Annotated in this window: 56 protein-coding genes (2 of these 56 only partly in view); 31 read left to right on the top strand and 25 right to left on the bottom strand. The window is 69.1% G+C overall.

Annotated features, from left to right (window positions below; all coding sequences use genetic code 11):
- Positions 1-2,072 carry the 3' portion of an SdrD B-like domain-containing protein gene (locus AC3A6B_RS05290; RefSeq protein ID WP_487835709.1) on the top strand. The gene continues 46 nt to the left of window position 1, outside the view, so the window shows 2,072 of its 2,118 coding nt (coding positions 47-2,118); its start codon lies beyond the left edge, outside the window; the stop codon is at positions 2,070-2,072.
- A 240-nt stretch (positions 2,073-2,312) separates the two neighbouring features.
- A complete protein-coding gene (locus AC3A6B_RS05285; protein WP_487835708.1) occupies positions 2,313-2,600 on the top strand; it encodes a hypothetical protein in 288 nt (95 codons plus the stop codon).
- A 10-nt stretch (positions 2,601-2,610) separates the two neighbouring features.
- Here AC3A6B_RS05285 and AC3A6B_RS05280 read toward each other — a convergent pair whose 3' ends face one another.
- The 6 genes from AC3A6B_RS05280 to AC3A6B_RS05255 all read right to left on the bottom strand — a co-directional run bounded on the left by AC3A6B_RS05280 (position 2,611) and on the right by AC3A6B_RS05255 (position 5,647).
- Positions 2,611-2,949, bottom strand: coding sequence for a hypothetical protein (locus AC3A6B_RS05280; RefSeq protein ID WP_487835707.1), 339 nt, complete (start codon positions 2,947-2,949; stop codon positions 2,611-2,613).
- Between the two features lie 73 nt (positions 2,950-3,022).
- Positions 3,023-3,319: an SDR family NAD(P)-dependent oxidoreductase gene (locus tag AC3A6B_RS05275; protein WP_487835706.1), complete on the bottom strand. Its 297-nt coding sequence runs from the start codon at positions 3,317-3,319 to the stop codon at positions 3,023-3,025.
- Positions 3,320-3,333: 14 nt separating this feature from the next.
- The gene (locus AC3A6B_RS05270) at positions 3,334-4,362 is read right to left on the bottom strand and encodes an MBL fold metallo-hydrolase (RefSeq protein ID WP_487835723.1); all 1,029 of its coding nucleotides are present in this window, start codon (positions 4,360-4,362) and stop codon (positions 3,334-3,336) included.
- 66 nt (positions 4,363-4,428) lie between these two features.
- A complete protein-coding gene (locus tag AC3A6B_RS05265; protein ID WP_487835705.1) occupies positions 4,429-4,848 on the bottom strand; it encodes a DUF4148 domain-containing protein in 420 nt (139 codons plus the stop codon).
- A gap of 122 nt (positions 4,849-4,970) precedes the next feature.
- Positions 4,971-5,309 (bottom strand): hypothetical protein, encoded by a 339-nt coding sequence (locus AC3A6B_RS05260; protein WP_487835704.1) that lies wholly within the window; start codon positions 5,307-5,309, stop codon positions 4,971-4,973.
- 29 nt (positions 5,310-5,338) lie between these two features.
- Entirely contained in the window at positions 5,339-5,647 is a 309-nt protein-coding gene (locus AC3A6B_RS05255) for a hypothetical protein (RefSeq protein ID WP_487835703.1), read from the bottom strand.
- Between the two features lie 313 nt (positions 5,648-5,960).
- Here AC3A6B_RS05255 and AC3A6B_RS05250 point away from each other — a divergent pair, with 313 nt between their 5' ends.
- Genes AC3A6B_RS05250 through AC3A6B_RS05240 form a run of 3 tightly spaced genes read left to right on the top strand, consistent with a single transcriptional unit; the run spans position 5,961 to position 10,735 of the window.
- A complete protein-coding gene (locus AC3A6B_RS05250) occupies positions 5,961-6,677 on the top strand; it encodes a response regulator transcription factor (protein WP_487835702.1) in 717 nt (238 codons plus the stop codon).
- A complete protein-coding gene (locus tag AC3A6B_RS05245) occupies positions 6,658-8,394 on the top strand; it encodes a FecR family protein (protein ID WP_487835701.1) in 1,737 nt (578 codons plus the stop codon). The genes AC3A6B_RS05250 and AC3A6B_RS05245 overlap by 20 nt, the downstream gene beginning before the upstream one ends.
- A 4-nt stretch (positions 8,395-8,398) precedes the next feature.
- Positions 8,399-10,735: a CHASE2 domain-containing protein gene (locus AC3A6B_RS05240; RefSeq protein WP_487835700.1), complete on the top strand. Its 2,337-nt coding sequence runs from the start codon at positions 8,399-8,401 to the stop codon at positions 10,733-10,735.
- A gap of 24 nt (positions 10,736-10,759) precedes the next feature.
- Here the strand turns inward: AC3A6B_RS05240 and AC3A6B_RS05235 are convergent, their stop codons facing one another.
- The 13 genes from AC3A6B_RS05235 to kdpF all read right to left on the bottom strand — a co-directional run bounded on the left by AC3A6B_RS05235 (position 10,760) and on the right by kdpF (position 25,243).
- Positions 10,760-11,965: an OmpA family protein gene (locus AC3A6B_RS05235; protein WP_487835699.1), complete on the bottom strand. Its 1,206-nt coding sequence runs from the start codon at positions 11,963-11,965 to the stop codon at positions 10,760-10,762.
- Positions 11,962-13,572, bottom strand: a complete 1,611-nt coding sequence (locus AC3A6B_RS05230; protein ID WP_487835698.1) for a serine/threonine protein kinase — start codon at positions 13,570-13,572, stop codon at positions 11,962-11,964. The genes AC3A6B_RS05235 and AC3A6B_RS05230 overlap by 4 nt, the downstream gene beginning before the upstream one ends.
- A 109-nt stretch (positions 13,573-13,681) precedes the next feature.
- A complete protein-coding gene (locus tag AC3A6B_RS05225) occupies positions 13,682-14,149 on the bottom strand; it encodes a tellurite resistance TerB family protein (protein WP_487835697.1) in 468 nt (155 codons plus the stop codon).
- Positions 14,150-14,157: 8 nt separating this feature from the next.
- The gene (locus AC3A6B_RS05220; protein WP_487835696.1) at positions 14,158-15,537 is read right to left on the bottom strand and encodes a sensor histidine kinase; all 1,380 of its coding nucleotides are present in this window, start codon (positions 15,535-15,537) and stop codon (positions 14,158-14,160) included.
- Positions 15,534-16,193, bottom strand: coding sequence for a response regulator transcription factor (locus AC3A6B_RS05215; protein WP_487835695.1), 660 nt, complete (start codon positions 16,191-16,193; stop codon positions 15,534-15,536). Before AC3A6B_RS05215 ends, AC3A6B_RS05220 begins: the two co-directional genes overlap by 4 nt.
- A gap of 67 nt (positions 16,194-16,260) precedes the next feature.
- Entirely contained in the window at positions 16,261-17,025 is a 765-nt protein-coding gene (locus AC3A6B_RS05210) for a pseudouridine synthase (RefSeq protein WP_487835694.1), read from the bottom strand.
- 10 nt (positions 17,026-17,035) lie between these two features.
- Entirely contained in the window at positions 17,036-17,728 is a 693-nt protein-coding gene (gene kdpE / locus AC3A6B_RS05205) for a two-component system response regulator KdpE (protein ID WP_487835693.1), read from the bottom strand.
- A 4-nt stretch (positions 17,729-17,732) separates the two neighbouring features.
- Positions 17,733-20,480: a DUF4118 domain-containing protein gene (locus tag AC3A6B_RS05200; protein WP_487835692.1), complete on the bottom strand. Its 2,748-nt coding sequence runs from the start codon at positions 20,478-20,480 to the stop codon at positions 17,733-17,735.
- A 15-nt stretch (positions 20,481-20,495) separates the two neighbouring features.
- Positions 20,496-20,633, bottom strand: a complete 138-nt coding sequence (locus AC3A6B_RS05195) for a hypothetical protein (RefSeq protein ID WP_487835691.1) — start codon at positions 20,631-20,633, stop codon at positions 20,496-20,498.
- Between the two features lie 16 nt (positions 20,634-20,649).
- Positions 20,650-21,222, bottom strand: coding sequence for a potassium-transporting ATPase subunit KdpC (gene kdpC / locus AC3A6B_RS05190; RefSeq protein WP_487835690.1), 573 nt, complete (start codon positions 21,220-21,222; stop codon positions 20,650-20,652).
- A 13-nt stretch (positions 21,223-21,235) separates the two neighbouring features.
- Complete coding sequence (gene kdpB / locus AC3A6B_RS05185; protein WP_487835689.1) at positions 21,236-23,404, bottom strand: potassium-transporting ATPase subunit KdpB; 2,169 nt, start codon at positions 23,402-23,404, stop codon at positions 21,236-21,238.
- 11 nt (positions 23,405-23,415) lie between these two features.
- A complete protein-coding gene (gene kdpA, locus AC3A6B_RS05180; RefSeq protein ID WP_487835688.1) occupies positions 23,416-25,143 on the bottom strand; it encodes a potassium-transporting ATPase subunit KdpA in 1,728 nt (575 codons plus the stop codon).
- Between the two features lies 1 nt (position 25,144).
- Complete coding sequence (gene kdpF / locus AC3A6B_RS05175; protein WP_436315237.1) at positions 25,145-25,243, bottom strand: K(+)-transporting ATPase subunit F; 99 nt, start codon at positions 25,241-25,243, stop codon at positions 25,145-25,147.
- A gap of 272 nt (positions 25,244-25,515) precedes the next feature.
- Here kdpF and AC3A6B_RS05170 point away from each other — a divergent pair, with 272 nt between their 5' ends.
- The 5 genes from AC3A6B_RS05170 (at position 25,516) to AC3A6B_RS05150 (ending at position 30,472) form a co-directional block, all read left to right on the top strand.
- The gene (locus AC3A6B_RS05170) at positions 25,516-27,390 is read left to right on the top strand and encodes a potassium transporter Kup (protein ID WP_487835687.1); all 1,875 of its coding nucleotides are present in this window, start codon (positions 25,516-25,518) and stop codon (positions 27,388-27,390) included.
- Positions 27,391-27,527: 137 nt separating this feature from the next.
- Positions 27,528-27,740: a hypothetical protein gene (locus AC3A6B_RS05165; protein ID WP_487835686.1), complete on the top strand. Its 213-nt coding sequence runs from the start codon at positions 27,528-27,530 to the stop codon at positions 27,738-27,740.
- A 149-nt stretch (positions 27,741-27,889) separates the two neighbouring features.
- Positions 27,890-28,852 (top strand): Bug family tripartite tricarboxylate transporter substrate binding protein, encoded by a 963-nt coding sequence (locus AC3A6B_RS05160; protein WP_487835685.1) that lies wholly within the window; start codon positions 27,890-27,892, stop codon positions 28,850-28,852.
- Between the two features lie 2 nt (positions 28,853-28,854).
- On the top strand, positions 28,855-29,703 hold the full coding sequence (locus tag AC3A6B_RS05155) for a helix-turn-helix domain-containing protein (RefSeq protein WP_487835684.1): 849 nt from the start codon (positions 28,855-28,857) through the stop codon (positions 29,701-29,703).
- A gap of 64 nt (positions 29,704-29,767) precedes the next feature.
- Positions 29,768-30,472: a B3/B4 domain-containing protein gene (locus AC3A6B_RS05150; protein ID WP_487835683.1), complete on the top strand. Its 705-nt coding sequence runs from the start codon at positions 29,768-29,770 to the stop codon at positions 30,470-30,472.
- A gap of 16 nt (positions 30,473-30,488) precedes the next feature.
- On the opposite strand, the gene AC3A6B_RS05145 is transcribed toward AC3A6B_RS05150, so the two are convergent.
- Positions 30,489-31,253 (bottom strand): SDR family NAD(P)-dependent oxidoreductase, encoded by a 765-nt coding sequence (locus AC3A6B_RS05145; protein WP_487835682.1) that lies wholly within the window; start codon positions 31,251-31,253, stop codon positions 30,489-30,491.
- Between the two features lie 100 nt (positions 31,254-31,353).
- Here AC3A6B_RS05145 and AC3A6B_RS05140 point away from each other — a divergent pair, with 100 nt between their 5' ends.
- Positions 31,354-32,001 (top strand): SOS response-associated peptidase family protein, encoded by a 648-nt coding sequence (locus AC3A6B_RS05140; RefSeq protein WP_487835681.1) that lies wholly within the window; start codon positions 31,354-31,356, stop codon positions 31,999-32,001.
- A 4-nt stretch (positions 32,002-32,005) separates the two neighbouring features.
- Here AC3A6B_RS05140 and AC3A6B_RS05135 read toward each other — a convergent pair whose 3' ends face one another.
- Positions 32,006-32,746, bottom strand: a complete 741-nt coding sequence (locus AC3A6B_RS05135) for a Crp/Fnr family transcriptional regulator (RefSeq protein ID WP_487835680.1) — start codon at positions 32,744-32,746, stop codon at positions 32,006-32,008.
- Positions 32,747-32,831: 85 nt separating this feature from the next.
- On the opposite strand from AC3A6B_RS05135, the gene AC3A6B_RS05130 reads away from it, so the two are divergent.
- Genes AC3A6B_RS05130 through AC3A6B_RS05100 form a run of 7 tightly spaced genes read left to right on the top strand, consistent with a single transcriptional unit; the run spans position 32,832 to position 41,077 of the window.
- A complete protein-coding gene (locus tag AC3A6B_RS05130) occupies positions 32,832-34,784 on the top strand; it encodes an AMP-dependent synthetase/ligase (RefSeq protein WP_487835679.1) in 1,953 nt (650 codons plus the stop codon).
- Positions 34,785-34,842: 58 nt separating this feature from the next.
- The gene (locus AC3A6B_RS05125; RefSeq protein ID WP_487835678.1) at positions 34,843-35,631 is read left to right on the top strand and encodes an ABC transporter ATP-binding protein; all 789 of its coding nucleotides are present in this window, start codon (positions 34,843-34,845) and stop codon (positions 35,629-35,631) included.
- A gap of 1 nt (position 35,632) precedes the next feature.
- Positions 35,633-36,562: a branched-chain amino acid ABC transporter permease gene (locus tag AC3A6B_RS05120; RefSeq protein ID WP_487835677.1), complete on the top strand. Its 930-nt coding sequence runs from the start codon at positions 35,633-35,635 to the stop codon at positions 36,560-36,562.
- Between the two features lie 2 nt (positions 36,563-36,564).
- The gene (locus AC3A6B_RS05115) at positions 36,565-37,641 is read left to right on the top strand and encodes a branched-chain amino acid ABC transporter permease (RefSeq protein ID WP_487835676.1); all 1,077 of its coding nucleotides are present in this window, start codon (positions 36,565-36,567) and stop codon (positions 37,639-37,641) included.
- A gap of 40 nt (positions 37,642-37,681) precedes the next feature.
- Positions 37,682-39,001, top strand: coding sequence for an ABC transporter substrate-binding protein (locus AC3A6B_RS05110; RefSeq protein ID WP_487835675.1), 1,320 nt, complete (start codon positions 37,682-37,684; stop codon positions 38,999-39,001).
- A 19-nt stretch (positions 39,002-39,020) separates the two neighbouring features.
- Positions 39,021-39,833 carry an ABC transporter ATP-binding protein gene (locus tag AC3A6B_RS05105; RefSeq protein WP_487835674.1) on the top strand — a complete coding sequence of 271 codons (813 nt, stop codon included), beginning with the start codon at positions 39,021-39,023 and terminating at the stop codon, positions 39,831-39,833.
- A complete protein-coding gene (locus AC3A6B_RS05100) occupies positions 39,830-41,077 on the top strand; it encodes a phenylacetate--CoA ligase family protein (protein WP_487835673.1) in 1,248 nt (415 codons plus the stop codon). Before AC3A6B_RS05105 ends, AC3A6B_RS05100 begins: the two co-directional genes overlap by 4 nt.
- A 20-nt stretch (positions 41,078-41,097) precedes the next feature.
- On the opposite strand, the gene AC3A6B_RS05095 is transcribed toward AC3A6B_RS05100, so the two are convergent.
- Entirely contained in the window at positions 41,098-41,655 is a 558-nt protein-coding gene (locus tag AC3A6B_RS05095) for a type 1 glutamine amidotransferase domain-containing protein (protein ID WP_487835672.1), read from the bottom strand.
- Between the two features lie 151 nt (positions 41,656-41,806).
- On the opposite strand from AC3A6B_RS05095, the gene AC3A6B_RS05090 reads away from it, so the two are divergent.
- From AC3A6B_RS05090 to AC3A6B_RS05070, 5 genes are all read left to right on the top strand, one after another.
- Positions 41,807-43,141, top strand: a complete 1,335-nt coding sequence (locus AC3A6B_RS05090; RefSeq protein ID WP_487835671.1) for a cytosine deaminase — start codon at positions 41,807-41,809, stop codon at positions 43,139-43,141.
- 133 nt (positions 43,142-43,274) lie between these two features.
- Positions 43,275-43,748 carry a ferritin-like domain-containing protein gene (locus AC3A6B_RS05085; RefSeq protein WP_487835670.1) on the top strand — a complete coding sequence of 158 codons (474 nt, stop codon included), beginning with the start codon at positions 43,275-43,277 and terminating at the stop codon, positions 43,746-43,748.
- Positions 43,749-43,913: 165 nt separating this feature from the next.
- Entirely contained in the window at positions 43,914-44,198 is a 285-nt protein-coding gene (locus AC3A6B_RS05080) for a hypothetical protein (protein ID WP_487835669.1), read from the top strand.
- Between the two features lie 27 nt (positions 44,199-44,225).
- Positions 44,226-45,101, top strand: coding sequence for a leishmanolysin-related zinc metalloendopeptidase (locus AC3A6B_RS05075; RefSeq protein ID WP_487835668.1), 876 nt, complete (start codon positions 44,226-44,228; stop codon positions 45,099-45,101).
- Positions 45,102-45,111: 10 nt separating this feature from the next.
- Complete coding sequence (locus tag AC3A6B_RS05070; protein ID WP_487835667.1) at positions 45,112-45,393, top strand: hypothetical protein; 282 nt, start codon at positions 45,112-45,114, stop codon at positions 45,391-45,393.
- 15 nt (positions 45,394-45,408) lie between these two features.
- Here the strand turns inward: AC3A6B_RS05070 and AC3A6B_RS05065 are convergent, their stop codons facing one another.
- Entirely contained in the window at positions 45,409-46,098 is a 690-nt protein-coding gene (locus tag AC3A6B_RS05065) for an alpha/beta hydrolase family protein (protein WP_487835666.1), read from the bottom strand.
- A 103-nt stretch (positions 46,099-46,201) separates the two neighbouring features.
- On the opposite strand from AC3A6B_RS05065, the gene AC3A6B_RS05060 reads away from it, so the two are divergent.
- The 8 genes from AC3A6B_RS05060 to AC3A6B_RS05025 all read left to right on the top strand — a co-directional run bounded on the left by AC3A6B_RS05060 (position 46,202) and on the right by AC3A6B_RS05025 (position 53,122).
- Positions 46,202-47,233, top strand: coding sequence for a LacI family DNA-binding transcriptional regulator (locus AC3A6B_RS05060; RefSeq protein ID WP_487835665.1), 1,032 nt, complete (start codon positions 46,202-46,204; stop codon positions 47,231-47,233).
- A gap of 124 nt (positions 47,234-47,357) precedes the next feature.
- Positions 47,358-48,320 carry a Bug family tripartite tricarboxylate transporter substrate binding protein gene (locus tag AC3A6B_RS05055; protein ID WP_487835664.1) on the top strand — a complete coding sequence of 321 codons (963 nt, stop codon included), beginning with the start codon at positions 47,358-47,360 and terminating at the stop codon, positions 48,318-48,320.
- Positions 48,321-48,327: 7 nt separating this feature from the next.
- Entirely contained in the window at positions 48,328-49,662 is a 1,335-nt protein-coding gene (gene gudD, locus AC3A6B_RS05050) for a glucarate dehydratase (RefSeq protein ID WP_487835663.1), read from the top strand.
- A gap of 22 nt (positions 49,663-49,684) precedes the next feature.
- Positions 49,685-50,476 (top strand): HpcH/HpaI aldolase family protein, encoded by a 792-nt coding sequence (locus AC3A6B_RS05045; RefSeq protein WP_487835662.1) that lies wholly within the window; start codon positions 49,685-49,687, stop codon positions 50,474-50,476.
- A gap of 12 nt (positions 50,477-50,488) precedes the next feature.
- Complete coding sequence (locus AC3A6B_RS05040) at positions 50,489-51,373, top strand: 2-hydroxy-3-oxopropionate reductase (protein ID WP_487835661.1); 885 nt, start codon at positions 50,489-50,491, stop codon at positions 51,371-51,373.
- Between the two features lie 45 nt (positions 51,374-51,418).
- The gene (locus AC3A6B_RS05035) at positions 51,419-52,471 is read left to right on the top strand and encodes an SMP-30/gluconolactonase/LRE family protein (protein WP_487835660.1); all 1,053 of its coding nucleotides are present in this window, start codon (positions 51,419-51,421) and stop codon (positions 52,469-52,471) included.
- Between the two features lie 91 nt (positions 52,472-52,562).
- Positions 52,563-52,865, top strand: a complete 303-nt coding sequence (locus tag AC3A6B_RS05030; protein WP_487835659.1) for a hypothetical protein — start codon at positions 52,563-52,565, stop codon at positions 52,863-52,865.
- Between the two features lie 8 nt (positions 52,866-52,873).
- A complete protein-coding gene (locus AC3A6B_RS05025; protein ID WP_487835658.1) occupies positions 52,874-53,122 on the top strand; it encodes a hypothetical protein in 249 nt (82 codons plus the stop codon).
- Positions 53,123-53,136: 14 nt separating this feature from the next.
- Here the strand turns inward: AC3A6B_RS05025 and AC3A6B_RS05020 are convergent, their stop codons facing one another.
- Together AC3A6B_RS05020 and AC3A6B_RS05015 are read right to left on the bottom strand one after the other, a co-directional pair.
- Positions 53,137-54,138: a S1C family serine protease gene (locus AC3A6B_RS05020; RefSeq protein ID WP_487835657.1), complete on the bottom strand. Its 1,002-nt coding sequence runs from the start codon at positions 54,136-54,138 to the stop codon at positions 53,137-53,139.
- Between the two features lie 83 nt (positions 54,139-54,221).
- Positions 54,222-54,569, bottom strand: the 3' portion of a protein-coding gene (locus AC3A6B_RS05015) for an NmrA/HSCARG family protein (protein WP_487835656.1). The gene runs 558 nt beyond the window's last position; the window shows 348 of its 906 coding nt (coding positions 559-906); its start codon lies off the right edge, out of view — the gene reads right to left on this strand; it ends in the stop codon at positions 54,222-54,224.

Genomic DNA, 54,569 nt, shown 5'->3' with positions numbered 1-54,569 from the left:
GCCATGTGCTGGCCGGCGCGCCGGCATGGGCACAGGCCGCGCCCGCCGCCACGGTGGCGCAGCCCGAGGCGGCCGGCTATGCCGACCGCGTGCTCGACGACAGCCCGCAAGCCGAGCCGGCCGCCGAGCCTGAGGTCCGCGACACGGGCTGGCCGCGCGGCTGGAGCATCGAGGGCCAGTCGACCCAGCAGAGCGGCGTCGTGCGCCAGCGCAGCCAGTCGCTGCTGTTCTCCGGCTACCTGGACACGCCGAACTACGGCACCTTCTCGGCCAATGCCAACCTCAACCGCGACGCCGCGCCGGTGAACGGCCTCGGCCTGGTGGGCAGCACCGGCACGCCCTACAGCGTGGTGCCCTACAGCTACCGCACCGGCAGCACCTGGCGCATCGACCAGCGCGGCATGCCCTTCGACGGCGGCTGGTTCGGCAACAACAGCGTCGGCAACATCAACATGGCGGCGACGCCGCTGGCGCGCGGCGTCGGCCGCGTCTACCTGCCCAGCCTGCCGATCGAGGGCGTTGCCGCCAGCCTGGAACAGCCGGGCCGGACCACCTTCAATGCCTCGGCCGGCCGCCTCGGCTACTTCGACGGGCTCTCCTTCCAGGGCTTCTCGGCCGGCCGCGGCACGGCCGCGAGCGCCGGTGCGCAGACCCAGCTGACGGGCGGCGACGGCCCGCTCGCGCCGGGCCGCACCGACGCGGCGGTCCAACTGATCGAGACGCGCGACTTCAACGCCAACGGCGTGCCCGGCTTCGCCCAGAACACGCGCTCGCTCTGGACCGCCGTGTCCTGGCAGGGCCTGGCGCCCTGGGCCGATTCGCTGGGCAGCGGCTTCGGCGGCGTCGCCGACAAAGTGGGCGGCCTGCGCGTCCAGGCCAACCTGGCGCACAGCGCCGGCCGGCCTTCGGACGCATCATCCTTCGCCCCGCGCGATTCCGCCAGCGGCGGCTGGATCGATGCCGCCTGGCGCACCGAGCTGCTGCAGCAGGCCGCCTCGGTGTTCTATTTCGAGCCCTCGCTGCGCTGGGGCGGCGATTCGCTGCCGAGCGATTTGCGCGGCGCCTCCTGGCGCGGCGACATCTCGACGCGCCAATGGCAGCTCGGCACCAACATCGAAGTGAGCGACAGCGTGAGCGGCCAGCAGCGCGGCTCGGTGTTCGGCAACCTGTTCGGCCGCTATCGCTTCGACTCGCGCGACGCGCTCTCGGCCACCCTCGCCGCGCGCACCGGCACCTTCGCCGCGCAATCGGCCCAGCTGACCTGGGAGCACAAGTCCGACTGGGGCTACACGCAATGGCGCACCGACATCGCTCACGGCACCGGCCTGCGCGTGCTGCGCAGCGGCGTCGACCACGCCTGGAACGTGGGCGAGACGCAGACCCTCTCGACCTCGCTGGCGCTCGAGCAGTCGCGCGAGGCCGGCAACAGCGCGCGCACCGTGCACTGGGGCGTGCTCGGCACCACGCCCCTGGTCGCGGGCGCTCGCCTCGACCTGAGCCTGCGCGGCAGCAACGGCATCGGCGGCAACGAATCGCGCTTCCTGAGCGCCAATGCGCGCCTGTCCTGGCCGCTCGGCCTGGGCTGGTCCTTCATCGCCCAGTACACCGCGGCGCGCGGGCAGGAGTCGCTCAATCCGGCAGTGGTCTCGGCGCTGACGGCGGCGACCTTGCAGCCGGTGCTGGTCACGCCCTACAGCCGCGCCTTCATGGTGGCGCTGCGCTACGAGAACCGGGCCGGCCTGGCCAGCGCGCCCATCGGCGGCATGCCCGGCACCGGCGCGGGCCGGCTCGAAGGCCACGTGTTTTTCGACCAGGACAATAACGGCCGGCGCGAAGCGAACGAGGGCGGCGTCGCCAGCGTGACGGTGGTGCTCGATCGCCGCTACGTGGCGCGCACCGACGCCCAGGGCTTCTACAGCTTCCCGTCCGTGGCGGCCGGCAGCCACGAGATCGAACTGATCCAGGACAACCTGCCGCTGCCCTGGAGCAGCGCGGGCTCGGCTTCGCGCCGCGTCGACGTGTACGTGCGCGACACCGCCTCGGCCGATTTTCCGATCCATAAAGAGCGCTGAAGCGCGGCCTTTGTCTCGCGGCGGCGCGTTTCGCACGCGTCCTACGACCTAAGTCGGTTGCGCTGCACTGCAGCATGGTATTTACTGGCCGGCAACGGAGGCCACGGATCCCGCCGACCCTTCATTTTTCCGTGACTCCGCCGATATCCAAGGGACCGGTCGTCGATGCGACGCCTGGCTGTCCTGCTTTTTCTTGGGTGCCGCCATATGTACGGAAGCGCGTTCTCATCGGGGGTTTGCATGAAAAGCGCCCTCTCCGCCCTGCTGCTGCTGCCGCTGGCCTGCACAGCCGAGACCGCCGTCGGCGTGAACAGCGCGACCGGCGCCCTGAACTTCACGGTGATCATTCCGCCCGTGTTCCGCGTGCTGCAGGTGACGCCGGTGACGGACGGCTACGAATACCGCGTCTGGACCAACAAGCCCAGCGTGATGCTCAACGGCCGCGAATACCGGTTCCACCGCGTCGGCGAGACGACGCTGAAGATTCCGACGCCGCCGCAGCGCCTGCTCCTGGTGCACGGTCTCTGAGCAGCGTCCTTCAGTGGCTGCTGCCGGACGTCGGCATCGGCGCGGTCGACTGGCCCGGCAGTTCGGTGCCGGTTGCATGGGCGGCGGCCACGGCGCCCGCGTAGACATCGTCGCTCGACATCGTCGAAACCGGCATCGGCGCCGCGGTCGACTGGCCGATCGATTCGGTACCGCTCGCATGCGCGGCAGCGACGGCACCGGCACCCACCTCGGCGCTCACCGGCGAATTCATCTGCAGCGGGTGGTAGTCGGAGCCGTCGGTGATCTCCTGCGCCTGCGCGAGCGCAGCGCCGAAGGATGCGATGGCGGCCGCGGCTGCGAGCGCCATCATGCGTGTGGATGCGTGCATGGTTGTCTCCTCGACAAGAATGGCCGATCGCCGCGGTGCGACATGCGCTGCGCCGGATCGACCTTCGAGGACTCTAGGAAGCCACGCTTAGAACAAGCTGACCTCGCTCGACGAAGGCCTTGAGCGCGTCTTCCCTCAGCACGTCGGCGCGCACGCAGAGCGCCTCGCCGCCGGCCGCGCGCAGGGCGGCCTCGATCTCGGGCCCCGGCGCTTCGCCACCGCCGCAGAAGATCACCCGGCCGCCTTCGACCGCGAAAGCAGCCCCCACGGCGCGGCCGATACCCGAGGCACCGCCGTCGACGACGATCAGCTTGCCTTCGAAACGGCCCGCGCGGCCGATCGTGCTGCGGTCCCAGTTCGCTTGCGACATGACTTGGGCGTTCCTCAGTCGGCTCGCGCCCACCAGGCGGTCGCCACCGGCGGCGCCTTCATGTCGACCGCCTGCCCGATCCCGGGCGTCATCAGGTCCACGCCGCGCGCCGCGGCGAGGGCGGTGATGCGCGCCAGCGGGTCGTGCCAGTCGTGCAGCGCCAGGTCGAAGGTGCCGTTGTGCACCGGCAGCAGCCGCTTGCCGCGCAGGTCCAGGTGGGCCTGCAGCGTCTCTTCGGGCTGCATATGGACGCCGGACCATTGGCGGTCGTAGGCGCCGCACTCGATCAGCGTGACGTCGAAGGGCCCGTACTTCTCGCCGATCGCCTTGAAGCCGTCGAAGTAGCCGCCGTCGCCGCTGAAGAACAGCTTGAACGACGGCGCCTCGATGACCCACGAGGCCCACAAGGTCGCGTTGCCGTCGAACAGGCCGCGCCCCGAGAAATGCTGCGCCGGCGTGGCGACGAAGCGGATGCCGTCCACCGTGGTGGATTGCCACCAGTCCAGCTGGCGGACCTTGGCCGGATCCACGCCCCATCCGACGAGCAGGTCGCCGACGCCCAGCGGCGCCAGGAAATGATCGACTCTTGCCGCCAGTTGCAGGATCGCGGCGCGGTCCAGATGGTCGTAGTGGTCGTGCGACAGCACCACGCCCCGGATCGGCGGCAGATCGTCGATAGCGATCGGCGGCGGATGAAAGCGCTTCGGCCCGGCCCACTGCACCGGCGAGGCGCGCTCGGAGAACACCGGGTCGGTCAGCCAGAAGGCGCCTTGCAGCTTCATCAGCACGGTCGAGTGCCCGAGACGCACCAGCGTCTGGTCGGGCGCGGCCAGCAGCTGCTCGCGCGTGAGGCTGGCCACGGGCAGCGGCGCGGCGGGCGAGGCCTCGGCCGGCTTGTCGAACATGAAGCGCCAGAGGACCCTGGGCATCTCGCGCCAGCCGACGGTCTGGGGCGTCACGGGGTTGCGAAAACTGCCGTCGCGGAACTGCGGTGATTCGGCATGGCGGGCGGTGCCGCAGGCGCTCAATCCGAGGGTGGTCATGAAGGCGATCAGGAGGAAGAACAGCGCGGCGGCAAGCGGCCGCGCCCGGTGGATGGGCGCTGCCAATCAGAGCCTGCCGGCGCCGGCCGCGGTGCGCTGATCCAGCGGATTGCGCATCGTCGAGATCACCTTGCTGTTGACGCGCGAACCGGAAGACACGTTCTGGTCCGGCGCGTAGGCTGCGCGCATCGCTTCCTTCGCCACGGCGGAACGGTCGGCGACCGCCTTGAAGGGTTCCGCGCCGCGCGAACCGCGCACCACGTTCTGGTTGGGGGCGGCGGCGGTGCGAATCGCTTCCGCATCCACATCGGCGCGGCTCAGGCTCGAGGCGTGGGTGTGCACGCCGTCGTAGCTTTCGGCCTGGGCGGCGATCGAGCCCAGCGCGGCGAGGGCGCTGAAGACAGTGACGGCGAGAAACTTCAGGGAGGCTGCTTGCATGGTGGTGAACTCCAGGGACTGGGATGACTGGCGGGTCTCGCGCCGCATGCGGCATGCATCACGGCTGACCCGGGGTTCACTCTAGGCAGGCAGATTGAGCCGATCGTTAGGGAAGAATTAGGCGAGGGTTAGCCGAGTCCTGCGGCCCTTCTCTGCATGCGGCCAGCCGATCAAGGCTTCATCGCCGCCTGCGGTTCACGAAGAGACGGCCATGATTCCGTGGCCGAGAAGCGCTGGACCATCCGGGTCTTACATGCGCTTTCGCGCTCGGTTTCGAGCGCCGCGATGACGATCCATTGCGCAGGATCCTGCTGAAGATCTTCGGCCAGCGCACCCGCAATCACGGGCGAGAGCCGGCCCCTGCTGCGTGCGGTGCGCAGCGCCTCTTCCGACAGGCCGAGCTTTCGCGCCCACACGCGCAGGTTGTCTTTTTCGAGCGCCATTTTCAGGAGGTCCATCGTCGTGGTTGGCCGACGGGAGACAACCGGCTGATTGAAGATGCTCATCATGGAAGGACTTGTTGACATTGGATTGGCGCTCAGAGGCAATGCGCGCCCGAATGCGTCAGCGTCCCGCGGCTTGCAAAAAGATCGAGCAGGCTGCGTCCCACTCGCGTGATTTCGTCGACCGTCGCAGGCAGCTGCCCATGCGAGGAGTCAAGTCCGCCCGGCACTCGCTCAGCGTCGGGAATGGCTGCCTTGATCGAGCCGCCCAGCTTCAGGATCCTCAAGGTCTCGATCTCGTCGTGGTCCACGACATGAACAGGCAGTCGCGCGTTCGCCAGCCGGCGCAGCAGTTCGATGGGTTGCGGATACGACCCGTTTGGCGTTCTGTATGAGTGGTTCATGCGTTGTGTCGAGATTGTGGCAGGCAGGTTTCGGTGCTGAGCGCACTGGGGCCGCGATGCGTGTGGAGCGCGAATGTAGTGACGCGATTCGCGCTCGGCAATCGACTTGACAATGCATGAGAATTGCCGCGCGCAAGCTGGCCCCGCAGCGCGAGCTCCGCGCCGTGTATGCGTCTTTTTTGGTGAAAACCGAGAGCGAATTGACATTGCTTGACATTCCCTGCCCTGGCCTGCCCTGGAGGCCCCGTACACTTCGTTGCCTCACGAAGCCGGCAGTCGGCGCCGGGCGCTCACTGGAAGGTCGAAGAAGAAAATGCGAGTTGCGGCACTGGACGACGACGTCGATCAGTTGGACCTCGTCAAGTGCACGTTGCAGGCGATCGGGCATGACTGCCATGTGTTCGCCGAAGGCGCCGCATTGCGCCGCGAGCTGCAGCGCGAGACCTTCGATCTTCTCGTCCTGGATTGGCACCTGCCCGACATCACCGGACCGGAGATCGTGCGCTGGGTCCGGGCCAATCTGCAGGACCGCATCCCCATTCTTTTCGTGACCAACCGCCATGAAGAGCGCGACATCGTCGAGGGACTGGCGGCGGGAGCGGACGACTTCATGGTCAAGCCCATGCGTGTCGGCGAACTGGCCGCCCGCGTGCGTGCGCTGCTGCGGCGCGCCTACCTGGACGCGCAGCCGGAAGAGCAGGTCTGGGGACGCTACCGCTTCGTGCTTGCCAACCGCCAACTGGAGATCGACGGCAGACCTGTTGCGCTGACGCAGAAGGAGTTCGATCTCGCCCTGTTCCTGTTTCGCAACTCGGGGCGCCTGATTTCGCGGCAGCACCTGCTGGAGACGATCTGGGGCGCGAGCAATCCGCCGGGAACCGAGCTGATGTCGCGCTCCCTGGACACGCACATCTCGCGTGTGCGCAAGGTGCTCGGCTTGCGACCGGAAAGCGGCTACCGCCTGGCCTCGATCTACGGGCAGGGCTATCGATTCGAGACGATCGCGAGCGATGAGAGCAGCGCGGCCTGAGCCTGCGGCGGGTGCCGCAAGCCGTCGGGCAGGCGCGCGCTTCGCGCGCTGGTCGGTCGGCGTTCACCTGGCGCTGCATGCCGCGTTGGCGCTCGCGCAGGCTCCGGCTTCGTCGCCGGATCTGGTGCATGCGGTGCAGCCCGGCGAAACGCTCTTCGGTCTTGCCGAGCGCTACACGGGCCGCGCCGATCGCTGGCTTCAATTGCGCAACCACAACGGGATTGCAAATCCGCATCGGATCGCACCGGGCACCCGGGTGCGCATTCCCGCCGCGCTGCTGAGCTTCGCCCCGACCTTTGCGACAGTGCGCCATGTCACGGGCAGCGTTCGCCAGCTTGCTGCGCCAGACGTCCAGGCGCAGCCGCTGCAGCCGGGCGCACGGCTGGCGGAAGGCACGCGCATCGAGGTGGGCGCCGACGGCTACGTGCGGCTTCAGATGAGCGACGGCTCGACGGTGCGCATACCCGCCAATTCCCGGGTCCGCCTGGTCAGCGTGCGGCGGCAGGACGCCTCGCAGGCCAGCGACACGCTCATCCAGCTGGAGGCGGGCCGCGTGGACGCATCGGCGCAACCGCAGCGCAACAAGGCGAGCCGCTTCGAGATCCGGACACCGCTGGCGGTGGCCAGCGTGCGCGGCACCGAGTTCGGCGTTGCCATCCAGGCCGACGCCGCAGTCACCGGCGAGGTCACACAGGGCAACATCGACCTGAGAGGCCGCCGCCCTCCTGGCGGGCGCGGCATCCGGCAGCACCGGCTTCGCGAGGGACAGGGCGCCCGCGTGAGCAGCGCTGGCGTGATGGGGCCGGTGCGCACCTTGCCGCAAGCGCCCGACCTGGCGGGGCTGCCGGACACGGTGACCGACATCGATTTCGTCCGCCTGCCGCTGCCCGCCGTCGCGGGCATTGCGGCCTACCGTGTCCGGATCTCCACGGACCCGGCGCTGGAGCAGGTCGTGCGCAACGGCGTGTCCGCGGGCGGCGAGCTGCAGTTCGCCGGCCTCGAGGACGGCAGCTACATGGTCGGCGCGCGTGCCGTGGACGATTGGGGGCTGTCGAGCCGCGAGAGCACGCGCACGCTGCGGGTCAAGGCGCGTCCGGTGGCACCGCTCTCCCAGCGCCCCGCGCCCGGAGAAAGAATCGTCGGCAGCGCGGTCGAGTTCAGCTGCGCGCAGCCGGCCGGCGTCCACCGCTTCAGGCTGCAGGTCGCGAGCGACGAGGGCTTCCAGGCGCTATGGGTCGACGATGCGGCACTCACCGAATGCCGGCGTTCGGCCACGCTGGCGCCGGGTCGCTACTTCTGGCGCGTGGCATCCGTGGGCGTGGCGCCCGACGGCACGCAGGACCAGGGCCCCTTCAGCGGCAGCCGGGCCTTCGAGATGGTCGAGCCGCCTCCGGCGGCCCCCCCGCCCAAGGTGAGCAGCGACGACGCAACGCTGCAGCTGTACTGGTCCGCCCAGCCGGGCTACCGCTACCTCGTGCAGGTCGCGCGTGACGGCGGCTTCGCCGATCTCGTGCATGCCGACACGCGGTCCGAGGCCTCCCTGCGTCTGGCGGACCTGCCGCCGGGCAACTACCACGTGCGGATCCAGGCGATCACCCCCGAAGGCGAGGCCGGCAGTTTTTCCCCGCCGCAGGTCGTGCGGATCGAGGCGGTGCTGCGCGACGCCAGCGGCGCCGCCGTCCGCGATGCGGGCGGCAGTCCGGTCGGCCGCCAGTAACGTCGTGTCCAGCAAGCCCATCACTGCACGTCTTCGCCTGCCCTCGCGCTGGGTCGAATGGCTGACGCTCTCGATCATCGCCATCGGCCTGGTGTTCGCGTTGGAGCGATCCGGGTGGCTGCAGGGACCGAACCGGCTGCTCCAGGACACGCTGATGTTCATGCAGGAGCGCGAGGTCGATCGCGGCGACGTGGTCATCGTCGGCATCGACGACAAGAGCATTGCCGCCCTGGGACGATGGCCGTGGCGGCGATCCTTCCACGCCGAGCTGATCGACCGCATCGACAAGGACGCGCCGCTGGCGATCGGATTGGACGTGCTGCTGACCGAGGCGGACGAGCGCTTCCCCGGGGACGACGCAGCGCTCGCCGCCGCCCTGTCGCGCAGCGGGAAGGTGGTGCTGCCGCTGATGATGCAAAGCCTGAACGGGGCGCCCTTCGTCGTCGAGCCGATCCCCGCGCTGAAGCGCCATGCAAGACGCCTGGGGCACGTGCACATCGCGGTCGACGACGACGGCGTGGCGCGGGGCGTGTACTTGCGCGAGGGCTTCGGCGAGCGTGCCTGGGACCATTTCAGCGTCGCCATGCACACGGCCGGCGCGGCCGGGCCTGAACACGCAGAAGTTCCCGCAGAACGCGAGCCCGACGCTGAAACAGCAGGCCAGGACGCCGTCTCCACCTGGCACCGTTCGCGCAAGATGATCGTGCCCTTCGCCGGACGGCCGGGTCATTTCCCGCAGGTGTCCTACGTCGACGTGCTGGACGGCAGCGTCGCCCCGGGAACGTTCAAGGGCAAGTACGTGCTGATCGGCGCCACCGCCGCCGGAATCGGCGAGGTCTACGCCACGCCCGTCTCGGCGCGGCGCTCGAAGCTGATGTCCGGAGTGGAGTTTTCTGCCAACGTGCTCGACAGCCTGGAGAGCCAACGCAGCATCACCTCGCTGCCTGCATGGCTCGGCGCAACCCTCAACGCCATTCCCGCGCTGCTGGCCCTGATGGGCATGGCCTTCATCGGCCCGCTGCCCGCGCTGCTGCTGACCCTCGGGCTGATGGTGGCGCTGCCCGCGGCGGCGGCCGCTGCTGCGGGCTTCGGCCTGCAGTTCGGTCCGGCTTCGGGGATGCTCGCCCTGGGCGCGAGCTATGCCTTGTGGAGTTGGAGGAAGCTCGACGCCGCCACGCGTTACCTCATGGACGAGTTCAGCCGCCTGCACGGCAAGGGCCGCACGCTGGCCGCGACAGGCAGCGCGGCCGCTTCGGGCGACTTCCTGGGCCGCCGCATCCATGCGTTGCGGCAGGTCGCCGAGCAACTGAGCAACCTGCACCGCTTCGTGAGCGACAGCCTGGAAGCCCTGCCCGACGCGACGCTCGTATGCGACAGGAAAGGGACCGTGCTGCTGGCCAACGCCGCTGCGGCGCGGCACTTCGAGGTCGCCTCGGGCGAGCTGCTGCAAGGCGCGCAGGCCGCGACCCTGATGAACGACGTGCTGTCGCAGGCGGATCGCCAACCCATCGTGCTTCCGGCGATCTTTGCCGGCCCACCCACGGTGGGCAGCACCGCGGCGCACGATGGCCGCGAGCGCGACCTGCTGGTCAAGCGGGCGCCTTCGTTCAGCGGCACCGGCGAGCACCTGGGCTGGATTCTTTCGCTCGTCGACGTGACCGAGATCCGCCAGGCGCAGCGCCAGCGCGACCACGCCATGCGCTTCCTCAGCCATGACATGCGCGCACCGCTGGCCTCCGTCCTCACGCTGCTGAGCCTGCAGCGGCAGAACCCCTCCGCGATGCCGCAGGAGCAGTTCCACGAGCGCATCGAGCGTCACGCGAAGAAGGCCCTGGGCCTGGCGGACGACTTCACGCAGCTGGTGCGTGCCCAGTCCTACAGCTACCACTTCGAACGCTGCAACCTGGTGGATGTGCTGCTCGAATGCGTGGACGACGCATGGGAAGCGACGCGCCGGCACCGGATCCGCGTGACGATGGCGCCGTCGCCGGAGGAGGCCTACAGCCTGGTCAACCGCGAGCTCATGGCCCGCGCGATCAACAACCTCCTGGGCAACGCGCTCAAGTTCTCGCCGGCGGGCTCGTCGATCACCTGCGCGGTCGAATCGCTGCCGCGCGCATGGGCCGTGCTGGTGAAGGACGAAGGACCCGGCATCGCCGAAGAACTCCGGACTCGGTTGTTCGAACCGTTCATTCGGGGAAGTGCCACGGCGAACATCGACGGAGCGGGACTCGGGCTGGCCTTCGTCAAGACCGTGGCGCAACGCCACGGCGGCAGGGTGCTGCTCGAGTCTCCGCCGGGGCGGGGCAGTGCGTTCCGGCTGATCTTGCCGCGCGCCTAGCCGGCGGCCCGCCCGCGCTGCGCATCAACCGCAGCCCACGATCCTGAATTCGACCCGGCGGTCCAGCGCATCGACCGCGTCGTCGGTGCCGCTGCCGATGATGTTCTCGCGGAAGCCCTTGCCGCTGGGCATGGTTCGCTCGCCCAGCGCGGTGGATTCGCCGACCAGCCGCTGGCGGATGTAGCGCGCGCGCTGCATCGATAGCGTGTCGTTGAACGCCACCGAGCCGGTGCGGCTGGTGTGGCCGACGATGTCCATGCAGACCCTGGCATCGGCGCTCGCTTTGGCGATCTCGCGCAGCCACATGGCGTAGGGACTGCTGATCTTGGCGTCCGACCAGAACACCGTGCCGCCGGGATTGAACAGGAACTTCACCCCGAGCTGCCGGTTGGCGATGCCGTAGGCGACGATCTTGCCGAAGGCCTGCTCGGCCTCGGCCGCGCGGCCCAGCTTCGCCGAACTCAGGTAGATGCCGTTGAGCACGCGCAGCTGTTCGCCGTTGGACGTTGCGCCGGCGGCGCTGTACCGGGTCAGCGCCTCCTCGTAGCGCTGGGCGTTGTAGTGCGTGGTGGCCTCCTTGATCAGCGGCGCCACCGCGAGGCGCTCGAGGTAGTACGGGTCCGCACGCTGGCCGGGCGGCGTGGCGGTGGTACGCACGTAGCTCTCGACGACCAGGTCCTTGGTGGGCACGGGCGTGTCGCGGTCGTAGGGCAGCGGCGTGTGGTCCAGGCCGTCGTCGCGCGCCACGGCCGAGGACTGGGCGGCCACGATGCCGGTGGCCAGCTCGGTCAGGGCCAGATCGATGCGCAGCGGGCTGCGCGCCTCGCTGACCGACAGCCGCGTCATGGTGCCGGTGAGCAGGTAGCGGGCCTTGCCCAGGTTCGCGCTTTGGAAGGGCAGGATCTCGATCGCGTCGTGCTTCGAGCCCATGCGCTCGCTGACCCGATCCTGCAGCAGCTGGGTGGCCACGGTCTGCTGGGCGCTGCCGGCGTCGATCATGGGGTCGATCACCACGCCGCGCTTGGCGCCCATCCTGGCGATGAAGGCCGGCTGCTTCTGCGTCTGCGCGACGAGGCCGTCAGTGGCCTGCGCGACGGCCTGTTCGAAGGGCACCTCGCCCTTGGCCGGCGCGGCCGGAGGCGCGGCGCAACCGGCCAGCCCCCAGGCGATCAGCACGGCGCCGGAGCTGAGCATGGCCGGCAGCCAGCGAGCGAAGGTCGTGGTGTTCATTCGCATCCTCTTCTCAGCAGGGCGGCCTCGCCGGGCAGCAGGGGTCCGAGCGAGGCCCGTTGAAGAATCTCGGCGCAGCGGTCGTCCTGCGGCACGGCTTCGGTTCGGGCGATCTGTGCCGGGGCCGGCCGCGCGGCTTGCTCGAGCGCCGGTTCGGGTGTCGCTGCCGGCGTCTCGCGCCGCGTGCTGCGCCGAGCTTCACGGCGCACCTCGCGACGTATCTCGCGCGGCGCCGGAGGTGCGGGCTCGATGGACACGCTCGCCTCCATGGTCGGGGCCGGGGTCGGCGTCGGCGCCGGCTGGATGCCCAACGCGCGCAGCGCGGCTTGGGCCGCATCGGACGGCTCTTGCGAAATGCCGCGCGGGACCGGCGGCGATGCCGCGATCGCGGGCGCCGGTGCCTCCGGCGCCGCCGGCCGGGGACCGGCCCGCACGGGCTTTGCCGGCGCGGCGCTCGCTTGCGGCAGGCTCGCGGGCGAGGCCGCCAGCGAGGCCTGCGGTGCCGTGCTTGCCGAATCGCCGAAGCGGTAGTAGCCGGCAGCGGCCAGGCCGACCAGCAGCATCGTCGCCGCCAGCGCAGCGACCTGGATCCTGCTGCCGCGGCGCGTCGCCGGTTGCGGCGCCGGATGCGCAGACCTGGCCTTCGCATCGCCCAGCTGCGCCCGGAACTCGGCCACGCTTTGCGGCCGGTTGTGCGGGTGCAGCGCCATCGCGGCATCGATGGCAGCCAGGAAGGGCACGCTGTAGCGGCCGCGCGCGAGCTCGGACAGCGGCTGCAGCGGCGTGCCCATCAGGCGCTCGATGGAGGGGACCGGCGGCCGCCCGCTGATCGCCATGTACACCACGCCGGCCAGCGCATACAGGTCGGTCCATGCGCCCTGCTTCATCGAGGCGCCGTCGCCGCACTGCTCGATGGGCGCGAAACCGGGCTTGAACACCACGGTCGGCGACGCGCCCATGCCGTCGACCACGCGCCGCGCGGCGCCGAAATCCAGCAGCACGGGACCGTCGTCGGTGAGCAGGATGTTGTCGGGCGCGATGTCGCGATGGAAGCAGCTCAGTGCATGCATGGTTCCGAGGGCATCGAGCAACGGGTGCAGCCAGCCGAGGATTTCGTCCTCGTCGGGCGCACGGCCCAGCTCGGCCAGCGCGCGCGCGAGCGTCGGGCCCGCGTAGTACGGCATCACCATGTAGGCCGTGCCGTTGCCCTCCCAGAAGTGCAGCACCCTGACCAGCGCCGGATGATCGAAGCGCGCCAGGATCCGCGCCTCGTGGACGAAGCTGCGCATGCCGACGCGGAAGCTGTCGCCGTGGCGCTGCGACTTGAGCACCACGCCGGGCGAGGCGCTGGCGCGCGACGCCAGGACGGCCGGCAGGTATTCCTTGATCGCGACATGCTGCTCGCGCACATGGTCCCAGGCCAGGTAGACGATGCCGAAGCCGCCCTCGCCGATGGGGCCGACGATCTCGTAGTCGAGCAGCCGCGTGCCCTCGGGCAGGGTGTGTGCGGTGTCGCGGGCAGGCGCGTCCCAGGCCGGCGCCTGCGTGTCGTGTGCGCCGAAGCCCGCCACCGGGCCGGGCATGGTGCGCATGTCGAGTGTGATCACGGAGGACCCCCAGTCGTGAGCGCCCACTCTACTGCGCACAGAGTACGAAAGCATTCACCGGAAGCACTAGCCGAAAGGAGGCCCCGGCGCGGGGGTGATGGATGTGACCCTAGCCTTCGCCGGCCGCCTGCTGCGCCCTCATCTTGGCGTGCACGTAGGCGCCGTGCGGGATGTAGAGCAGGTCGGCGACCTTGCGCATCAAGTGGTTCTCGTGCGCGCCCAGGGTGCCGTCGGCATAGGCAACACGCCACATGTGCTCGATCATGCGCAGCTTCTGTTCCATCTCGAAGGACTCGTTGATCCTCGAGGTGAAGCTGAAGAGGTCTGTTGCGGTCCGGGCAGTCTGCTCGGCGAGCTCCAACAGGCGCTGGATCTCGTCGTCGGCCAGCGCGAACTTGTCGCGCAGCGCGGCGATGACGGCGCGCCGCTCGGCCGCCCCGAGTTCGGGCTCGGCGCGCATCACCTCCACCAGCAGCACGGCCGTGGCCAGCTGCAGCAGGTGCTGCTGGTCTTGCGCCGAGTCGGCGGCCTCCGGCGGCCGCAGCGCATCGAACAGGTCTTTCAGGGTCTTCAGCATGGCAAAGCTCAGCCGCCCAGGTACACGCGCGCCACCAGCCCGGTGCTGCCGCGCTCGTCGTCGCTGCGGTTGCTGAGTGCAATGCGCAGGCCGTTGCGCAGGGCCGCGGTGCGCGCGATCGCGAGGCCGAGGCCGCTGCCACCGACGGAAGTGCCTGGCACGCGGAAGAAGCGGTCGAAGACGCGGGCCATGAATTCCTCCGGGATGCCCGGCCCGTTGTCGACCACGTCGACCACCGGCTGGCCCTGCACCTCGTGCAGCCGCACGTCGACCACGCCGCCTACGGGCGCGTGGCGCAGCGCGTTGTCGATCAGGTTGTCGAACACGCTGCGCAGCTCGGCGGCCGGGGCGGTGACCACGGGCGCCACCTCGCCGTCGAAGCCGACGTCGATGCGGCGCCGATCGGCCACCACCATCAGCTGGCCCAGGCTCTCGCGCAGCAGCGCCGCCACGTCGACCTGCTCCGGCGCCGCGGCTGGCGCCGCGCTCTCCTGGCGCGACAGGCGCAGCAGCTGCTCGATCAGGTGCTGGGCGCGCGTGACGCCGGCCTCGAGCTGCGCAAAGCGCTCGGACGCATCGCCTGGCGGCACGTGCGCGCGCAGGTTCTCGAGCTGCAGCCCGATGGCGGCGACCGGCGTGCGCAGCTCGTGCGCGGCGTCCTGCACGAAGCGGCGCTGCGTCGCGAAGGCTTCGCGCAGCCTGGCGAGCAGGCTGTTGAAGGCGCTCACCAGCGGCGCGATCTCGTCCGGCACGCGCGCGAGCGAGAGCTCCGACAGGCTGCGCTCGTCCTGCGCCGCCACTTCGCGCGCCACCGCATGCAGCGAGTACGAGGTGAGCCACACCACGAGCCACAGCACCGCCAGCGAGACGGGCAGCAAGAGCACGATCGGCAGGGCCGCGAACAGGGCGCGGTGCTTCACCTCGTGGTGCAGGAAGCTGCCGCTCTGCGCGATCTGCACGCGGGACTGCCCGGCCCGCGCGCCCGGCGCCGCGGTGTAGACGCGCCAGACATCGTCGTGGCGGGTACCGGTGCGCACGTCGCGCAGGCCGGGCTCGGCCTGCAGCGGCACGGCGAGCTTGGGCCACGAGCTCGCGAGCAGGCGGCCGTCGGGACTCCATATCTGGACGATGAAGGCGCCCCACTTGAAGACGCTCTGGTCGCCGAGCGGCTGCAGGTCCGGCGTGCTGTCGTTGGCCGCGTAGGAATTGGCCAGCAGCTGCATCTGGTCGTCCATGAAGGTGTGGACCATGCGGCCGTAGCTCATGTACGAGGTCCAGGCCGCCGCGCCGGCCGCGATCAGGTGCAGCGACACCAGCCACAGCAGCAGCTTGCCGCGCAGCGAGTGGGGCCTGTACCAGGGGCAGTCGGGGTTCTTGAGTTTTCTCATGCCGGCGCCACCCGCCATCCGAGCCCGCGCACATTGCGGATCGCCTCGGGCCCGAGCTTGCGCCGCATGCCGTGGATCAGCACGTCGACCGCGTTGCTCGTGACTTCTTCGCCCCAGCCGTAGATGCGGTTTTCCAGCTGCTCGCGCGAGAGGATCGCGCCGGGGCGTTCCAGCAGTGCGTGCAGCAGCGCGAACTCGCGCGCCGTCAGCGCTTCGCGCGTGCCGTTGCGCAGCACTTCGCGCGTGGTCAGGTCCAACTGCAGCCCGGCGCTGCCGATCACCGAATGCGCGGCGCCGTCGCGGCGCCGGATCACGGCGCGCATGCGCGCCAGCAGCTCGCGGAACTCGAAGGGCTTGAGCAGGTAGTCGTCGGCGCCCAGGTCCAGGCCCTGGATGCGGTCTTCGAGACCGTCGCGCGCGGTGAGCACCACGACCGGCGTGGTGTCGCCGCGCTCGCGCGCGCGGCGCAGCACTTCGGTGCCGTCCTGCTTGGGCAGGCCGAGGTCGAGCAGCACGCAGGTGTAGCCGCCGTCGGCAAAGGCGCTCTGGGCCAGCGCGCCGTCGCGCACCCAGTCGACCGACCAGCCCGCTCCCTCGAGGGCATGCATCAGGCTGCTGCCGATCATCTCGTCATCTTCCACCAGCAGCGCACGCACGGGGCCTCCTTGTTCAATCGCGAAACCAACGAAGGCTACTCCGGGTTTCTTAGCCCGTCATGAGGCCCTAAAAACGCTCGTGCGGCCCCAGGTAGCGCCACTGCCCCACCGGCAGGTTGCCCAGCACCACGCGGCCGATGCGGATGCGCTTCAGGCCCACGACCTTGAGCCCGACCAGCTCGCACATGCGCCGGATCTGGCGCTTTTTGCCCTCGGTCAGCACGAAGCGCAGCTGCTCGGGGTTCTGCCATTCGACCTGCGCCGGCTTGAGCGGCTGGCCGTCCAGGCTCAGGCCATGGCGCAGGCGCGCGAGCTGCTCGCGCGGGAACGCGGCCTGCGAGTTCTGCGCCACCGGCCCATAGGAAACGCGCACCAGGTATTCCTTCTCCATCTCCGAGTCTTCGCCGATCAGCTGGCGCGCGACGCGGCCGTCCTGCGTGAGCACCAGGAGGCCCACCGAATCGATGTCGAGCCGCCCAGCCGGCGCCAGGCCGCGCAGCTGCGGCGGCGAGAAGCGGTTGCTCGGGTCCTCGCGCCAGTGGCTGCGGGGGTTGATCAGCATCACGGCCGGCTCGTGCCCGTCCTCGGCCTGGCCGCTCACATAGCCCATCGGCTTATTCAAGAGGATCGTGACCTGCTGCTGCTGCTGGTTCTGCGCCTTCCTGTCGACCTCGATGCGGTCGGCCGGCCCGACCTTGACGCCCATCTCGGCCACCCGGCCGTTGACCTTGACCCAGCCCCGCGCGATCCAGTCGTCGGCTTCGCGGCGCGAGCACAGGCCGAGTTCGGCCATGCGTTTGTTGAGGCGTGAGAGGGCGGGCGCGTCGGTCATCCGGCGATTGTCACGGCATCAGGCGGTAGCCGACGGCGGTCTCGGTCAGCAGATGGCGCGGCTGCGCCGGATCGGCTTCGAGCTTCTGCCGCAGATGGCCCATGTAGATGCGCAGGTAGTGGCTCTGCTCGCCGTGCGAGGGGCCCCACACCTCGCGCAGCAGCTGGCGCTGCGTGAGCACGCGGCCGGCATTGGCGACCAGCACCGAGAGCAGCCGGTACTCGGTGGGCGTGAGGTGCACCTCCGCGCCGGCGCGCCGCACCAGCCGCGCCGTGCGGTCGACCTCGACCTCGCCGAAGCGGAACACCGGCTCGAGATCTTCGCCGCCGTTGGCGGTGCGCGGCCGGCGCAGGTTGGCGCGCACGCGGGCCAGCAGCTCGCCGGTGCCGAAGGGCTTGGTCAGGTAGTCGTCGGCGCCGGCATCGAGCGCGGCAACCTTGTCGGCTTCGTCGCTGCGCGCCGACAGCACGATGATCGGCACGCCCGACCAGCCGCGCACGTCGCGGATCAGCGAGACGCCGTCGCCGTCGGGCAGCCCGAGGTCGAGCACCAGCAGGTCGGGCTGGCGCGTGCCGGCCGCCGCCAGGCCCTCGCGCAGCGTCGCGGCCTCGTGCACCTGCCAGCCCTCGGCCTCCAGCGCGCCGCGCACGAAGCGGCGGATCTGCGGCTCGTCCTCGATCACGATGGCGGTGGGGTTGGGCATGGGTTCAGATGTCGCTCGATTCCAGCGGCTCGGGTGGTTCCCGGCGCGGCAGCGTGACGGTGAATTCTGCCCCGCCGCCGGACGCATCGGCCGCCGCGATTTCGCCGCCGTGGGCGCTGACCACCGCCTTGCAGATCGCGAGGCCGAGCCCGACGCCCGGCGTGGCCGATTCGGCCTGGCCGCGCGTGAACTTGTCGAACAGCGTCTGCTCGCGGCCCTTGAGCGCGGCCGGCAGTCCCGGGCCGTGGTCGCGCACGCTGAGCACCAGCGCGCGCTCGGTGGCGCGCGCGCCGACCTCGATCGGCGGCTCGCCGTACTTCACCGCGTTCTCGAGGAGGTTGACCAGCACGCGCTCGATCAGCACCGCATCGAACTCGACCAGCGGCAGATCCGCCGGCAGCGCGGTCTGCACCGCCATGTCGCCGAGCGCGGGCCGCGCGGCGCGGATGGCGGAGCCCACCACTTCCTCCACCGACTGCCACTCGCGCCGGAGGTTGACCGCGCCGCCGGCGATGCCGCTTTCGAGCCGCGCCATGTCCAGCAGGTTGCTGACCAGCGCATGCAACTGGTGCGCCTGCGCGACGATGGCGCGCACGATGCGGCGCTGATCGCCGGGCGCCTCCGGCAGCGCCTGCAGCGATTCGGCCAGCGCGATCAGCGCGGTAAGCGGCGTGCGCACGTCATGCGAGATCGCGCCGAGCAGCGCGTTGCGCAGGCGCTCCGATTCCATCTCGACCACCGCCTGCTGCGCCACGTCGACGTAGTGAACCCGCTCCAGCGCGATCGCGATCTGCCGCGCCAGCGTGTCGAGCTGCTGCGCCTGCTCGGGGATCATCAGCCAGCGCGGCTGCGCCGGCTCGAGCGCGAGCACGCCGCGCACGCGCATCGGCGCCTTGAGCGGCACGTAATGCCAGGGCTGCGCGGCCAGCGTGGCGGTCGCGAGGCCGGCCGGCTGGCCTTGGCGGAAGGTCCAGTCCGCCACGCTGGCATCGAAGCCGGCCGGCGGCGCCGCGGGCATCACCAGGCGGTCGGATGCGTCGGGCACCAGCACCAGCGCATGGCCGCCGAAGTGGCCTTGCACCGCGGCCGCGCCGAGCGCCGCGACCTGCTTCGTTTCGAGCGCCGCCGAGAGCTCGCGCGTGAGCTCGAACAGCGACTGCGCGCGCCGCTCGCGGCTGGTCGAGACGCCGGCCGCGAAGCGCAGGCCCGCGGTGAGCTGGCCGACCAGGAGGCCGACGCCGAGCATGACGGCGAAGGTCACGAGGTACTGCGCATCGCTGACCGCGAAGGAGAAGTGCGGCGCGACGAAGAAGAAGTCGAAGGCCGCCACGTTGAGCAGCGCGGCGAGGGCGGCCGGCCCGCGCCCGAAGCGCATCGCGACCCCGACCACGCCGAGCAGGAACAGCATCACGATGTTGGCCAGCTCCAGCACGCCGACCAGCGGCGCGGCGAGCAGCGTGATCGCGACGCTGCTGGCAGCCGCCCAGGCATAGCCGGGCCAGCGTGCATGTGGGCGGTCGCTGTCCTCCACCTCGGGATCACCGCGGCGGCCGCCGGGGCGCAAATGAGAGATGCGGCGCGCGCTGTCGGCGCGCGCGACCTCGACGATGTCGATGCCCGGCGCATGGCGCGCGAGCTCGCGCCTGAGTACGCGCCGCGGCCACCAGCGCTGCCAGCCGCGCGCCGGCTCGGCGCGGCCCACCACCAGCGTCGCGCAATTCAGCCGCTGGGCCTGCGCGGCGAGTTCCTCGGCAACGTCGACGCCCGTCAGCACCGCCGTTTCGGCGCCCAGCTCCTCCGCCAGCTTGAGCACTCCGAGGATGCGGTCGCGCTGCGGCGCAGCGAGCCGCTGCAGGCGCGGGGTTTCGACGTACGCCGCATGCCAGCGCACGTTGAGCTGGCCGGCCAGGCGCGCCGCGGTGCGCACGGTCTGGCCCGCACCCTCGTGCGGGCCGACGCAGGCGAGAAGCGCACCCGAGGTGTTCCAGGCCGGCGGTCCGACCTCGCCCTCGCGGCCGGACTGCTCGATGCGCCAGCCGCGCACGTCGTCTTCCACGTGCTCGGCGGTGCGGCGCAAGGCGATCTCGCGCAGCGCGATGAGGTTGCCCTTGCGGAAGAAGTTCTGCGCCGCGCGATCGGCCTGCTGCGGCATATAGACCTTGCCGGCCGCCAGCCGCGCGCTGAGTTCGTCCGCGGTGACGTCGACCAGCACCACCTCGTCGGCCTCGTCGAGCACCGTGTCGGGCACGGTCTCGTGCACGCGCACGCCGGTGATCGCGCCGACCGTGCCGTTGAGGCTTTCCAGATGCTGCACGTTGAGCGCTGACCAGACCTCGATGCCCGCAGCCTGCAATTCCTGCACGTCCTGCCAACGCTTGGCGTGGCGCGAACCCGGCGCGTTGGAATGCGCGAGTTCGTCGACCAGCAGCACGGCGGGCTTGCGCGCGAGCGCGGCGTCGAGATCGAATTCGGCCAGCAGGCGGCCGCGGTAAGGCAGGTCGCGCAACGGCAGCGTTTCGAGGCCGGCCAACAGCGCCGCGGTCTCGCTGCGGCCGTGCGTTTCGACCACGCCGATCACCACGTCGCGGCCGGCCGCGCGCTCGCGCTGCGCGGCGCTCAGCATGGCCCAGGTCTTGCCGACACCGGCGCTGGCGCCGAAGTAGATGCGCAGCTTGCCGCGCCGTGCGCGCTCCTCGTCGGCACGCAGCTGGGCCAGCAGTGCGTCGGGGTCGGGGCGTGCGATCTCGTTCATGGGGTGCATTGCAGGTTATCGCATCGACCGCTCCTTGCGACCATCGCGACGGGCGTGCCGCCGCGCGGTGCGCGACACCATGAACCAAGCGAAGCCCATCGGGATGAAGAAGGCCGCGAGCGCGCACAGCGCATGGAGCAGCTCATCGGGCATGGCGGATGCTCCTTGCTCAGCGTGCGGTGTCGAGGGCCAGATTGAGCTGAAGCACGTTCACGCGCGCTTCGCCGAGCAGGCCCCACAGCGGCGTCTCGGTGTGGTCCTCGATCAGCTGGGCCACATGCTCGGCCGGCATGCCGCGCAGGCGCGCCACGCGCGCCGCCTGGTAGCGGGCCGCGGCCGGGCTGATGTGCGGGTCGAGCCCGCTGGCCGAGGCCGTGACCAGGTCCACCGGCACCGGCTGCGTGTTGCCCTGGTCGGCCGCGTGCAGCGCCTCGATGCGGCCCTTGACCGCATCGGTCAGCGCGGGATTGAGCGGCCCCTGGTTGGAGCCGCCGGATGCGCCCGCGTTGTAGGGCATCGGCGCGGTGGCCGACGGGCGGCCCCAGAAATGCTTCGGGTCGCTGAAGTTCTGCCCGATCAGCGTGGAACCGACGGTCTTGCCGTCGCGCACGACCAGGCTGCCGGTGGCCTGCGCCGGAAACACCGACTGCGCGGCGCCGGTCACGGCCAGCGGGTAGACGACGCCGGTGAGCGCACTCAGCAGTACGAAGAGCACGAGCGCGGGACGAAGAATGCTTGTCATGGTGATGGGGTCCTCAGACGAGATGCACGGCGACCAGCAGCCAGTCGATGAGCTTGATGCCGATGAAGGGCACGACCAGGCCGCCCAGGCCGTAGATCGCGAGGTTGCGGCGCAGGAGCGCCGCGGCGCCCACCGGCCGGTAGCGCACGCCCTTCAGCGCGAGCGGGATCAGGAACACGATGACGAGCGCATTGAAGATCACCGCCGACAGGATGGCCGACGAGGGGCTCGCGAGCCGCATCACGTTGAGCGCACCGAGCTGCGGGTAGGTCGAGACGAAGATCGCCGGGATGATGGCGAAGTACTTCGCCACGTCGTTGGCGATCGAGAAGGTGGTGAGCGAGCCGCGCGTCATCAGCAGGGCCTTGCCGGTCTCGACCACTTCGAGCAGCTTGGTCGGGTTCGAGTCAAGGTCCACCATGTTGCCGGCCTCCTTGGCGGCCTGGGTGCCGGTGCCCATGGCCACGGCCACGTCGGCCTGCGCGAGCGCGGGTGCGTCGTTGGTGCCGTCGCCGGTCATCGCCACCAGGCGGCCTTCGGCCTGATAGCGGCGGATCAGCGCCAGCTTGTCCTCGGGCGTGGCCTCGGCCAGGAAATCGTCGACGCCGGCCTCGGCCGCAATCGCGGCGGCGGTGAGCTTGTTGTCGCCGGTGATCATCACGGTCTTGATGCCCATCGCCCGCAGCTCGGCGAAGCGCTCGCGGATGCCGGTCTTGACGATGTCCTTGAGCTCGACGATGCCGAGCACGCGCGAACCCTCGGCCACCGCGAGCGGCGTGCTGCCGCGGCGCGCGACCTCGTCGGCGGCGCGCAGCACCTCGGGCGCCATCGAGCCGCCGAGCGCTTCCACATGCCGGCGCACCGCATCGACCGCGCCCTTGCGCAGCGGGACCGCATCGGCCTCCAGGCTCGTCGGCGCCGCCGGCAGGTCGACGCCGCTCATGCGGGTCTGGGCCGTGAAAGGCACGAAGTGCGCGCCTTCCACGCCCCGGTCGTCGGTGCCGCCGCGCCGGGCCAGCTCGACGATGCTGCGGCCCTCGGGCGTTTCGTCGGGCAGTGAAGCGAGCAGCGCGATGCGCGCCAGCTTGCCCTGCGGGACGCCGGGCGAAGCCAGGAAAGCGCTCGCCTGGCGGTTGCCGTGCGTGATGGTGCCGGTCTTGTCGAGCAAGAGCACGTCGACGTCGCCCGCGGCTTCCACCGCGCGGCCGGAGGTGGCGATCACGTTGGCCTGCATCATGCGGCTCATGCCGGCCACGCCGACGGCCGACAGCAGGCCGCCGATGGTGGTCGGGATCAGGCACACCAGCAGCGCCACCAGCGCGGTGAGCGAGACCACGGTGCCCGCGCCCATCGCATCGACACTGAAGATCGAGTACGGCAGCAGCGTGACGGTGACCATCAGGAACACCAGCGTCAGCGCCACCAGCAGGATGGTCAGCGCGATCTCGTTCGGTGTCTTCTGGCGCTTGGCGGCTTCGACCATGCCGATCATGCGGTCCAGGAAGGACTCGCCCGGGTTGACAGTGATGCGCACCACCAGCCAGTCGGACAGCACGCGCGTGCCGCCGGTGACGGCCGAGAAGTCGCCGCCCGATTCGCGCACCACGGGCGCCGATTCGCCGGTGATCGCGCTCTCGTCGACCGAGGCCACGCCTTCGATCACCTCGCCGTCCAGCGGGATCACGTCATGCGGCTCGACCAGCACCACATCGCCGCGGCGCAGCTCGGGTGCCTGCAGCGGCAGCCACTTGCCGCCGTGTGAGGGCTCGACCATCTTCTTGGCCCAGGTGTCCTTGCGCAGGCCGCGCAGCGACGCCGCCTGCGCCTTGCTGCGGCCCTCGGCCAACGCTTCCGCGAAATTGGCGAACAGCACGGTGAACCACAGCCAGATCGAGACCGCGAGCACGAAGGCCGGCGGCATCCCGGTGTCGCCCGGGAAGCTCAGCGCATGCACCCACAGCAGCGTCGTCAGGATGCTGCCGATGTAGACGATGAACATCACCGGATTGCGCCACTGCACCCGCGGGCTCAGCTTGGCGAAGGCGCCCCAGAGCGCGGGCTTGACCAGCGCGGCATCGAACAGCGAGAGGTGCTTTTTTTGCCTGGCCAAGGCCTTGGCTTCGATCACGACCGCCGCCTGGGCGGGCTCGCCCAGGGAGATAGGAGAGACGTTGTTTTTCATGGTCTGCGGGCTCATTTCCAAAGCATCAGGTGCTCGACGACCGGACCGAGTGCGAGTGCCGGCACATAGTTGAGCAAGCCGACCAGCAGCACGGTGCCGATCAAGAGCGTTACGAACAGCGGGCCGTGCGTGGGCATGGTGCCGGCCGTGACCGGCAGGCGCTTCTTGGCGGCCAGCGAACCGGCGATGGCGAGCACCGGCACGATCACGCCGAAGCGGCCGAACCACATCGCGATCGCGAGCAGCGCGTTGTAGAAAGGCGTGTTGGCCGCAAGGCCGGCAAAGGCGCTGCCGTTGTTGTTGCCGGCCGAGCTCAGCGCGTAGAGGATCTCGGAGAAGCCGTGGGCACCCGGGTTTGCGATGCCCGCCTTGCCGGCGCCCGCGATCACAGCGACGGCCGTCCCGGCCAGCACCAGGATCGGCGTGACCAGGATCGCGATCGAGCTCAGTTTCATCTCGTGCACCTCGATCTTCTTGCCCAGGTACTCGGGCGTGCGGCCGATCATCAGGCCGGCGATGAACACCGCCAGGACCGCGAAGATCAGCATGCCGTACAGGCCGGTGCCGACGCCGCCGAACACCACTTCACCGAGCTGCATCAGCACCAGCGGCACCATGCCGCCCAGCGGCGTGAAGGAGTCGTGCATGGCGATCACCGCGCCGCACGAAGCGGCGGTGGTGATGGCCGCGAACAACGCCGAGGCGCCGATGCCGAAGCGCACTTCCTTGCCTTCCATGTTGCCGCCGGCCTGCCATGCGCTCGCGGCCTGGTCGACGCCGAGCGGCGGCAGGAGCGGATTGCCGGCCTGCTCGGGCGGAATGACCGCGACCACCGCGAGCACGAACATCAGGGTCATCGCCGCGAGGATGGCGAAGCCCTGCCTCTGGTCGCCGACCAGGCGGCCGAAGGCGAAGCACAGCGCGGCCGGGATCAGGAAGATCGCGATCATCTGCACGAAGTTCGAGAGCGCCGTGGGGTTCTCGTACGGGTGCGCCGAATTCGCGTTGAAGAAGCCGCCGCCATTGGTGCCCAGCATCTTGATCGCTTCCTGCGAAGCGACCGGGCCCATCGGGAGCGTCTGCGTGGCGCTGCTCGCGCCGGCTTCCACGGTGGTGACCGTCTTGTAGGCATCGAAGTTCTGGATCACGCCCTGGCCCGCGAACACAATCGCGATCACGAATGAGATCGGCAGCAGCAGCCAGGCCGTGATGCGGGTCACGTCGACCCAGAAGTTGCCCACAAAGCCCTTGCCGTCCGTGCTGCGCGCCGCAAAGCCGCGCGCCAGAGCGAAGGCCACCGCGATGCCGGTGGCGGCCGAGAGGAAGTTCTGCACCGTGAGCCCCAGCATCTGCGTGAGGTAGCTCATCGTCGATTCGCCGGCATAGCCCTGCCAGTTGGTGTTGGAGACGAAGCTCACCGCGGTGTTGAAGGCCGAGTCGGGCGAGACGGCGCCCATGCCGGCCGGGTTGAGCGGCAGCACGGCCTGCAGCCGCTGCAGGCCATAGACGGCGAGCGCACCAATGGCATTAAAGGCCAGCAGGCCCAGCGCATAGCTGCGCCAGTGCATCGACTGCTCGGGCGAAACGCCGGCGAGCTTGTAGAGCAGCGCTTCGACGCGCTGCGTCCAGCGCGGCAGGCGGCCTTCGCACAGCGCCGCCAGATAGCGGCCGAGCGGCCAGGCCAAGAGGCCCAGCACGGCGAGAAAGAAGGCCAGCAGGCCCCAGGCCGAGCTGTTCATCTCAGAACTCCTCGGCGCAGATCAGCGCAAACACCAGGTAGGCGAACAGGATCACGGCGATGAGGCCTGCGAATCCATAGAGAGCGTCGAGGCCGATCATGTGCGCTCCCCCTTGGGTGCGTCGAGCTTGCACAGCCCGCGCACGGCCTCGGCCATCACGACCCACAGTGCCGCAATGGCGGCAATCCATATGAAGTCCATTCACCACTCCTGCATCGAGAAACAATGCAGTCAGTGTCCGCACGGGTGCATAAAAGCGGGAAACAGAGTGCGCGGAGGGGCGTAAAGAAAGTATAAAAATTTCCACCCTCCGTCAGCGTATGCCGAGCGCCGGCCTATAACCGCGGTCTCGACAACAAACGGTATCTGCGCATGCATCCACCTCGGCAAGGCCTCGGAATCCTCACACTGAGCGCGCTGGGGGTCGTCTATGGCGACATCGGGACAAGCCCGCTGTACACGATGAAAGAGGTCTTCAACCCGGCCCATTCGCTCGCCCTCAATGCTGCGAACGTCATCGGTGCTGTTTCGACGATCCTGTGGGCGCTGATGGTCGTTGTCACGCTGAAGTACGTGGTGCTGATCTTGCGGGCCCACAACCGGGGCGAAGGCGGGATCATGGCGCTGACCGCTCTCGCAGCGAAGGCGGCGGGGAGCACGCCCAAGCGTCACACGCTTCTCCTCCTGATTGGCGTGCTCGGCGCAGCACTCTTCTACGGCGACGCTGTCATCACGCCCGCCATATCCGTCCTGGGTGCGATGGAGGGACTGGAAACCATCACGCCTGCGCTCAAACCGTATGTGCTGCCCATCTCGACGGCCGTGATCATCGGATTGTTTCTTGGCCAGCGCTTTGGCACCGCGGCGGTAGGCAAGCTGTTCGGCCCCATCGTCGTCGTGTGGTTCACCGTGCTCGCTATCACCGGCGTGGCGCAGATCGTCGAGCATCCGGCCATCCTGGCGGCCCTCAATCCGTTGCGGGCCATCGAATTCATGCAGGCGCGCGGGTGGCATCTGTTCGTCGTCATGGGTGCAATCGTCCTGGCGCTCACGGGCGCGGAGGCGCTCTACGCGGACATGGGGCACTTCGGCAAGAAGCCGATTCGCTTGGCCTGGAACACCTTCGTACTTCCGGCCCTCGCACTCAACTACATGGGACAAGGGGCCTTGCTCCTCAGCGATGCCAGCGCGCTCGAGAACCCGTTCTTCCGGCTCTTCCCGACCTTCTTGCTGATTCCCGCCGTCGTGCTCGCGACCATGGCCTCGGTGATCGCGTCGCAAGCCACGATCTCCGGAGCCTATTCGCTGACCAAGCAGGCCGTCCAGTTGGGCCTGCTTCCACGCATGCAGGTGCTGCACACCTCAGAGAAGGAATTCGGGCAGATCTACGTGCCTTTCGTCAACTGGGTCGTGATGGTTGCGGTACTGCTCGCGATGGTGGGCTTCGGAAGTTCCTCTGCGCTCGCGTCCGCGTATGGAATTGCGGTCACGGTCACGATGTTCATCACCACCTTGCTCACCTTCTTCGTTGTCCGGCATGCATGGGGGTATCCGCTGCCCCTCGCTTGGGCGGCGACCGGCGCATTTCTGTTGGTCGATGCCGTGCTCGTGGTCTCGTGTGCGCTCAAGTTCTGGCAGGGCGGTTGGTTTCCGATCGTCCTCGGCAGCGTCATATTCGCGGTGATGGCGACCTGGCGGCGTGGCCGCGAACTGCTGATCGAACACATTCAAAAGGACGATCCGGATCTGTTGCCCTTCATCAGGGAGCTGGCAGTCGACGAGCATGTGCGCCGCACCCCCAGAACCGCGGTCTATGCCGTGGCCAATCCTGACACGGTGCCACAGGCGCTGCTGCACAACCTCAAGCACTACCAGGTGCTGCACGAGCAGAACGTGATCCTCACGGTGCGTTTCGAGGAGGTGCCGTGGGTGCCAGAACAGGAGCGCCTGAAGGTGGAGCCTTTGGTCGACGGGTTCTGGAGGGTGCAGGTGAACTACGGCTTCAAGGACGAGCCCGACGTGCCGCGCGCATTGCGCCTTTGCATGAATGAAGGGCTCGAGGTCGATGAGGCTGCGATTTCGTACTTCCTCAGCCGGGAGATCGTGATCCCGACACGCGGAGCCGGAATGGTGCATTGGCGCGAGGCGTTGTTTGCCACGATGTCACGCAATGCCGGCAGCGTCGGGGATTTCTTTCGACTCCCCCACAACCTCGTGGTCGAACTGGGGACGCGAGTGCAAATATGAATGAAGGCACTGCCCGTGCGTATTGCACACACGCGCCGGCTTTTTGCGACCTCGAGTGTCTTCCTGTGAATTCGTTGCTATCGATTCGTCCTCTGCCTGCGTACAACCCGATGCTTGGATGGAAGGAAGAGGACACCATGGACACGGAAGCCATTGCACTGATCGTCGACGAGCCGATCGCCGGTCATTTCTACTGGGTGCTGCAGAAGCAGGACGGCTCGGACTGCCGCCCCATCGATGCCGCCGAAGGGCCGATGCCGACCTACGGCGCGGCCATGATGGCCGGCATCGCCGCGCTGCAGCGCCGCAGCGATGCGCGCACCAACCCCGGCGCGCAGACCCTGCACTGAGCCTCGGCTTCCCGCGCCGCGCACGCGGGAATTCGCGATTCGATAAGGCGGCCATCTCGAATCGCGTACCCTCCGTTGCTCCCGATCCGGCACACTCGCCGGCCCATCGCGCGGCATTCAGGCTGCGCCTGAAACGAAGAGACAACCCCATGATCCGAAAGCTGCTGACCTCCGCCGTCCTGGCACTGGCGTTCGCCGCCGTGCAGGCCCAGCCCTATCCCGCCAAGCCGGTGCGCCTGATCGTGCCCTTCCCGCCCGGCGGCGGCACCGACATCCTGTCGCGGCTGGTGGCGACCAAGCTCACCGAAGTCAGCAAATGGACGGTGGTGCCCGACAACCGCGCGGGCGCCGGCGGGACCATCGGCATCGCCGAGGCCGTGCGCGCCGCCCCCACCGGCTACGACATGGTGATGGGCCAGAAGGACAACATGGTCGTCGCGCCCTGGCTCTACAAGAACCTCAGCTACGACCCCACCAAGGACCTGACGGCCGTGGCCCACGTGGCCTATACGCCGGTCGTGATCGTCACCCGCGCCGAGTCGAAGTTCAAGACGCTGGCCGACGTGGTGAGCGCCGCGCGCGGCGCGCCGGACAGCATCACCTACGGCTCGCCCGGCAACGGAACCACCATCCACCTGGCCGGCGAGATCTTCAAGACCGCGGCCAATATCAAGATGCGGCACGTGCCCTACAAGGGCTCCAACCCCGCGCTGATGGACGTGCTGGCCGGCAATGTCGACCTCATGGTGTCCTCGCTGCCCTCGGCCATGGGGCAGATCAAGGCCGGCAAGCTGCGCCCGCTGGCCGTGACCTCGGCGCGCCGCAGCAGCTCGCTGCCCGAGGTGCCGACCGTCGCCGAGCTGGGCTACAAGGACTTCGACGTCAGCACCTGGTACGGGCTCTTCGTGCCGGCCGGCACGCCGAAGGAGATCGTCGTCACGGTGAACGCCGAGGTGAATAAGCTGCTGGCCACGCCGGAAATGAAGGCCGCGATCATCGCCCAGGGCGCCGAGCCGCAAGGCATGACGCCCGAGCAGTTCGGCACGCTGCTGAAGACCGACTACCTGAAGTGGCGCGACATCGTGAAGGCTTCGGGCGCGACGATCGAGTAGCGATGTCCTCCTCCGCGCCCCGCCACCGGTGCCGCGTGATCGCCTCGCCCTGGCCGGGCGTCCACAGCGTCCACACCGACAGCGCGCGCAGCTTCGCCAGGCATTCGCATGCGAGCTTCGGCGTCGGCGTGCTGGCGCAGGGGGCGCACAAGTCCGCCAGCGGACGCGGCCAGGTGGAGGCCTGCGCGGGCGACCTGCTCGCGAGCAATCCCGGCGAAGTGCATGACGGGCGGCCCGCGCAGGGCCTGGCGTCCCGGCGCTGGCACATGGTCCACCTGGAAACCGAGGTCCTGGCCTCGATGACCGGGCCGGAGCGTCCGGCCGGCGAGGTGGAATGGACGCACCCCGTGATCCGCGATGCGCGGCTGCGCGCGGTGCTGGTCCGCCTGTTGCGGCGCCTGGAGAACTGGGACGCGGGCCGGCGCACGGATGCGGATGCGCTGGCGTGCGAGGAATCGCTGGTGCAGGCCTGCGGCCTGATGCTCGCGCACCACGCCAACGCCGCGCCGTCCGCGGATGTGAACCCTGACCTCGCGCAGGTGCGCGAGCGCATCGCCGACGAGCTGCTCGCGCCGCCCTCGCTCGCCGAGCTCGCGGCCATGGCAGGGCTCGGCAGGTACCAGTTGCTGCGCCGCTTCGCCGCCGCCTACGGCATGCCGCCGCACGCGTGGCTGCTGCAGCAGCGCGCCGAGCGTGCGCGGCGACGCATCCGCGAAGGCGACACGCTGGCCGCGGCGGCGCTAGCCAGCGGCTTCGCCGACCAGAGCCACATGACGCGCGTCTTCGCGCGGCAATTCGGCTTCACGCCGGGTGCCTGGCAGCGCGCCGCCTCCACGGGCCGGCTGCAATAACGTTCAAGACGCGAGCGGGCGCGCTGTTCGAGACTCGGCGGCTGATCAACTCAGGACAAGCGCCGTGCCGAGTGTTTTCTTTCATCGTGACGAGATCTGGTCCGCGCATCCCGCGCTGGTGCCTTGCGCATGGGTGGCCGAGGGCGTGACGCCCCGGCTGGCCGTGGCCGCCGAAGTCGAGGCGCAGCAGTCGATCGCGCGTGCGCGCCTGGCCGCCGGCCCGGAAGGCGAGTTCCCGGAGATCCAGGCCTGGCGGCGCGTGTTCTCGTCCATGGGCCAGAAGCCCACCCAGGTGCGCTGCGCGGCGGAATCGCTGCTGCGCCGCTTCCGCAAGGAGGACGCCCTGCCGCCGCTGCATCCGCTGGTGGACCTCTGCAATGCGCACTCGATGGCTTTCGCCACCCCGATCGCGGTTTTCGACCTCGCGCACATCGCCGGATCGCTGGAGGTGCGCTTCGCGAACGGCAGCGAAAGCCATGAGGACTTCGCCGGCGTGCAGGAGGCGCCCGCCGGCGGCGAGATCATCTTTGCGGACGCGCATTCGCATGCGCACGCGCGGCGCTGGTGCCACCGCCAGAGCGCGCGTTCGGCCGTGCGTGGCGAGACGCGGCAGGTGCTGATCGTGGCGGAGGCCGTCCACGCGTCGGCCGGCGCGGACATCGCGCGCCTGAAGGACGTGCTCTCGCGCGCGCTCGTCGATGCCGGTTGCGCGGTCCAGGCGTGCAGCCTGCTGAGCCGCGCCGCACCGCGCCTCGCGCTGCCCGGCTGAAAGCGGAATCGGCGAATCAGCCCGCGTCCCGAACGTCGGCCACCGGCTGGGTACCGAAGTCCGCACGCGCCAGGTACTTGAGCACCTTCGCCGCCGCGGTGGCCGGCGTGTCGAGCTGGCCCTCTGCCTTCAGCCGCTCGAAGCGCGCGCGGTCCGGGAACATCTCGGCCTCCGCCCCGCGCAGTTGCACCTGCATGTCGGTGTCGATGACGCCGGGTGCGAGCGAGACGATCTTCGCGCCGCCGCCCAGCGCCGCCTCTTCCAGCGCCACCGCGCGCGAGAAGTGGTCCATGCCGGCCTTGGCCGCGCAATATGGCGCCTGGCTGGCCATCGCATTGCGCCCGAGCCCCGAGGAGATGTTGAGCACGCGGCGCTCGGCACGCCAGCCCCGGGTGGCGGCGAGGAAAGCCGAGCTCAGCAGCATCGGCGCCTCCAGCCCGACGCGCAATGCGTGCGCCAACTCCGCGGGCACCGCTTGCGACAAGGGGCGCGGGCGGCCGATGGTGCCGGCGTTGTTGATCAGGGTGGCGCGCTCGAAGGCCTTCGGCTCCAGGCCTTGCAGCCAGGCGGTGAGCCGCGCCGCGGCCGCGACCGGCTCGGCCAGGTCCTGCTGCCACTGTTCGAGCTCGGCGCCGGCTTCGCGGGCGCGCGCGGCGAGCTGCTCGTCGGCCTGGCGCGAAATGCACAGCAGGCGCTGCCCGGGCTGCAGCAATTGTTCGGCCATGGCGCGGCCGAGGCCGCGGGAAGCCCCGGTGATGACGGTGAGCTGGGATGAATTCATGGGCGATCTCGTGAAATGGTTCATTGACGGCGATGCGCCGTGCGGCACTGATGCTAAAGGCGAGTTGACGAAACGCGAGTCGGCTTTCTAAAGTCGGCCGATGCCGATCCAATACGAGCCCACCCGCGATCAGCGCCGTTACGCCGAGCTCTTCGGCCTCGCGTGTGCTGCGCAGGCGCCGCTGGTTCGGCCGGGCGAGCAGGGACTCTTCATCCGCCGGCCGCGCGCCGACCGCGAGGGCAGCGCCGCCGCGGCCCGCTTCGAGATCGCCCCGGGCCGCTGGGGCCTGATTCCCCTCTTCGCCAAGGAGCGCGAATACCCCTTCACCTTCGAAGCGCGCGGCGAGACCGCCGCCAGCGAGCGCAACTTCCACCAGCCGTGGAAGCGCGGGCATCGCTGCGTAGTCCTGGCCGACGCGCTGTTTCGCCGCGGCGAGCACCATGAGGCCGTGGTGCGCGTCTCGCGTGTCGACGGCCAGCCGCTGGCGATGGCGGGTTTGTGGAACGGATGGCGCTCGCCGGAGGGCGAGTGCGTGGAAAGCTTCGCCTTGCTGACGCTGCCCGCCATGGATCAGCGCGAGCAGCGCTGGGTGGTCTTTCTCCGCGAGGCGTGGATCGACGACTGGCTGCACTGCCCGGTCGAGGAAACGGCCGCCTACCTTCGGCCCTATGCCCAGGACAAGCTGGTGCGCCGGACCCTCCTGCACGACCCGAGCATTCCCCTGCCCCAGCGCGCGCCCGCCGCCTGAAGCCTCAAGCGCCGCCCCTGCCTCCCACAGCCCCCACGCGCAGGGCCGCGAGGTCGAGCACCCGAAGCCCGCCGTATTCGACACGGATCGCGCCCTGCGCCTGCAAGGTGCGCAGCGCCTCGTTGACGCGCTGGCGCGAGAGGCCGATGAGGTAGGCCAGCTCTTGCTGCGTGATGCGCAGCAGCTCGCCCACGCCGGGGAACAGCACCGGGTTGAACAGCGCCGCGAGGTTGCGCGCCACGCGCGCATCGGGGTTGTTGAGCCGGTCGGCCTCGCGCGCGGCGATGAACTGGCCGAGCCTTTCGTTGAGCTGGTTCATCACGAAGCGGTTGAAGCCGATCGAGTGGTCGAGCAGCCAGTGGAAGTCGTCGATCGGCAGGCCCGCCACCACGCTGCGGCGCAGCGCCTGGATGTTGTAGCGGTAGGGCTCGCGCTTGAGCGCAGTGCCTTCGCCGAACCAGCCGCCCGGCGGCAGGCCGCTGTAGGTCATCGAGGTGCCGTCGGCGTTGTCGTTGCTCATCTTGAGCAGCCCCTCGACCACGCCGAACCAGTAGGTCGGCGCCCGGCCGATGCGGCACACCAGGTCGCCGGGCTCGGCCTCGCCGACCACCACGGCCGCTTCGGCGCGGCGCCGCTCGACAGGCGTGAGCGTGCGCAACCAGGGAATGTTGGCCAGCTCTTCGAGCGTGGCCGGCCGCACGCGATCGCGGATCGACGAAGTGCCGCTGGAACTGCCTAGGGTCATCGGGAAACTCCGGGGAGGGGTGTCCCTAGGATTGTCGTTGAAACGACAAGATAACGACAAGCTTGGTTCTACAGTCCGCCCCATCGTGCAGACCAAAGTCAACACATTCCCCCGCCTGCTGCTGGCCCACGCCGCGCAGCAGCCCGACGCGCCCGCCATGCGCGAAAAGGACCTCGGCATCTGGCAGACCTGGAGCTGGGCGATGGTGGCCCGCGAGGTGCGCGAGATCGCCTGCGGGCTCGCCAGCCTGGGCTTCAAGGCCGGCGACAACCTCGCGATCGTCGGCGCCAACCGGCCGCATCTCTATGTGGCGGTGCTCGCCGCGCAGAGCCTGCGCGGCGTGCCGGTGCCGCTCTACCAGGACGCGGTGGCCGGCGAGATGGTCTTCATGCTGGAAGATGCATCGATCGAATTCGTGATCGCCGAGGACCAGGAGCAGGTCGACAAGCTGCTGGAATGCCGCGAGCTGAAGAAGCAGGGTGCGGGCATCGGCCACATCGTCTACGACGACCCGCGCGGGTTGCGCCACTACGACCAGCCCGGCCTGCTGGGCTACGACAAGCTGCGCGAACTGGGCCGCGCCTTCGATGCCGCACACCCGCGCTTCTTCGACGAAAGCGCGGCGAGCGTGGAGCCCGGTGACGTCGCCGTGATCCTCTACACGTCGGGCACCACCGGCCGGCCCAAGGGCGTGTGCCAGACGCATGCGAGCTTCATCGCCGCAGGCCGCGGCGGCGTCGAGACCGACAAGCTGGGCCCCGGCGACAACCTCATGAGCTACCTGCCGATGGCCTGGGTCGGCGACCACCTGTTCTCGGTGGCGCAATGGCTGGTGGGCGGCTTCACGCTCAACTGCCCGGAGTCGAGCGAGACGGTGATGAACGACATGCGCGAGATCGGGCCGAGCTACTACTTCGGCCCGCCGCGCACCTTCGAAGGCCTCTTGACCGCAGTCTCGATCCGCATGGAGGACGCGGCCGCGCCCAAGCGCTGGCTCTATGCGAAGTTCATGGCGCTGGCGCAGCGCGTGGGCGCCGACCTGCTGAACGGCGCGCCGGTGCGCCTGGGCGACCGGGCGATGTACGCGCTCGGCGACCTGCTGGTCTACGGGCCGCTGCGCAACGTGCTGGGCATGAGCCGCATCCGCGTGGCCTACACCGCAGGCGCTGCGATCGGGCCCGACCTGTTTCGCTTCTACCGCTCGATCGGCGTCAACCTCAAGCAGTTCTACGGCCAGACCGAGACCTGCGCCTATGTGTGCCTGCAGCAGGACGGCAAGGTCAAGCTGCAGACCGTGGGCAGCGCGGCGCCTGGCATCGAGCTCAAGATCGCCGACGACGGCGAGGTGCTGGTACGCGGCGTGTCGGTGCTCAAGGAGTACTACAAGCGCCCCGACGCAACGGCCGAGGTGCTCGATGCCGAGGGCTACTTCCACACCGGCGATGCCGGCGTGATCGATGCCGAAGGCCACTTGCGCATCATCGACCGCGCCAAGGACGTGGGCCGGCTCGCCGGCGGCGCGATCTTCGCGCCCAACTACATCGAGAACAAGCTCAAGTTCTTCCCGCAGATCAAGGAAGCGGTGTGCTTCGGCAACGAGCGCGACGAGGTCTGCGCCTTTGTCAACATCGACTACGAGGCGGTGGGCAACTGGGCCGAGCGGCGCGGCCTGGCCTACGGCGGCTACGTCGACCTCGCGGGCAAGCCCGAGGTGCTGGCGCTCATCGGCGAATGCATCGCCAAGGTCAACGCCGATCTCGCGAGCGAGGACGGCATGGGCGAGACTCAGATCGCCCGCTTCCTGGTGCTGCACAAGGAACTGGACCCCGACGACGACGAGCTCACGCGCACGCGCAAGGTGCGGCGCGGCTTCATCGCCGACAAGTACCGCGTGCTGGTCGATGCGCTCTACGGCGGCAAGGCCGAGCAGTACATCGAGACCCAGGTCAAGTTCGAGGACGGACGCACGGGCGTGGTGAATGCCACGTTGAAGATCGTGGAAGCGAAGACGTATCCGACCCTGAAGGCGGCGGCATGAGACGCCGGGCCGCTCCCAAGTCGAACAGCACCGCAGCGCATGGCGCGGAGGTCAGCCAGTGAGCAGCGCACGCAAGATCGGCGAGGTCATCCTCGACGTGCAGAACATCTCCTTGAGCTTCGGCGGCGTCAAGGCGCTGGCCGACATCAGCTTCGACGTGCGCGAGCACGAGGTGCGCGCCATCATCGGCCCCAACGGCGCGGGCAAGAGCTCGATGCTCAACTGCATCAACGGCGTCTACCAGCCGCAGCAGGGCTCCATCACCTTCCGCGGCCAGACCTTCCACCACATGAACCCGCGCCAGGTGGCCGAGATGGGCGTGGCGCGCACCTTCCAGAACCTGGCGCTGTTCAAGGGCATGAGCGTGCTCGACAACATCATGACCGGGCGCAACCTCAAGATGAAGAGCGGCCTGTTCGCCCAGGCGCTGCGCTGGGGCCCGGCCGAGCGCGAGGAGATCGCGCAGCGCGAGTTCGTCGAACGCATCATCGACTTCCTCGAGATCCAGCTGCACCGCAAGACGCCGGTGGGCCGCCTGCCCTACGGCCTGCAGAAGCGCGTGGACCTCGGCCGCGCGCTCGCGATGGAGCCGCAGGTGCTGCTGCTCGACGAGCCGATGGCCGGCATGAACGTGGAGGAGAAGCAGGACATGAGCCGCTTCATCCTCGACGTGAACGACGAGTTCGGCACCACCATCGTGCTGATCGAGCACGACATGGGCGTGGTGATGGACATCAGCGACCGCGTGGTGGTGCTCGACTACGGCAAGAAGATCGGCGACGGCACGCCGCACGAGGTGCGCAGCAACGAAGACGTGATCCGGGCGTATCTCGGGACGGAGCACTAGCATGGCCTTCTTCCTCGAGACATTGTTCGGCGGCCTGATGGTCGGCATGCTCTACGCGCTGATCGCGCTGGGCTTCGTGCTGATCTTCAAGGCTTCGGGTGTCTTCAACTTCGCCCAGGGCGCGATGGTGCTGTTCGCCGCGTTGGCGATGGCGCGCTTCGCCGAATGGGTGCCGGTCTGGAGCGGCATCGCCAACCCCTGGTTCGCCAACATCGCGGCCTTCGTGCTCGCGGGGGCGCTGATGTTCGCGCTCGCCTGGGCCATCGAGCGGCTGGTGCTGCGCCACCTGGTCAACCAGGACGGCGCGACCCTGCTGATGGCCACGCTGGGCATCGCCTATTTCCTCGACGGGCTGGGCCAGACGATCTTCGGCAGCAACATCTACAAGATCGACATCGGCATGCCCAAGGATCCGATCTTCGCCTTCGACACGGTGTTCCAGGGCGGCATCCTGCTCAACAAGGAAGACCTGATCGCGGCGGTCATCGCGGCTGCGCTGGTGGTGCTGTTGTCGCTCTTCTTCCAGAAGACCGGCACCGGCCGCGCGCTGCGCGCCGTGGCCGACGACCACCAGGCGGCGCAATCCGTCGGCATCCCGCTCGCGCGCATCTGGGTCACCGTGTGGTGCGTGGCGGGCCTGGTGGCGCTGGTGGCCGGAATGATCTGGGGCAGCAAGCTGGGCGTGCAGTTCTCGCTGGCGACGGTGGCGCTGCGCGCGCTGCCGGTGGTCATCCTCGGCGGGCTGACCTCGGTGCCGGGCGCGATCCTCGGCGGGCTGATCATCGGCGTGGGCGAAAAGCTGTCCGAGGTCTACCTCGGCCCCTACGTGGGCGGCGGCATCGAGATCTGGTTCGCCTACGTGCTGGCGCTGGTGTTCCTGCTGTTCCGGCCGCAGGGGCTGTTCGGCGAAAAAATCATCGATCGGGTCTGAACATGCTCTACAGAGAAAACGGCCAGTTCAAGACCACCTACCGCGCCGACCAGCAGGTCTTCCCGATCCTGCAGGACCGCGTCTTCATTGCCCTGGTGCTGGCCATCGCCTTCGTCGGCGTGCCGCTGATGGCGAGCGACTACCTGTTCCGCGCCATCCTGATTCCGTTCCTGATCTTCTCGCTGGCAGCCGTCGGCGTGAACATCCTGGTTGGCTACTGCGGCCAGATCTCGCTCGGCTCGGGCGCCTTCATGGCCGTCGGTGCCTACGGCGCCTACAACTTCTTCGTCCGCGTGCCGGGCATGCCGCTGATCCCCGCGCTGATCCTCGGCGGGCTCTGCGCCACGGCCTTCGGCATCCTGTTCGGGCTGCCCAGCCTCAGGGTGCGCGGCCTGTACCTGGCGGTGGCGACGCTGGCGGCGCAGTTCTTCGCCGACTGGATGTTCCTGCGCATCAAGTGGTTCACGCTCGACACGCCTTCCGGCTCGGTCGCGGTGTCGAACCTGCAGGTGTTCGGCCTGCCGCTGGAAAGCGCGTTGAGCAAGTACTGGTTCTGCCTGGTGGCGCTGGTGATCATCGCGATCCTGGCCAAGAACCTGGTGCGCGGCGCGATCGGCCGCGAATGGATGGCGATCCGCGACATGGACGTCGCCGCCGCGGTGATCGGCATCCGGCCGATGTACGCCAAGCTCAGCGCCTTCGCGGTCAGCTCCTTCATCATCGGCCTGGCCGGCGCACTGTGGGCCTTCGTGTACCTCGGCGCCTGGGAACCCTCGGCCTTCTCGGTGGACTACTCGTTCCGCCTGCTCTTCATGGTGATCATCGGCGGGCTGGGCTCGATCATGGGCAGCTTCTTCGGCGCCGCCTTCATCGTCATCCTGCCCATCGCCCTCAACCAGTTCCTGCCGGTGCTGGCCGGCCTGTTCGGCATCGAGATCTCCACCGCCGGCATCGCGCATGCCGAGCTGATGATCTTCGGCGGCCTCATCGTTTGGTTCCTGATCGTGGAGCCGCACGGGCTGGCCAAGCTCTGGTCGACCGCCAAGCAGAAGCTGCGCCTGTGGCCTTTCCCGCATTGAGTTTCTCGCCGTGTTCCATCCAACTGACAAGGAGACATCCATGAAACTTCGCAAACCCCTGATCGCCCTGGCCGCGGGCCTTGCGGGCCTTGCAAGCGCAGGCGCCTCCGCGCAGGCCAAGGAGCAGTTCATTCCCGTGCTGTCGTACCGCACCGGCGCCTTCGCACCCAACGGTGCACCCTGGGCCAACGGCTTCGTCGACTACCTGAAGCTGGTCAACGCGCGCGGCGGCATCAACGGCGTGAAGGTGGCCTGGGAGGAGTGCGAGACCGGCTACGACACCGCGCGCAGTGTCGAGTGCTACGAGCGCCTCAAGAGCCGGGGCGCGTCGTTCGTGCAGCCGTTGTCCACCGGCGCCACCTTCGCCATCACCGAGAAAGCGCCGGCAGACAAGATTCCGGTCCTCACGGTCGGCTACGGCCGCAGCGAGAGCGCCGACGGCACGGTGTTCAAGTGGAACTTCCCGATCGCCGGCACCTACTGGGTCGCCTCCGACGCGATCGTCCAGGCCATCGGCAAGAAGGAAGGCGGCCTGGACAAGTTGAAGGGCAAGAAGGTCGCGCTGGTCTACCACGACAGCCCCTATGGCAAGGAGCCGATCCCGCTGTTGCAGGAGCGCGCGAGGATGCATGGCTTCGACGTGCAATTGCTGCCAGTCACCGCGCCCGGCGTCGAGCAGAAGGCGACCTGGCTGCAGATCCGCCAGGCCCGGCCCGACTACGTGCTGCTCTGGGGCTGGGGTGTGATGAACTCGACCGCACTGAAGGAAGCGCAAGCCACCGGCTACCCGCGCGAGAAGATGTACGGCGTCTGGTGGGCGGGCGCGGAGCCGGACGTGAAGGACGTCGGCGACGGCGCCAAGGGCTACAACGCCGTGACGATGCAGCACGGCGCCGAGCCGCAGGCCAAGTTCGTCAAGGACGCGCTCGCGATGGTGCACGACAAGGGCCAAGGCACCGGGCCGAAGGCCGACGTCGGCCAGGTGCTCTACGTGCGCGGCGCGATGAGCGCGATGATCGGCATCGAAGGCATCCGTGCGGCGCAGGAGCGCTTCGGCAAGGGCAAGGTGATGACGGGCGAACAGGTGCGCTGGGGCCTGGAGAACCTGAACCTGACACAGGCCAAGCTCGACGCGCTGGGTTTTGCGGGCGTGATGCGGCCGATCAGCACCTCGTGCGTCGACCACATGGGCGCATCGTGGGCACGCATCCACACCTGGGACGGCAAGGAATGGAAGTTCACCTCCGACTGGCTGCAGGGCGACGAGCAGGTGATCAAGCCCATGGTCAAGAGCACCGCCGCCAAGTACGCGGCCGAAAAGAAGCTCACTGCCCGCCCCCCTGAGGATTGCCAATCCTGATCTGGAAACGGTCACGCCCATGAGCAGCGCCAACATCGTCCTCAACGTCAACGGCATCGAGGTCATCTACAACCACGTGATCCTGGTGCTCAAGGGCGTTTCGCTCCAGGTGCCCGAGGGCGGCATCGTGGCGCTGCTCGGCGGCAACGGCGCGGGCAAGACGACCACGCTGCGCGCGGTCTCCAACCTGCTGGCCGGCGAGCGCGGCGCCGTGACCAAGGGAACGATCGAGCTGCGCGGCGAGCGCATCGAGGCGCTCACGCCGGCCGAGCTGGTCAAGCGCGGCCTGATCCAGGTGATGGAGGGGCGCCACTGCTTCGCCCACCTGACGATCGAGGACAACCTGATGACCGGCGCCTACACGCGCACCGACGGCAAGGCCGCCGTCGCCGAGACGCTGGAGAAGGTCTACGCCTACTTCCCGCGCCTGAAGACGCGGCGCACCTCGCAGGCCGCCTACACCTCGGGCGGCGAGCAGCAGATGTGCGCCATCGGCCGCGCGCTGATGGCCAACCCGACCATGGTGCTGCTCGACGAGCCCTCGATGGGCCTGGCGCCGCAGATCGTGGAAGAGGTGTTCGGCATCGTGAAGGACCTGAACGAGAAGGAACGCGTGACCTTCCTGCTTGCCGAGCAGAACACCAACATGGCGCTGCGCTATGCCGACTACGGCTACATCCTCGAGAACGGCCGTATCGTGATGGACGGCGAGGCGCAGAGCTTGCGCGAGAACGAGGACGTCAAGGAGTTCTACCTCGGCGTCGGCGGCGCGGACCGCAAGAGCTTTCGCGACGTCAAAAGCTACAAGCGGCGCAAGAGGTGGCTCGCATGACCGATTTCTACGACAAGCTGGAAGTGCGCGACCCCGCGGAGCGCGAGCAGGACTTGCTGGCGGCGCTTCCCAAACAAATTGGGCAGGCGCAGACCGCGGCGCCGGCCTTCGCCAAGATCCTCGATGGCGTCAAGGCCCAAGATATCACGAGCCGCGAGGCGCTGGCGAAGATTCCGGTCACGCGCAAATCCGAGCTGCTCGAACGACAGAAGGCCCAGCGTGCGAACGACCCCTTCGGCGGTTTCGCGGCGATCCACTTCGGCCCGCGCATGACGCGCGTGTTCGCCAGCCCCGGCACCATCTACGAACCCGAGGGCGAAGCGCGCGACTACTGGCGCACCGCGCGTGCGCTGCATGCCGCGGGCTTTCGCGGCGGCGAGCTGGTGCACAACTGCTTCAGCTACCACATGACGCCGGCCGGCGCGCTCATGGAGAGCGGCGCCCACGCGCTCGGCTGCACCGTGTTCGCGGGCGGCACCGGCCAGACCGAGCAGCAGGTGGAAGCCATCGCCGACCTCAAGCCCGCCGGCTACGCGGGCACGCCGAGCTTCCTCAAGATCATCCTCGAGAAGGCTGCGGAAAAGAACATCGCATTGCCCTCGCTGACCAAGGCGCTGGTGTCGGGCGAGGCCTTTCCGCCCAGCCTGCGCGACTGGATCGCCGAGCGCGGCGTGGCCGGCACGCAGTGCTATGCGACGGCCGACCTGGGCCTGGTGGCCTACGAGACCTCGGCGCGCGAAGGCCTGGTGCTCGACGAGGGCGTGATCGTGGAGATCGTGCGCCCGGGCACCGGCGACCCGGTGCTCGAGGGCGAGGTCGGCGAGATCGTCGTCACCACGCTGAACCCCGACTACCCGCTGATCCGCTTCGGCACCGGCGATCTCTCGGCCGTGCTGCCGGGGCACTGCCCCACCGGCCGCACCAATACCCGCATCAAGGGCTGGCTCGGCCGCGCCGACCAGACCACCAAGGTGCGCGGCATGTTCGTGCATCCCGGCCAGGTGGCCGAGATCGCGCGGCGCTTTCCGGAAGTGCAGCGCGCGCGGCTGGTGGTCGAAGGCGAGATGGGCGACGACCGCATGACGCTCAGGCTTGAATGTGGTGCGGCCGCCGAAGGCCTGGCGGAACGCATCGCCGAAGCGATCCGCGACGTCACCAAGCTGCGCGGTGCCGTCGAATTCGTGGCGCCCGGCAGCCTGCCGAACGACGGCAAGGTGATCGAGGACGCGCGCAGCTACCGGTAGGGCTGCAGGCGCGCGGCCGCTCAGGCGTGCACCCGCGCCCCGGCGAACAGCTTGACCATCTCGCGGTCGAAGGCCGGCAGGTCCTGCGGCTTGCGGCTCGTGATCAAGCTGCCATCGACCACGACCTCGCGGTCCACCCACTTGGCGCCGGCATTCGTGAGGTCGGTGCGCAAGGAGGGCCAGGACGTCAGCGTGCGGCCCTCGACCGCGTCGGCCTCGATCAGCGTCCAGGGTCCGTGGCAGATCGCGGCCACCGGCTTGCCGGCCTTGACGAAATCCCGAACGAAGGCCACGGCCTGCTCGTTGATGCGCAGCGCATCCGGATTCATCACGCCGCCGGGCAGCAGCAGCGCATCGAATTCGTGCGCGGCCGCCTGCGCAAGCGGCACGTCGACCTCGAACACATCGGCCGGGTCATGGTGCTTCCAGCCGCGCACGCCGCCGTTCGCCGGCGAGACGATCTGGGTGTCGGCGCCGGCGGCATCGAGCGCCTTGCGGGGTTCGGTCATCTCGGCTTGCTCGAAGCCGTCGGCGACGAGGATGGCGACTTTCATTCCCTTGAGTTTCGTATGGGGCATGGGGAGATCCTTCCATGGATTGCGGCTCTCCAAGCTAGCGCCGCCACGCGCCCGCCGGATCGGTACGCATCGGCTCTGCCTGTCGGACAGTTCGACGGCACGACCCTCGGCATGCTCCTTGCGACGGCCGGAGCTCGTTACGATTCTTGCAATGACGCACGCCTTCTTTCATCCGCCCGCCAGCCCCCGCTTCGCGCTGCGCAACCTGCGTGCGCCCCGCTGCCTCGTCCAGGCCGATGTGCCGACCGGCGCCGACGATGAACTCGCGCCCATCGACCTGCTGGTGGACCACGGCCGCATCGCCGCCATCGAGCCCGCGGGCACGCTGCCGGCCGAGCTCGGCCCCGACCTCGACGCCTCGATGCTGCTGCCGGGGATGGTCGACTGCCACACGCACCTGGACAAGGGCCACATCTGGCCGCGCCAGGCCAACCCGACCGGCGACGGCGCCGGCGCCTCGATGGCCACGCAGCGCGACCGCAACGCGCACTGGAACGCCGAGGACGTGCACCGACGCATGGAGTTCGGCCTCGCGACCGCCTATGCCAAGGGCGTGGTCGCGATCCGCACGCACCTCGACTCGCTGGCGCCGCAGGCCGCGATCTCGTTTCCCGTGTTCCGCGCGCTGCGCGAGCGCTGGGCCGGGCGCATCGAGCTGCAGGTGTCGTCGATCGCGCCGCTCGACATCTTCCTGACCGATGAAGGGCGCCAGCTCGCCGACATCGTCGCCGAGAGCGGCGGCCGGCTGGGTTGCGTGACGCGCTCGGGCGCTTACCCCGGCGACCCGATGCCGCCGGACCTGGACGATGCGCTGGTGCGCGTGTTCCAGCTCGCCGCCGAACGCGGGCTCGACCTCGACCTGCACGTCGACGAATCCACCGATCCGCGCTCGCGCGCGCTGATCCGCGTCGCGCGCACCGCGGTGGCGCAGGGCTTCGCCGGCCGCATCCTGTGCGGCCACTGCACCGCACTTGCGCTGCAGACCGACGAGTTCATCGAAGAAACCATCGCCGCCTGCAAGGACGCCGGCATCGACATCGTGAGCCTGCCCACGGTCAACATGTACCTGCAGGACCGCAGCCAGGAAGCGCGCACGCCGCGCTGGCGCGGCGTGACGGTACTGCATGAGATGAAGGCGCGCGGCCTGCGCGTGGCGGTGGCCGGTGACAACTGCCGCGATCCCTTCTACGCCTACGGCGACCACGACATGCTGGACACCTTCACCCAGGCGGTGAAGATCTTGCACCTGGACCATCCGCTTTCCGACTGGATCCGCGCCGCCACCGAGACGCCGGCCGCGATCATGGGCACGGCCCACGGCGTGCTGAAGTCCGGCGCCATGGCCGACCTGCTGGTGCTCAAGGCGCGCAGCTATTCCGAGATGCTTGCGCGCACGCAGTTCGACCGTGCCGTGCTGCGCGCCGGCCGCGAGATCGACACGACGCTGCCGGACTATCGGCTGCTCGACGACCTCATGCTCGCCTGAGCAGCGGCCCGCCCCGGGGCGACGAAACCCTACACGCGCCGTCAGGCGGCACTGACGTTCCGGGCCCGGTGCGGCGCAATCATGAGAACTCCAGCAACCCTCCTCGCGGAGGCAACCAAGGAGTATTTTCATCATGGCAACGGACACCGGAATTCTGGCCGCCGACGACGTCGTCGACGTGCTGAACGATCTGCTCGAGAACTCGCGCGACGGCGAATACGGCTTTCGCACCTGCGCCGAGGAAGTGAAATCGGCCAACCTGAAGCAGCTGTTCAACGACCGCGCCGCGTCCTGCGGCCAGGCGGCCAGCGAACTGGCGCAGCTGATCCTGGGCTACGGCGGCAAGCCGGCCGAAGGCGGCACCGCCGCCGGCGCGGTGCACCGCGGCTGGGTGCATGTGAAGGGCATGGTGGGCGCCAACAGCGAGCTCTCGATGCTCGAGGAGTGCGAGCGCGGCGAAGACGCAGCCATGGCGCGCTACCGCAAGGCGCTGAAGCAGAACCTGCCGGCCGACGTGCGCGCGGTGGTCGAACGCCAGGCCGAGGGCGCGCAGCGCAACCACGACCAGATCAAGCTGCTGCGCGACGAAGCGCGCACGCGCAGCTGACGGATGTGCTGCCGGCGCGGCGTGCTGCCGCGCCGGTGCCCTGCCCGCGTCAATAGCGCAAAGACGCGTCGGCCTGAGTACGACGGACGGCCGGGTAATACCAATGGCTACTACCGGCCGCAGGCGGGCCTGAACACAATCGCCCCCGAACTCTGGGAGAAAGCGATGGAGCCTGCCGTAGAAATCACCAAGTGCGGCGAACGAAACTTCAACTCGTATGTCGGTATCGGCGACGGTACCCGGCGCTACGAGCGCGAAGGGCTGCCCTCGGTGGCCGAATGCCTGCAGGACGCCGCGGCCGCGCTGGGCGCCGAATTCCGCTACGCGACCATCACCTTCGACAACGTCATGATCGGCAGCTATCCGGTCGCGGTGATGGGCCACCGCGCGGTGGAGGTCGCCGACGAGCTGCTGGTGAAGCGCTCCAATCCGCCCGTGCGGTACGCCTGAGCGAACAGGCCCTCCAAGAGGCGAACGATGGCAACCACCAGGAAGAAGGCGGGGGCGATCGAGACCTTCATTGCACACGCCAGCGTGAAGGCGAATGCCAGCGCGGCGGCGATCAAGTCAGCCTACGAGATCGAGGTGCGCTTCGTCGGCGGCCTGACGGCGACGCAGAAGAACGCATTCAAGACGGCCGCGAAACGATGGTCGAAGGTCATTGTCGGCGACCTGCCCAGCGTGATCGTGAGCGGCGAGGTGATCGACGACCTGCTGATCATGGCGCAGGGCGTTCCGATCGACGGCCCGGGCAAGATCCTCGGGCAGGCCGGCCCCACGCATTTGCGCCCGGCCTCGGCCGGCGCCAACGCCTTCCTGCCGGCGAAGGGGCTCATGTCCTTCGATACCGCGGACCTCGCGAAGATGCAGGCCGACGGTACCCTGGTCGACGTGATCACCCACGAGATGGGCCACGTGATCGGCATCGGCACGATCTGGACCGTCAAGGGCCTGCTGACCGGCGCCAGTACCATCAACCCGCATTTCACCGGCACGACGGCGAAGAAGGAATACGGCGCGCTCAAGGGCACCGGGCCGACGCCGGTGCCGGTCGAGAACACCGGCGGCCCCGGCACGGTGGACAGCCACTGGCGCGAGACGGTGTTCAAGAACGAGTTGATGTCCGGCTTCATCGCAGCGACGAACAACCCGCTGAGCCGGCTCACGGTGGCGAGCCTGCAGGACCTGGGCTATGTGGTCGACCTGGGCGCCGCCGAGCCGTATTCGCTGCCCGACCTTCAGGCCATGGCCGAAGCAGGATTGATGGCCGTGCATGCCGACGAAGAGCATCCGCACGCGCTGCCGATCTTCGCGCCGAAGGTCCTGCCGGAAGGCAGCCTGATAGACCATTGAGAGGCCGACGATGCCGCGAATGCTGCGTCCGAAGGCGGCGGTGCTGCCGGATTCCGCGCTGGTGCCGGACGCGAACCTGAAGCCGCCGCCGAAGCGGTTCACGCACCAGGTGGTGGCCGAGCAGCCGTTCTACTACGCCGCGGCGCAGGCCGACGCGGCTCCCGATGGCCGCTTTGCACCGGGCACCAGGCTGCTGTTGCTGGAGCACGGCGACGGGCCGCTGTGCTGGGTGCAGGACGGGCAAGGCCTCTGCGCGGCCACCCCCTTCGCGGGGCTGCGCGCGCTGCGCTGAGCGCATCCTGAAAGACTACGGCGTGGCCACGTGCCCCGCGTGCATCCAGAGCGCCATGCCGTCGAGCAGCTCTTCCATCGCCTCGTCGTCGCTGCGGCCCGAGCGCCGCGGCACGTGAAAGGAATGGTCCGCATGGGCGACCTCCATCAGCGACCCGCGGTCTCCCAGTGCCTCGACCACCGCGCGAATCCGGCCGAGCTCTGCGAGCTTGTCCTCGGTGCCTTGAATGAACAGCATGGGCAGCTGCACGTCGGACAGATGCGCAGCGCGCTCGGTCGAAGGCGTGCCGGCCGGATGCAGCGGAAAACCCAGAAAGACCAGGCCGGCCACGCCGGGCAGCGGCGCCAGCGCTTGCGCCTGCGAGCTCATCCGGCCGCCGAATGACTTGCCGCCGGCGAACAGGCGAAGCGATCCGAACATCTCGGAGGCCCGCGCCACAGCGGCGCGAACCGCGGCATGGGCAACGCGAGGTGAATCGGGACGCTTGCTGCCGAGCTCCATGTACGGGAACTGGTAGCGCAAGGTCGCGATCTTCCGTGCGGCCAGGCCCTCCGATACCGCGCTCATGAACGGATGCGCCATGCCCGCCCCCGCGCCGTGAGCGAACACGTAGCAGGCCGTCGGATCGGCCGGCACCTGCGCGAGCGCGGAGACGCTCACGCTGTCGCCGACGGGAATGGAGATCTTTTGCGTTCCGGGCGTCATGCTGGGCGGGCTGGAGGAGGTGGGGAGCGCCAGTATGCCGCGCCGCGCCCTGGCTCAGCCAGCGTTCTTTTGGTAGCGCTATCTCCCCGCTAGAATCCAACTCATGAACCCCGAGGCCCTCCCGGCACGCCGCAGCCGCCGCGGCAGCGGCGCCGTCACGCTGCACGACGTCGCCAAGCTCGCCGGCGTGGCGCCCATCACCGCCTCGCGTGCGCTCAATACGCCGGCGCAGGTGTCGGCCGAGGTGCTGAAGAAAGTCACCGACGCGGTGGCCCGCACGGGTTACGTGCGAAACGGCCTGGCCGGCGGGCTGGCCTCGACGCGCAGCCGGCTGGTGGCCGCCGTGGTGCCGACCATCGCCGGGCCGGTGTTCCTGCAGACCGTGCAGGCGCTGACCGAGGCGCTCGCCGAGAGCGGGTACCAACTCATGCTGGGCCAGAGCGGCTACGCCGAGTCGCGCGAGGATGCGCTGCTCGAGGCTATCATCGGCCGCCGGCCGGATGGCATCGTGCTCACCGGCATCATGCATTCGGCCGAGGGACGCAAGCGCCTGCTGGCCGCGGGCATTCCGGTGGTCGAGACCTGGGACCTCACACCCACGCCGCTGGACATGCTGGTCGGCTTCTCGCACGCCGAGGTCGGGCGCGCGGTGGTCGACTTCCTGCGCAGCAAGGGCCGCAGCCGGCTCGCGGTGGTGGCCGGCGACGACGAGCGCTCGCGGCGGCGCCACCAGGCTTTCCAGGACGCGGCGCGCGCCGCCGGCCTGCGCGAGGTGCGGCTGATCTACGTGCCGGCGCCGACCACGATGAAGAGCGGCCGCCGCGCGCTGGCCGAGCTGTTCGCGGCCGCGCCGGACATCGACGCCGTGTTCTGCAGTTCCGACCTGCTCGCGCTCGGCGTGATGACCGAGGCGCAGGCGCTCGGCATCGCGGTGCCGGCGCAGCTGGCGGTGGTCGGCTTCGGCGATCTCGAGTTCGCGGCCGACCTGAACCCGGCGCTGAGCACGGTGCGCATCGATAGCAAGGCCATCGGCCGGCAGGCCGCGCGCTTCATCGTGGACCGTGCGGAAGGACGGCAGGTCGACCCGCGCGTGGTCGACATTGGCTTCTCGATCGTCGATCGCGACAGCGCCTGATCCGTACAAACCCCTAGCTCCGGGCCGCTTGACGCTTCAACTGGTAGCGCTATCATTCGTGCTATCAGATGGTAGCGCTACCTGGCTACCGCCACCCCTGTCAAAATCTCAAGGAGACAACCCAATGAAGAAGCTGCTCGGCGTCCTCGCCATCGGCCTTGCCGTCAGTGCGGGCGCCCACGCCCAGGACTGGCCTCAAAAACCCGTGACGCTGGTCGTTCCCTTCCCGCCCGGCGGCTCCACCGACATGGTGGCGCGCGCCATCGGCCCCAAGCTCACCGAGAAGCTGGGCCAGCCCTTCCCGGTCGACAACAAGGCCGGCGCCACCGGCACCATCGGCACGACGCTGGTCAAGCGCGCGGCGCCCGATGGCTACACCTTCCTCGTCACCTCGCTCGGCCCGCTGGTGATCGCGCCGCACCTGATCAAGGGCATGCAGTACGACGCGCTGAAGGACTTCGACCTGATCACGGTGGCCGTGCAGGCGCCCAACGTGCTGGTGGTCCCGGCCGCCTCGCCGCACAAGACCGTGGCCGAGGTGATCGCGCACGAGAAGAAGAACCCCGGCAAGATGAGCTTCGCCTCCTCCGGCAACGGCTCCAGCGACCACCTCACGGCCGAGCTGTTCTGGCAGCAGACCGGCACCACCGGCCTGCACGTGCCCTACAAGGGCGGCGCGCCGGCCATGACCGACCTGCTCGGCGGCCAGGTCGATGCCTCGTTCCAGAACATCAACGCGGTGGTGCCGCACATCAAGTCCGGCAAACTCAAGGCGCTCGCGGTCACTGGCGACAAGCGTTCGCCGGTGCTGCCCGAGGTGCCGACGATGAGCGAAGCCGGCGTGAAGAACGTCGAGGTCTATTCCTGGCAGGCCGTGGTCGCGCCCAAGGGCCTGCCGCCGGCGGTGCGTACCAAGGCCGCCGAATCGGTGGTGGCCGCGCTCAACGACCCGGCCGTCAAGCAGCAGTTCACTTCCATCGGCCTCGAGGTGGTGGGCAACACGCCGGCGCAGTTCACGAGCTTCCAGCAGCAGGAATATGCGCGCTGGAAGAAAGTGATCGAGACGGGCAAGATAACCATCGACTGAGCCAGCCATGCCCATCAACACCACCCCCCTGATCACCGACCTGCGCGTGATCCCCGTCGCCGGCCGCGACAGCATGCTGCTGAACCTGAGCGGCGCGCACGGCCCCTTCTTCACGCGCAACCTGCTGATCCTGACCGACAACGCCGGCCGCACCGGCGTCGGCGAGGTGCCCGGCGGCGAGAAGATCCGCCAGACGCTCGAAGACGCACGGCCGCTGGTCGTCGGCCAGCCGATCGGCGCGCACCAGCGCGTGCTGCAGCAGATGGGCAAGCAGTTCGCCGACCGCGATGCCGGCGGCCGCGGCCTGCAGACCTTCGACCTGCGCACCACGATCCACGCGGTGACCGCGGTCGAATCGGCGCTGCTCGACCTGCTGGGCCAGCACCTCGAGGTGCCGGTCGCAGCGCTGCTCGGCGAGGGCCAGCAGCGCGAGGCGGTCGAGATGCTGGGCTACCTGTTCTACGTCGGCGATCGCGACAAGAGCGACCTGCCCTACGCGCGCGAAGCCGATGCCGGCAACGACTGGTTCCGCCTGCGCCACGAGAAGGCGATGTCGCCCGAGGCCATCGTGCGCCTGGCCGAGGCGGCACGCGAGCGCTACGGCTTCAACGATTTCAAGCTGAAGGGCGGCGTGCTGCGCGGCGAGGAAGAGATCGAGGCCGTGACCGCGCTGCACGAGCGCTTTCCGACCGCGCGCGTCACCCTCGACCCCAACGGCGGCTGGCTGCTGAAGGACGCGATCCGCCTCATGCGCGACATGCGCGGCGTGGTCGCCTATGCCGAAGACCCGTGCGGCGCCGAAGAGGGCTTCTCCGGCCGCGAGGTGATGGCCGAGTTCCGGCGCGCCACCGGCCTGCCGACCGCGACCAACATGATCGCCACCGACTGGCGCCAGATGAGCCATGCGCTCGCGCTGCAGTCGGTCGATATTCCGCTGGCCGATCCGCATTTCTGGACCATGGCCGGCTCGGTGCGCGTGGCGCAGACCTGCCGCGACTGGGGCCTCACCTGGGGTTCGCATTCGAACAACCACTTCGACGTCTCGCTCGCGATGTTCACGCACGTCGGCGCCGCGGCGCCGGGCCGCGTGACCGCGATCGACACGCACTGGATCTGGCAGGACGGCCAGCGCCTCACCAAGGAGCCGCTGCAGATTCAGGGCGGCCTGGTGCAGGTGCCGAAGAAGCCGGGCCTAGGCATCGAGCTCGACATGGCCGAGGTCGAGAAGGCGCACCAGCTCTACCAGCAGCACGGCCTGGGCTCGCGCGACGATGCGGTGGCGATGCAAGCGCTGATTCCCGGCTGGAAATTCGACCCCAAGCGGCCGGCCTTCGACCGATAGCAACACCAACCAAGGAAGCCCCATGAGAGAAAACCGCCTGCGCACGCTGTGGAAATCCGGTGGGGCTGCCGTCAACGGCTGGCTCGCGATACCGAACAGCTTCTCGGCCGAGACCATGGCCCACCAGGGCTGGGATTCGCTGACCATCGACCTGCAGCACGGTGTGGTCGATTACCAGGCCATGCTCCCGATGCTGCAGGCGATCTCGACCACGAACACGGTGCCGGTGGTGCGCGTGCCCTGGCTGGAGCCCGGCATCCTCATGAAGACGCTGGACGCCGGCGCCTACGGCGTGATCTGCCCGATGGTCAACACGCGCGAAGACGCGCAGCGGCTGGTGGCCTGGACGCACTACGCGCCGCGCGGCACGCGCAGCTTCGGCCCGGTGCGCGCGCTGCTCTATGGCGGCGCCGACTATCCCGAGCATGCCAACGACACCATCGTCACCTTCGCGATGATCGAGACCGCGCAGGCACTCGACAACCTGGACGACATCCTCTCGGTCGAAGGCCTGGACGCGGTGTACATCGGCCCGTCGGACCTCTCGCTCGCGCTCGGCTGCCGTCCCGTCTTCGACGACGTGGACCCGCCGGTCGCGCAGGCCATCGACCACATTCTCGAACGCGCCAAGGCGCACGGCCTGGTCGCCGGCATCCACAACGGCCGGCCCGACGTGGCGCTGGCGCGCATCGCCAAGGGCTTCCAGTTCGTCACCGTGAGCTCGGACGCACGGCTCATGGCCGCGGGCGCGCAGCAGATGCTGGCGGCGATGCGGGCCGCGCCGGCGCCGGCGGCTCCCCCCTCTACCTACTGAAAGGATATTCAAATGAAAGTTGGATTCATCGGCCTCGGCATCATGGGCGCGCCGATGGCGCAGAACCTCCTGGCCGCCGGCCACGAGATGTTCGTGCGCACGCGCAGCAAGGTGCCCGAGGCGCTGGCCAAGGCCACGCAGTGCAAGACCAACGCCGACGTCGCGCGCGCCGCCGATGTCGTCGTGCTCATGCTGCCGGACACGCCCGATGTCGAGTCGGTGCTGTTCGGCAAGGACGGCGTCGCCGACGGCCTGAGCGCCGGCAAGACGGTGATGGACATGAGCAGCATCTCGCCCATCGAGACCAAGGCCTTCGCCAGCAAGATCAACGCGCTCGGTTGCGAGTACCTCGACGCGCCGGTCTCCGGCGGCGAAGTCGGCGCCAAAGCCGCCAGCCTGACCATCATGTGCGGCGGCTCCGAAACCACCTTCAACAAGGTGAAGCCGCTGCTTGAAGCCATGGGCAAGAACATCACGCTGGTCGGCGGCAACGGCGACGGCCAGACCACCAAGGTGGCGAACCAGATCATCGTGGCGCTCAACATCGCGGCGGTCGGCGAGGCGCTGCTGTTCGCGAGCAAGGCCGGCGCCGATCCGGCCAAGGTGCGGCAGGCGCTGATGGGCGGCTTCGCGGCCAGCCGCATCCTCGAAGTGCATGGCGAACGCATGATCAAGCGCACCTTCAACCCGGGCTTCCGCATCGCGCTGCACCAGAAGGACCTGAGCCTCGCGCTCGCCGGTGCGAAGTCGATGGGCGTCGCGCTGCCGCAGACGGCCTCGGCCGCGCAGCTGATGCAGTCCTGCGCCGCCCACGGCTGGGACCAGCTCGATCATTCGGCGCTGGTCAAGGCGCTGGAGCAGATGGCGGCGCACGAGGTGGCCAACCCGCCGGCCTGAAGCCGCATCGCGCCGCCGACAAGAACAACAACCCTGGAGACGAGCATGCAAGAGCAACAAGGCGCGAGCGCGCGCCGCGCTTTCCTGAAGACGGCCGCGGGCGGCACACTGGCCGCGCTGGGCGGCACTGCTGCCGCGCAGGCCTTCGACTTCAAGCCCAGCCAGCGCTACCCCGACCCGGCGGTGCAGGTGCTGGACCCGAGCTTCGGCAAGTACCGCATCTACAGCAGCACGGTCGAGCAGCTGGGCACCGGCATGCGCTGGGCCGAAGGCCCGGTGTGGTTCGGCGACGGACGCTACCTCCTGGTGAGCGACATCCCCAACAACCGCATCATGCGTTTCGACGAGGCCACCGGAAGCTTCGGCGTGTTCCGCCCGCCGTCCAACTTTTCCAACGGCCTGGCGCGCGACCGGCAGGGCCGGCTGCTGGCCTGCGAACACCTGACCCGGCGCATCACGCGCACCGAGTACGACGGCAGGATCACCGTGCTGGCCGACAGCTTCAACGGCAAGAAGCTCAACTCGCCCAACGACATCGTCTGCAAGTCCGACGGCTCCATCTGGTTCACCGATCCGCCCTTCGGCATCGCCGGCAACTGGGAGGGCGACAAGGCGGCCTCCGAGCTGCCGCACTCCGTCTACCGCATCGCGCCCGACGGCAAGATCGCCCTTGTCACCGCCGACCTGAACGGCCCCAACGGCCTGGCCTTCTCGCCGGACGAGAAGAAGCTCTACATCGTCGAGGGACGTGCCCAGCCCCACCGCGTGATCTGGAGCTACGACGTCGGCAGCGTCGCCAGCCTGTCCAACAAGACCCGGCTGGTGGACGCCAATGGACCCGGTTCGATCGACGGCTTCAAGGTCGACGTGGACGGCAACCTGTGGTGCGGCTGGGGCAGCAACGGCGCGCCCGGCGCGAACTCCGCGGATCTGGACGGCGTGATGGTGTTCAACCCGCAGGGCAAGGCCATCGGATTCATCCGCCTGCCGGAGCGCTGCGCCAACCTCAGCTTCGGCGGGGCCAAGAACAACCGGCTCTACATGGCAAGTTGCCACTCGCTTTACGCGCTCTACGTCGAAACGCACGGCGCAACGTGAGAGGCGACGACGCGAGCCTTCGTTAAAAAAGTAAGTAAAAAGGTTGGTTTGCGACTTGTTACGTTGTGCAATGCTAGGCACAATGTATTACATGGAACGTCAAAACCCCTCCCAACCGCGGTGGTCCCCCGAGGGACTGCTCAGTCTCTTGCGCGCCAGCCTGCCGCCAGCGGGACCCGGGGCGGCCGCGCTTCCTCCACCGCCGGCGCGCCTCGACAGCCGCCAGCTTTCCGAGGCGGCCAGCGCGTGGCGCAAGCGTTCTGCGGAGGGCGACGAGGGGGCAGAATCCGTCGCGGCCGCGCTCGAGTACATCGCCACGCGCCGCGCGCGGGAAAAAGGCGCGCGGATCCAGGCGATGGGCAAGCGGCTTTCGCAACTGATGCAACTGAGTTGAGGCGTGCCATGAAGACCCAGACCGAAGCCATTCGCGAAGGCTACGAAGTCGATCTGTCCGGACCCGGCCGGCCGTTGGGCGCGCGAGGCAGATACCCGGACTACGAGATGATTCCCCTGCTGACCGACATGGAAGCGGAACTGCTCAACACCTTGAGCCTGGTGCGCAAGATGCTCGCCGAAGGTCCGCCCAGCAAGGATGCCCAGCAGGGCGTGGTGCGCGCGATCGACGGCCTGCTTTCCGTCGCGCGCTCCTGAGCCCTCCGACTCCCTCAGCGCCGCACGGCCGCCGGCTGCACGCGCTCCTGCGCCGTGACCGTGCGCGTCACGAGCCGCCCTTCCCGCAGCAGCGACACCTCGACCGGCCGTCCGATGCGCGTCGCATCGAGCAGGCGCAGCAGATCGTCCGCGCCGGCGATCGCCACGCCGTCCAGCGCGACGACGATGTCGCCCACCTTCAGGCCCGCCAAGTCCGCGGGGCCGCCGGCCTGCACTTCCCCGATGCGCACCGCGTTGGCCCCCGCCTGAATGGCCAGGGCCACGCGCCGCGCCAATGGCACCGTCTGCGCCGCGATGCCGAGGTGCGCGCGCCGAACCCGGCCATGGGCGATGAATTCGCCGATCACGAAGCGGGCCGTGTTGCTGGAGACGGCGAAGGCCAGCCCCTGCGCGCCGGCGATCATGGCGGTGTTGATGCCCACCACCAGGCCCGATGCGGCCACCAGCGCGCCGCCGGAGTTGCCCGGGTTGAGCGCCGCGTCGGTCTGGATGACGTCGTCGATCAAGTGCCCGCTTTGCGAGCGCAGCGAACGGCCGAGCGCGGAGACGATGCCCGCCGTGATGGTCGACTCGAAGCCCAGCGGATTGCCGATGCCCACCACCAGGTGGCCGCGCTTCAGCAGCTTGGAGTCGCCCAGCATCGCCATCGCGGCCCCGCGCGGGAGTTCGACACGCAGCAACGCCAGGTCGGTGGCCGGGTCGTCGCCGATCACTTCGGCCTCCTTGCTCTCGCCGTCCGCCGGGCCGATGCGCACGCGGCGCGCGCCGGCCACCACGTGGCTGTTGGTGAGCACCAGCCCGTCGCCGGCGACGACCACGCCCGAGCCGAACCCGCCGCCGCGCCGGCCAGGCGCTGCGCTTTGCACGCGCACCACGGCCGGCCCCACGTTGTCGGCCACGGCCGCCACCGCGCGCGAATAGGCGTCGATCAGGGCATCCTCGGTCGGCTCGGGGCCGATGCCTTCCGTGTTGAGCATGGCTTCAGATGGCTTCATTGTGTGAAGCCACAAGAGCTGAAGCCACTGCCCGGATGGGCAGGTACCTGCTGCCGGGCGGGCTGCGTCAGAGCTGGGGATGGTCAGTCCGCATGGATCGGAAAGTTCGCCCGGGACCAGGTCGAGAACTTGCTCGGTTCCACACCTGCCACTCTATTGGCGAGCGCAATCCGGTCCTGTGAATCCGAACCCAGGTAGGTATGGGCCTGGAAGTACCCGAACATCTCGGCCACTTCGGCGGCTCCGGGAAAGAAACCGGCGAAGACTTCGCTTGGCACTTGCTTGAATGACAACTTGTGGCCCTGCCGGTTCAGCGTGTCGACGATCTCGTTGAAACTCAGGAAATCGCCCACCAGCGGCAGGTACTCGCCATGGCCCGCCTGGTCCGGTTGCACGAAAGCTCCGGCAACGATGTTGCCGAGTTCGCCGAT

The sequence above is a fragment of the Variovorax sp. Soil_C_33 genome, assembly GCF_057656935.1.
Note: the sequence above shows the minus strand (reverse complement) of the source record. Positions and strands in the feature narration are given on the sequence as shown.

Bases quoted from the DNA above. Each gene is read 5' to 3' on its own strand.
- AC3A6B_RS05035 (WP_487835660.1), top strand. From the start codon at position 51,419: ATGCAAGAGCAACAAGGCGCGAGCGCGCGCCGCGCTTTCCTGAAGACG.
- AC3A6B_RS05120 (WP_487835677.1), top strand. From the start codon at position 35,633: ATGGCCTTCTTCCTCGAGACATTGTTCGGCGGCCTGATGGTCGGCATG.
- AC3A6B_RS05075 (WP_487835668.1), top strand. From the start codon at position 44,226: ATGGCAACCACCAGGAAGAAGGCGGGGGCGATCGAGACCTTCATTGCA.
- AC3A6B_RS05220 (WP_487835696.1), bottom strand. From the start codon at position 15,537: ATGAGAAAACTCAAGAACCCCGACTGCCCCTGGTACAGGCCCCACTCG.
- AC3A6B_RS05065 (WP_487835666.1), bottom strand. From the start codon at position 46,098: ATGACGCCCGGAACGCAAAAGATCTCCATTCCCGTCGGCGACAGCGTG.
- AC3A6B_RS05285 (WP_487835708.1), top strand. From the start codon at position 2,313: ATGAAAAGCGCCCTCTCCGCCCTGCTGCTGCTGCCGCTGGCCTGCACA.
- AC3A6B_RS05080 (WP_487835669.1), top strand. From the start codon at position 43,914: ATGGAGCCTGCCGTAGAAATCACCAAGTGCGGCGAACGAAACTTCAAC.
- AC3A6B_RS05245 (WP_487835701.1), top strand. From the start codon at position 6,658: ATGAGAGCAGCGCGGCCTGAGCCTGCGGCGGGTGCCGCAAGCCGTCGG.
- AC3A6B_RS05235 (WP_487835699.1), bottom strand. From the start codon at position 11,965: ATGAACACCACGACCTTCGCTCGCTGGCTGCCGGCCATGCTCAGCTCC.
- AC3A6B_RS05145 (WP_487835682.1), bottom strand. From the start codon at position 31,253: ATGAATTCATCCCAGCTCACCGTCATCACCGGGGCTTCCCGCGGCCTC.
- AC3A6B_RS05055 (WP_487835664.1), top strand. From the start codon at position 47,358: ATGAAGAAGCTGCTCGGCGTCCTCGCCATCGGCCTTGCCGTCAGTGCG.
- AC3A6B_RS05270 (WP_487835723.1), bottom strand. From the start codon at position 4,362: ATGACCACCCTCGGATTGAGCGCCTGCGGCACCGCCCGCCATGCCGAA.
- AC3A6B_RS05030 (WP_487835659.1), top strand. From the start codon at position 52,563: ATGGAACGTCAAAACCCCTCCCAACCGCGGTGGTCCCCCGAGGGACTG.
- AC3A6B_RS05170 (WP_487835687.1), top strand. From the start codon at position 25,516: ATGCATCCACCTCGGCAAGGCCTCGGAATCCTCACACTGAGCGCGCTG.
- AC3A6B_RS05100 (WP_487835673.1), top strand. From the start codon at position 39,830: ATGACCGATTTCTACGACAAGCTGGAAGTGCGCGACCCCGCGGAGCGC.
- AC3A6B_RS05280 (WP_487835707.1), bottom strand. From the start codon at position 2,949: ATGCACGCATCCACACGCATGATGGCGCTCGCAGCCGCGGCCGCCATC.
- AC3A6B_RS05095 (WP_487835672.1), bottom strand. From the start codon at position 41,655: ATGCCCCATACGAAACTCAAGGGAATGAAAGTCGCCATCCTCGTCGCC.
- AC3A6B_RS05115 (WP_487835676.1), top strand. From the start codon at position 36,565: ATGCTCTACAGAGAAAACGGCCAGTTCAAGACCACCTACCGCGCCGAC.
- AC3A6B_RS05160 (WP_487835685.1), top strand. From the start codon at position 27,890: ATGATCCGAAAGCTGCTGACCTCCGCCGTCCTGGCACTGGCGTTCGCC.
- AC3A6B_RS05255 (WP_487835703.1), bottom strand. From the start codon at position 5,647: ATGAACCACTCATACAGAACGCCAAACGGGTCGTATCCGCAACCCATC.
- AC3A6B_RS05110 (WP_487835675.1), top strand. From the start codon at position 37,682: ATGAAACTTCGCAAACCCCTGATCGCCCTGGCCGCGGGCCTTGCGGGC.
- AC3A6B_RS05060 (WP_487835665.1), top strand. From the start codon at position 46,202: ATGAACCCCGAGGCCCTCCCGGCACGCCGCAGCCGCCGCGGCAGCGGC.
- kdpA (WP_487835688.1), bottom strand. From the start codon at position 25,143: ATGAACAGCTCGGCCTGGGGCCTGCTGGCCTTCTTTCTCGCCGTGCTG.
- kdpF (WP_436315237.1), bottom strand. From the start codon at position 25,243: ATGATCGGCCTCGACGCTCTCTATGGATTCGCAGGCCTCATCGCCGTG.
- kdpE (WP_487835693.1), bottom strand. From the start codon at position 17,728: ATGCCCAACCCCACCGCCATCGTGATCGAGGACGAGCCGCAGATCCGC.
- AC3A6B_RS05020 (WP_487835657.1), bottom strand. From the start codon at position 54,138: ATGAAGCCATCTGAAGCCATGCTCAACACGGAAGGCATCGGCCCCGAG.
- AC3A6B_RS05025 (WP_487835658.1), top strand. From the start codon at position 52,874: ATGAAGACCCAGACCGAAGCCATTCGCGAAGGCTACGAAGTCGATCTG.
- AC3A6B_RS05070 (WP_487835667.1), top strand. From the start codon at position 45,112: ATGCCGCGAATGCTGCGTCCGAAGGCGGCGGTGCTGCCGGATTCCGCG.
- AC3A6B_RS05165 (WP_487835686.1), top strand. From the start codon at position 27,528: ATGGACACGGAAGCCATTGCACTGATCGTCGACGAGCCGATCGCCGGT.
- AC3A6B_RS05195 (WP_487835691.1), bottom strand. From the start codon at position 20,633: ATGCCCGATGAGCTGCTCCATGCGCTGTGCGCGCTCGCGGCCTTCTTC.
- AC3A6B_RS05155 (WP_487835684.1), top strand. From the start codon at position 28,855: ATGTCCTCCTCCGCGCCCCGCCACCGGTGCCGCGTGATCGCCTCGCCC.
- kdpC (WP_487835690.1), bottom strand. From the start codon at position 21,222: ATGACAAGCATTCTTCGTCCCGCGCTCGTGCTCTTCGTACTGCTGAGT.
- AC3A6B_RS05275 (WP_487835706.1), bottom strand. From the start codon at position 3,319: ATGTCGCAAGCGAACTGGGACCGCAGCACGATCGGCCGCGCGGGCCGT.
- AC3A6B_RS05135 (WP_487835680.1), bottom strand. From the start codon at position 32,746: ATGACCCTAGGCAGTTCCAGCGGCACTTCGTCGATCCGCGATCGCGTG.
- AC3A6B_RS05090 (WP_487835671.1), top strand. From the start codon at position 41,807: ATGACGCACGCCTTCTTTCATCCGCCCGCCAGCCCCCGCTTCGCGCTG.
- gudD (WP_487835663.1), top strand. From the start codon at position 48,328: ATGCCCATCAACACCACCCCCCTGATCACCGACCTGCGCGTGATCCCC.
- AC3A6B_RS05250 (WP_487835702.1), top strand. From the start codon at position 5,961: ATGCGAGTTGCGGCACTGGACGACGACGTCGATCAGTTGGACCTCGTC.
- kdpB (WP_487835689.1), bottom strand. From the start codon at position 23,404: ATGAAAAACAACGTCTCTCCTATCTCCCTGGGCGAGCCCGCCCAGGCG.
- AC3A6B_RS05210 (WP_487835694.1), bottom strand. From the start codon at position 17,025: ATGACCGACGCGCCCGCCCTCTCACGCCTCAACAAACGCATGGCCGAA.
- AC3A6B_RS05140 (WP_487835681.1), top strand. From the start codon at position 31,354: ATGCCGATCCAATACGAGCCCACCCGCGATCAGCGCCGTTACGCCGAG.
- AC3A6B_RS05200 (WP_487835692.1), bottom strand. From the start codon at position 20,480: ATGAACGAGATCGCACGCCCCGACCCCGACGCACTGCTGGCCCAGCTG.
- AC3A6B_RS05045 (WP_487835662.1), top strand. From the start codon at position 49,685: ATGAGAGAAAACCGCCTGCGCACGCTGTGGAAATCCGGTGGGGCTGCC.
- AC3A6B_RS05105 (WP_487835674.1), top strand. From the start codon at position 39,021: ATGAGCAGCGCCAACATCGTCCTCAACGTCAACGGCATCGAGGTCATC.
- AC3A6B_RS05260 (WP_487835704.1), bottom strand. From the start codon at position 5,309: ATGATGAGCATCTTCAATCAGCCGGTTGTCTCCCGTCGGCCAACCACG.
- AC3A6B_RS05265 (WP_487835705.1), bottom strand. From the start codon at position 4,848: ATGCGGCGCGAGACCCGCCAGTCATCCCAGTCCCTGGAGTTCACCACC.
- AC3A6B_RS05085 (WP_487835670.1), top strand. From the start codon at position 43,275: ATGGCAACGGACACCGGAATTCTGGCCGCCGACGACGTCGTCGACGTG.
- AC3A6B_RS05040 (WP_487835661.1), top strand. From the start codon at position 50,489: ATGAAAGTTGGATTCATCGGCCTCGGCATCATGGGCGCGCCGATGGCG.
- AC3A6B_RS05225 (WP_487835697.1), bottom strand. From the start codon at position 14,149: ATGCTGAAGACCCTGAAAGACCTGTTCGATGCGCTGCGGCCGCCGGAG.